The 57,671-nt window shown below is 64.1% G+C and carries 47 protein-coding genes and 1 tRNA gene (1 of these 48 running past the window's edge); 21 read left to right on the forward strand and 27 right to left on the reverse strand.

All coding sequences use genetic code 11. The features are described 5' to 3' along the window. A partial coding sequence (locus LB518_RS08490; RefSeq protein WP_224575814.1) for a type VI secretion system-associated FHA domain protein occupies nt 1-859 on the reverse strand: 859 nt, incomplete at its 3' end. 206 nt (nt 860-1,065) lie between these two features. On the opposite strand from LB518_RS08490, the gene LB518_RS08495 reads away from it, so the two are divergent. The 3 genes from LB518_RS08495 to LB518_RS08505 are packed head-to-tail and all read left to right on the forward strand — an operon-like array spanning nt 1,066 to nt 4,991. Beyond that, complete coding sequence (locus tag LB518_RS08495) at nt 1,066-3,390, forward strand: type VI secretion system Vgr family protein (protein WP_224575825.1); 2,325 nt, start codon at nt 1,066-1,068, stop codon at nt 3,388-3,390. Between the two features lie 10 nt (nt 3,391-3,400). After that, nucleotides 3,401-3,823, forward strand: coding sequence for a DUF6484 domain-containing protein (locus LB518_RS08500; RefSeq protein WP_224575828.1), 423 nt, complete (start codon nt 3,401-3,403; stop codon nt 3,821-3,823). A 7-nt stretch (nt 3,824-3,830) separates the two neighbouring features. After that, nucleotides 3,831-4,991, forward strand: coding sequence for a hypothetical protein (locus tag LB518_RS08505; protein WP_224575830.1), 1,161 nt, complete (start codon nt 3,831-3,833; stop codon nt 4,989-4,991). Nucleotides 4,992-5,013: 22 nt separating this feature from the next. On the opposite strand, the gene LB518_RS08510 is transcribed toward LB518_RS08505, so the two are convergent. The 18 genes from LB518_RS08510 to tssA are packed head-to-tail and all read right to left on the reverse strand — an operon-like array spanning nt 5,014 to nt 25,015. Next, nucleotides 5,014-6,057 (reverse strand): hypothetical protein, encoded by a 1,044-nt coding sequence (locus LB518_RS08510; protein ID WP_224575832.1) that lies wholly within the window; start codon nt 6,055-6,057, stop codon nt 5,014-5,016. Further along, complete coding sequence (locus LB518_RS08515) at nt 6,054-7,139, reverse strand: DUF2169 family type VI secretion system accessory protein (protein WP_224575834.1); 1,086 nt, start codon at nt 7,137-7,139, stop codon at nt 6,054-6,056. The genes LB518_RS08510 and LB518_RS08515 overlap by 4 nt, the downstream gene beginning before the upstream one ends. Nucleotides 7,140-7,142: 3 nt before the next feature. Continuing rightward, the gene (locus LB518_RS08520) at nt 7,143-7,622 is read right to left on the reverse strand and encodes a hypothetical protein (protein ID WP_224575836.1); all 480 of its coding nucleotides are present in this window, start codon (nt 7,620-7,622) and stop codon (nt 7,143-7,145) included. Nucleotides 7,623-7,625: 3 nt separating this feature from the next. Continuing rightward, nucleotides 7,626-8,048, reverse strand: a complete 423-nt coding sequence (locus LB518_RS08525) for a hypothetical protein (RefSeq protein WP_224575838.1) — start codon at nt 8,046-8,048, stop codon at nt 7,626-7,628. Nucleotides 8,049-8,057: 9 nt separating this feature from the next. Next, nucleotides 8,058-8,930, reverse strand: coding sequence for a DUF4150 domain-containing protein (locus LB518_RS08530; RefSeq protein ID WP_224575841.1), 873 nt, complete (start codon nt 8,928-8,930; stop codon nt 8,058-8,060). Nucleotides 8,931-8,933: 3 nt separating this feature from the next. After that, nucleotides 8,934-9,473, reverse strand: coding sequence for a type VI secretion system-associated protein TagF (tagF, locus tag LB518_RS08535; RefSeq protein WP_224575852.1), 540 nt, complete (start codon nt 9,471-9,473; stop codon nt 8,934-8,936). Next, nucleotides 9,455-12,991, reverse strand: a complete 3,537-nt coding sequence (gene tssM / locus LB518_RS08540; protein ID WP_224575864.1) for a type VI secretion system membrane subunit TssM — start codon at nt 12,989-12,991, stop codon at nt 9,455-9,457. Before tssM ends, tagF begins: the two co-directional genes overlap by 19 nt. Before the next feature lie 3 nt (nt 12,992-12,994). Continuing rightward, on the reverse strand, nt 12,995-14,353 hold the full coding sequence (gene icmH, locus LB518_RS08545; protein WP_224575875.1) for a type IVB secretion system protein IcmH/DotU: 1,359 nt from the start codon (nt 14,351-14,353) through the stop codon (nt 12,995-12,997). A gap of 3 nt (nt 14,354-14,356) precedes the next feature. After that, nucleotides 14,357-15,688, reverse strand: coding sequence for a type VI secretion system baseplate subunit TssK (gene tssK / locus LB518_RS08550; protein ID WP_224575886.1), 1,332 nt, complete (start codon nt 15,686-15,688; stop codon nt 14,357-14,359). 37 nt (nt 15,689-15,725) lie between these two features. After that, nucleotides 15,726-16,175, reverse strand: a complete 450-nt coding sequence (gene tssJ, locus LB518_RS08555) for a type VI secretion system lipoprotein TssJ (protein WP_224575898.1) — start codon at nt 16,173-16,175, stop codon at nt 15,726-15,728. Nucleotides 16,176-16,179: 4 nt separating this feature from the next. Further along, nucleotides 16,180-17,646 carry a type VI secretion system-associated FHA domain protein TagH gene (gene tagH, locus LB518_RS08560; protein WP_224575911.1) on the reverse strand — a complete coding sequence of 489 codons (1,467 nt, stop codon included), beginning with the start codon at nt 17,644-17,646 and terminating at the stop codon, nt 16,180-16,182. Beyond that, nucleotides 17,643-18,740: a type VI secretion system baseplate subunit TssG gene (gene tssG, locus LB518_RS08565; RefSeq protein WP_224575923.1), complete on the reverse strand. Its 1,098-nt coding sequence runs from the start codon at nt 18,738-18,740 to the stop codon at nt 17,643-17,645. Before tssG ends, tagH begins: the two co-directional genes overlap by 4 nt. Further along, on the reverse strand, nt 18,704-20,593 hold the full coding sequence (gene tssF / locus LB518_RS08570) for a type VI secretion system baseplate subunit TssF (protein ID WP_224575934.1): 1,890 nt from the start codon (nt 20,591-20,593) through the stop codon (nt 18,704-18,706). Before tssF ends, tssG begins: the two co-directional genes overlap by 37 nt. A gap of 2 nt (nt 20,594-20,595) precedes the next feature. Then, entirely contained in the window at nt 20,596-21,351 is a 756-nt protein-coding gene (gene tssE, locus LB518_RS08575; protein WP_224575945.1) for a type VI secretion system baseplate subunit TssE, read from the reverse strand. Further along, nucleotides 21,338-21,787 carry an Hcp family type VI secretion system effector gene (locus LB518_RS08580; protein ID WP_224575947.1) on the reverse strand — a complete coding sequence of 150 codons (450 nt, stop codon included), beginning with the start codon at nt 21,785-21,787 and terminating at the stop codon, nt 21,338-21,340. Before LB518_RS08580 ends, tssE begins: the two co-directional genes overlap by 14 nt. Nucleotides 21,788-21,814: 27 nt before the next feature. Beyond that, nucleotides 21,815-23,317, reverse strand: a complete 1,503-nt coding sequence (tssC, locus tag LB518_RS08585; protein ID WP_224575964.1) for a type VI secretion system contractile sheath large subunit — start codon at nt 23,315-23,317, stop codon at nt 21,815-21,817. A 3-nt stretch (nt 23,318-23,320) separates the two neighbouring features. Then, nucleotides 23,321-23,854, reverse strand: a complete 534-nt coding sequence (tssB, locus tag LB518_RS08590; RefSeq protein WP_224575976.1) for a type VI secretion system contractile sheath small subunit — start codon at nt 23,852-23,854, stop codon at nt 23,321-23,323. A gap of 6 nt (nt 23,855-23,860) precedes the next feature. Next, nucleotides 23,861-25,015: a type VI secretion system protein TssA gene (gene tssA, locus LB518_RS08595; RefSeq protein ID WP_224575988.1), complete on the reverse strand. Its 1,155-nt coding sequence runs from the start codon at nt 25,013-25,015 to the stop codon at nt 23,861-23,863. A 346-nt stretch (nt 25,016-25,361) separates the two neighbouring features. On the opposite strand from tssA, the gene tssH reads away from it, so the two are divergent. After that, entirely contained in the window at nt 25,362-28,223 is a 2,862-nt protein-coding gene (tssH, locus tag LB518_RS08600) for a type VI secretion system ATPase TssH (protein WP_224576001.1), read from the forward strand. 113 nt (nt 28,224-28,336) lie between these two features. Here the strand turns inward: tssH and LB518_RS08605 are convergent, their stop codons facing one another. Continuing rightward, nucleotides 28,337-28,693: a hypothetical protein gene (locus LB518_RS08605; protein ID WP_224576002.1), complete on the reverse strand. Its 357-nt coding sequence runs from the start codon at nt 28,691-28,693 to the stop codon at nt 28,337-28,339. Nucleotides 28,694-29,329: 636 nt separating this feature from the next. On the opposite strand from LB518_RS08605, the gene LB518_RS08615 reads away from it, so the two are divergent. The 4 genes from LB518_RS08615 (at nt 29,330) to LB518_RS08630 (ending at nt 31,765) form a co-directional block, all read left to right on the forward strand. Then, a tRNA-Ile gene (locus tag LB518_RS08615) sits at nt 29,330-29,405 on the forward strand. Nucleotides 29,406-29,586: 181 nt separating this feature from the next. Then, entirely contained in the window at nt 29,587-29,733 is a 147-nt protein-coding gene (locus LB518_RS08620; RefSeq protein ID WP_224576004.1) for a lmo0937 family membrane protein, read from the forward strand. A 21-nt stretch (nt 29,734-29,754) separates the two neighbouring features. Continuing rightward, nucleotides 29,755-30,894, forward strand: a complete 1,140-nt coding sequence (gene cax, locus LB518_RS08625) for a calcium/proton exchanger (RefSeq protein WP_224576006.1) — start codon at nt 29,755-29,757, stop codon at nt 30,892-30,894. A 133-nt stretch (nt 30,895-31,027) separates the two neighbouring features. Further along, complete coding sequence (locus LB518_RS08630; protein ID WP_224576009.1) at nt 31,028-31,765, forward strand: SIMPL domain-containing protein; 738 nt, start codon at nt 31,028-31,030, stop codon at nt 31,763-31,765. Here the strand turns inward: LB518_RS08630 and LB518_RS08635 are convergent. Together LB518_RS08635 and carA are read right to left on the reverse strand one after the other, a co-directional pair. Then, nucleotides 31,744-32,664, reverse strand: coding sequence for a diacylglycerol kinase family protein (locus LB518_RS08635; RefSeq protein ID WP_224576011.1), 921 nt, complete (start codon nt 32,662-32,664; stop codon nt 31,744-31,746). The genes LB518_RS08630 and LB518_RS08635 overlap by 22 nt on opposite strands. Before the next feature lie 117 nt (nt 32,665-32,781). Beyond that, a complete protein-coding gene (gene carA / locus LB518_RS08640; protein ID WP_224576022.1) occupies nt 32,782-34,005 on the reverse strand; it encodes a glutamine-hydrolyzing carbamoyl-phosphate synthase small subunit in 1,224 nt (407 codons plus the stop codon). A gap of 236 nt (nt 34,006-34,241) precedes the next feature. Here carA and LB518_RS08645 point away from each other — a divergent pair, with 236 nt between their 5' ends. From LB518_RS08645 to LB518_RS08665, 5 genes are all read left to right on the forward strand, one after another. After that, nucleotides 34,242-34,694: a GatB/YqeY domain-containing protein gene (locus LB518_RS08645; RefSeq protein WP_224576025.1), complete on the forward strand. Its 453-nt coding sequence runs from the start codon at nt 34,242-34,244 to the stop codon at nt 34,692-34,694. Between the two features lie 4 nt (nt 34,695-34,698). Further along, nucleotides 34,699-35,682: a small ribosomal subunit Rsm22 family protein gene (locus LB518_RS08650; protein WP_224576028.1), complete on the forward strand. Its 984-nt coding sequence runs from the start codon at nt 34,699-34,701 to the stop codon at nt 35,680-35,682. Between the two features lie 75 nt (nt 35,683-35,757). After that, complete coding sequence (gene dnaG / locus LB518_RS08655; protein WP_224576031.1) at nt 35,758-37,701, forward strand: DNA primase; 1,944 nt, start codon at nt 35,758-35,760, stop codon at nt 37,699-37,701. A 170-nt stretch (nt 37,702-37,871) separates the two neighbouring features. Further along, a complete protein-coding gene (gene rpoD / locus LB518_RS08660; protein ID WP_224576034.1) occupies nt 37,872-39,851 on the forward strand; it encodes an RNA polymerase sigma factor RpoD in 1,980 nt (659 codons plus the stop codon). A 269-nt stretch (nt 39,852-40,120) separates the two neighbouring features. Further along, nucleotides 40,121-40,420, forward strand: coding sequence for an HlyU family transcriptional regulator (locus tag LB518_RS08665; RefSeq protein WP_224576037.1), 300 nt, complete (start codon nt 40,121-40,123; stop codon nt 40,418-40,420). Nucleotides 40,421-40,543: 123 nt separating this feature from the next. Here LB518_RS08665 and LB518_RS08670 read toward each other — a convergent pair whose 3' ends face one another. Then, complete coding sequence (locus tag LB518_RS08670) at nt 40,544-42,739, reverse strand: DUF6600 domain-containing protein (protein WP_224576039.1); 2,196 nt, start codon at nt 42,737-42,739, stop codon at nt 40,544-40,546. A 248-nt stretch (nt 42,740-42,987) separates the two neighbouring features. Here LB518_RS08670 and LB518_RS08675 point away from each other — a divergent pair, with 248 nt between their 5' ends. Then, nucleotides 42,988-43,899, forward strand: a complete 912-nt coding sequence (locus LB518_RS08675; RefSeq protein ID WP_224576042.1) for an alpha/beta hydrolase family protein — start codon at nt 42,988-42,990, stop codon at nt 43,897-43,899. Here the strand turns inward: LB518_RS08675 and LB518_RS08680 are convergent. Next, nucleotides 43,893-44,537: a DUF1003 domain-containing protein gene (locus tag LB518_RS08680; protein ID WP_224576044.1), complete on the reverse strand. Its 645-nt coding sequence runs from the start codon at nt 44,535-44,537 to the stop codon at nt 43,893-43,895. The two genes, LB518_RS08675 and LB518_RS08680, sit on opposite strands and share 7 nt — an antisense overlap. Before the next feature lie 5 nt (nt 44,538-44,542). Further along, complete coding sequence (gene ypfJ, locus LB518_RS08685; RefSeq protein WP_224576046.1) at nt 44,543-45,472, reverse strand: KPN_02809 family neutral zinc metallopeptidase; 930 nt, start codon at nt 45,470-45,472, stop codon at nt 44,543-44,545. A 229-nt stretch (nt 45,473-45,701) separates the two neighbouring features. Between ypfJ and carB the strand changes: the two genes are divergently transcribed. The 3 genes from carB to aac(3) all read left to right on the forward strand — a co-directional run bounded on the left by carB (nt 45,702) and on the right by aac(3) (nt 50,663). Further along, nucleotides 45,702-49,013, forward strand: coding sequence for a carbamoyl-phosphate synthase large subunit (gene carB, locus LB518_RS08690; RefSeq protein ID WP_224576061.1), 3,312 nt, complete (start codon nt 45,702-45,704; stop codon nt 49,011-49,013). A gap of 312 nt (nt 49,014-49,325) precedes the next feature. After that, a complete protein-coding gene (gene greA / locus LB518_RS08695) occupies nt 49,326-49,799 on the forward strand; it encodes a transcription elongation factor GreA (protein WP_073052337.1) in 474 nt (157 codons plus the stop codon). Between the two features lie 51 nt (nt 49,800-49,850). Next, nucleotides 49,851-50,663 (forward strand): aminoglycoside 3-N-acetyltransferase, encoded by an 813-nt coding sequence (aac(3), locus tag LB518_RS08700; protein ID WP_224577093.1) that lies wholly within the window; start codon nt 49,851-49,853, stop codon nt 50,661-50,663. Here the strand turns inward: aac(3) and LB518_RS08705 are convergent. Then, complete coding sequence (locus LB518_RS08705; RefSeq protein WP_224576063.1) at nt 50,660-51,124, reverse strand: Lrp/AsnC family transcriptional regulator; 465 nt, start codon at nt 51,122-51,124, stop codon at nt 50,660-50,662. The two genes, aac(3) and LB518_RS08705, sit on opposite strands and share 4 nt — an antisense overlap. 230 nt (nt 51,125-51,354) lie before the next feature. Here LB518_RS08705 and trxB point away from each other — a divergent pair, with 230 nt between their 5' ends. Continuing rightward, entirely contained in the window at nt 51,355-52,323 is a 969-nt protein-coding gene (gene trxB / locus LB518_RS08710; protein ID WP_224576065.1) for a thioredoxin-disulfide reductase, read from the forward strand. A gap of 32 nt (nt 52,324-52,355) precedes the next feature. Continuing rightward, nucleotides 52,356-53,246 carry a LysR family transcriptional regulator gene (locus tag LB518_RS08715; protein WP_224576067.1) on the forward strand — a complete coding sequence of 297 codons (891 nt, stop codon included), beginning with the start codon at nt 52,356-52,358 and terminating at the stop codon, nt 53,244-53,246. 495 nt (nt 53,247-53,741) lie between these two features. On the opposite strand, the gene msrP is transcribed toward LB518_RS08715, so the two are convergent. Continuing rightward, nucleotides 53,742-54,698, reverse strand: coding sequence for a protein-methionine-sulfoxide reductase catalytic subunit MsrP (gene msrP, locus LB518_RS08720; RefSeq protein ID WP_224576068.1), 957 nt, complete (start codon nt 54,696-54,698; stop codon nt 53,742-53,744). Between the two features lie 294 nt (nt 54,699-54,992). Here msrP and LB518_RS08725 point away from each other — a divergent pair, with 294 nt between their 5' ends. Together LB518_RS08725 and LB518_RS08730 are read left to right on the forward strand one after the other, a co-directional pair. Then, nucleotides 54,993-56,687, forward strand: coding sequence for an ArnT family glycosyltransferase (locus LB518_RS08725; protein ID WP_224576071.1), 1,695 nt, complete (start codon nt 54,993-54,995; stop codon nt 56,685-56,687). Continuing rightward, on the forward strand, nt 56,678-57,671 hold the 5' portion of the coding sequence (locus LB518_RS08730) for a glycosyltransferase (RefSeq protein WP_224576073.1). The gene runs 137 nt beyond the window's last position; the window shows 994 of its 1,131 coding nt (coding positions 1-994); its start codon is at nt 56,678-56,680; its stop codon lies off the right edge, out of view. The genes LB518_RS08725 and LB518_RS08730 overlap by 10 nt, the downstream gene beginning before the upstream one ends.

Here is a 57,671-nt window from a genome sequence, read left to right on the forward strand (position 1 = left end):
GCCGGCGCGCGAACATGATGTCCAGCACGTCCTCGGACCCTGGTACAAATTTGATGGGGTTGTTGTCGGCCGGGCCAATCATCGTGCGGTCATGACTCTTTACCAGCGCCTTGGCGGCGGCGCGCGCCTTGAGCAGTTGCGCCAGTTCGTCGACCGCGATCCGCAACACCGCACCGATCTCGGTCGCGACCTCATGAGGGTCGCGCTGCTCAAAGACCTCGGGAGAAACGCCAGCGCCCAAGGCGATGGCGCGCAGGATTGAGGTGCCGCTCGGCTCCTCGCCCGGCACCTGCTTATCGGCAGACCGGCCGGTAGAGCTCATCCCGGGAGAGCTGGCCGCGGGCATGAAGGGTTCGCTGCTGAAAGCCACGCCCTCCCGCGGCAAGGGACGCACAGCAATGCCCTCGCGCTCCCGGCGCAGCGCTTCATTCTCACGGTCCGTGAAAAAGCCATCCGCGCGCGGCCCGACGGCCGGCGGATAGATCTTCCCGGCCGAGCGCGCCATCGTTGCGGGACCGGCGCGAATATCCGCTACCCCGCCGCGCCTGCCATCGATCTCGACCTGCAGCTCATAGCGGCCGATCCGGAGGCGGTCGCCGTTGGCCAGCCGATAAGGGCTGGCGATGCGCTGGCTGGTGCCATTGACAAAGGTTCCATTGCGCGAATGGTCGAAGAGCCAGAAATCACCCTGCTCGAAACGCACCTCGCAATGGCGGCCCGAAATGAACAGATCGGGATCTGGAAGGATCCAGTCGCCCCCTTCGCGGCCGATCTCGAAGCTGCGCCCATCCGACCGGAAGCTGAGCGGGCCGGCATTGGGCAGCCTATCGACATTGTCGATCGTCAGCCTGATTTGCATCCGCAGCGACCCATCGTCCGACCTGCCGGCCTATCGGCACAGCAACACGACTATCTTTGGTCATCCTAGCAGTTTCTTGCTGCGGCGGGACAGTGGCATCGACATTTCTCTCGCTGGTAGAGCGCGACGACAGTAGCTTTTCCGAGTGGTGAAACTTTGCTAGTCTTGAGGACTGCAATGGCCGCGGCGCCGGAGAGGCACGACTTATGCCCAGCGATCGTGCAACGACGGTCCGTACGCCGCTCGGTGGGGACACCTTGACCTTCACGCACCTTGCCGGCCGTGATGAGGTAAGCCGGTGTCTTTCCTTCACCGTAGGCTTTGTCAGCACCGATCTTGATATCGACCCGCTGAAGATGTTGGGGCAGCCAGTATCGGTGCAGGGCGAGGCAAAGCCGGAGCGCTGGTTCAGCGGCCTGGTGTCAGATTTCAGAATGACCAAGGTAGAGTCGCGGCTCGCTTACTATGAAGCTACGCTGCGGCCTTGGTTATGGTTCCTCGGCAATAGCACCGACTGCCGCATCTTCCAGCATAAGAGCGTTATCGAGATCGTCGAGGACGTATTTTCGGAGTATGGCATCGCCAAATTCGAGAAACGACTGCAAGGATCATACCCCCAGCGCGAATATTGCGTGCAGTATGATGAAAGTGATCTGGAATTCGTACAGCGCCTGCTCGAACATGAGGGAATTTTCTATTTCTTCGAATACGGCGACGACGAGCACACGCTCGTGCTGGTCGACGCCATGAACAAGCTGCAGCCGGTGCCGGACTACGAAGAGATCGCGTTCAATCCCGATTTCGCCGTCCGACCCGACGCCGAATACATCACCAGCTGGATGCCCGGGCGTTCGGTGCGGTCGGCGGCCTATGTCCACACTGACTATGATTTCACCAAGCCCGGCGTCGACCTGGCGGCGAAGTCCTCATACGCCTTCAGCCACGGGCAGGCGGACGGCGAGCAATATCATCAGCCCGGCGCTCATCTCGACACCGGCCGCGGCGACAAGATCGCCGCAATCCGTCGAGAGGAACTGCAGGCCACGCACGAGCGCGTCACCGCAAGGGCCAATGCACGTGGCCTCCATGCCGGCTGCACCTTCAAGCTGGTCGAGTTCCCGCGCGACGACCAGAACCAGGAATACCTTGTCGTCGGCGCCGACTACCGCCTGCATGATCCGGGCTATACGACGGGGGTAGATGCCGGAGGCGATACATTCCAGGTCCTGCTGGAGCTTGCCCCGACGTCGCTGCCCTACCGGCCGCCGCGCCTCACGCGCCGCCCGATCATGCGCGGGCCGCAAACCGCGACGGTTGTCGGACCATCCGGCCAGGAGATCTACACCGACAAATATGCCCGGGTGAAAGTCCAGTTTCACTGGGACCGGCTAGGCAAGAAGGACCAGGATAGCTCGTGTTTCGTGCGCGTCTCACAGGTCTGGGCCGGCAGCGGCTGGGGCTTCATCCAGATTCCACGCATTGGGCAGGAGGTGGTCGTCGACTTCATAGAAGGAGACCCGGACCAGCCGATCATCACCGGACGCGTCTACAACGCCGCGCAAATGCCGCCCTATGCCCTGCCCGGCAACGCCACCCAATCGGGCGTGAAGAGCAATTCCTCGCTGGGCGGCGGCGGCTGGAACGAGTTCAGATTTGAAGATTTGGCTGGCAAGGAGGAAGTTTATTTCCAGGCGCAGAAGGACCACAACCTCCTCATCAAGCATGATCGCGGCAAATTGGTCCAGCACGACCAGTCCGACCGCATCGACAATGACGCCAAGCATTCGGTCGGGCACGACCTCGCCGAGGATGTCGGCCACGACAAGACACTGAGCGTCGGCCATGACCGCACCGGCAACATCGGCAACAATGACACCGAAACGGTTGGGGCGAACAGGTCGCTGACCGTCGGCGCTAACGAGACGATCCATGTCGTGGCCAACGCGACCGAGAACATCGACGCCAACCACTCGCAAACGGTCGGCCTCAGCCAGACGATAACCGTTGCCCTCGCTCGGACCGATACGGTTGGCGCTGCCGAGATCCGCACCGTCGGCGCCGCGCAGACAAACACGATCGGCGCGATGCGCGCCGTCAGCGTCGGCATCAACCAGAGCCACGACATCGGCGCCGCCGACAGCTGGAATGTGGGGGCGAGCCAGAGCGTGACGATCGGGGCGTCTCAATCGGTCACCGTCGGCGCTGACCAGACGCTGAACGTCGGCTCCAAACGCACAACCAGCATTGGCGCCGATGATACGACCAGCGTCAGCGGCGCGCGGGCGCTGTCGGTTGCCAAGGACAGCAGCACCGGCATCGATGGCGACAGCAATATCAAGATCGGCAAGAAGCTGACCATCGATGTCGCGGAATCCATCACACTCACCTGTGGTTCCGCCTCCATCACGATGAAAAAAGACGGCACCATCTCCATCGAAGGCAAGGACATCTCGATCAACGGCTCCGGCAAGATCAGCGTCAAAGCCTCGAGCGATGTCATCATCAAGGGCAGCACCATCAACGCCAACTGAGGAGGTCGCAATGGACGTGCTTGAGCGCATCGATGGCGTCGTAATCGGTCTGCTGGTCGGCTTCGATGGAAGATCGCCGCTTGTCGTGTTCGTCGGCAACCCGAGCGAAACTGCCGTTCCGGCGCGGTGCCTTTGCCAGTTGGAGGCAAACGCTGTCGGCTGCGAGGTCGCCCTGCTCTTCGAAGGCGGCGACCCGGCGCGGCCGCTCATCATCGGCCGGATCGTCGAACCAAGGCCGAGCGAAAAGCCAGCCGAAGTCGTGCGCGATGGCGAAAGCCTTGTCATCAATGCCCGGCAGCGCATCGAGCTTCGTTGCGGCCAAGCCTCGATCATCCTTGAGAAGGACGGCAAGATCACCATCCGCGGTACCCAGCTGACGAGCCAGGCGAGCGGGGTGAACATCATTCGCGGCGGCGCGGTGCACCTGAACTGAGGTCGCCATGCGAGAGATCGCGGCCATTCCGGCCATCGTCGACCATCATGCGGGCGATGCGGCTTTCCTGTGGCTGAGGCGCCGGCACGAGATCGACGGACCGCTCCTCGGCGAGACCGATATTGGCCGCATAGACCAACGCCTTGACGCCAATATCGAGGGACTGGTTGCGTCCGGCAAAGCCGGTTGGGAAGCCGCGCTCGCACTGTTTGCCGATTATCCTGAGCCGGGGGAAGCGTTTCTGCTCGGCATCTTGGCGCTCTTGTCAGGCGAGAAGGATGCGGTCGGCGAGGCGGTCGATGCATGCGCGGGACTTGGCGCGTTCGGGATCAATGCCCTGTCGGGCGCCATCGCGCGGGTGCACCGCGAAACGCTTCGTCCCTTCGTGACCGATTGGCTGGATTCGGCCGAGAGCGCGATACGATGCCTCGGCCTCTGCGCGCTCAGGCACAATCGCGTCGATCCCGGCGCACGGCTGGACGTGTTGATTCAAGCGGCGGATCCGCAGATACGCTGCCAGGCGCTGCGGCTGGCGGGCGTTTTGAAGCGACACGACCTGGCACGGCCGATCGCCGAGAGCCTGGCGGGCGAGACCGATCGGGAGTGTCTTGAGGCAGCGCTCGCCCTTTGCCTGCTCGACGAAGCGCCACACGCTCATCCGGCGCTGGACAGGCTTGTGCTGGGCAGGTCCGGCCAGCGGGCGGCTGCGATCGAATTGCGGCTGTTGACGACGCCGGTCAAGGCCGGAAAAACCTGGCTGCAGAAATGGCTCGAACAACCGGCCATGCGAGAAGCGGCGACCGCCGCGGTCGGCCTTTTCGGCGACCGCAGCATCATGCCCTGGCTGATCGGCAGGATGCGCGAGCCGGACGTGGCGCACGCGGCCGGGCTGGCGCTGCGAGATCTGTTCGAGGTCGATTTCAATGATCTCGCACTGTTCAGCAGCGATCCTGCCGAGCTAGGCGAAGCGTTCGCCGAGGTCAGCGCTGTGCTGCCCGTGGCCGACAAGGTCGAGGCCTGGTGGGACGAGGGCCGTGGCGGCAAGGGTTATGGCACGTTTAGGTCGATGCGCCGCATCCGCCTCGACGCGTTGCGAGCGGCATTCGATCACCCCGAAACGAGGCTTCAGGACTGGCGACAGACACGCCATTTTCCCGCCTGGCTCTGACCGCCGTGCTGACGCCGAACGACTATCGCACCGTCGCCCTTGCCATGACCGCGGCCGCTCGCAGCCCGCCTTCGGAAGCGACCTCGCACATGACGACCGGGCCCGGGGCATAGCCATTGACGAAACTGTCCGCGGCAAGCATCAGCGCGAGCGCCCCGCCGGCCGTACCGACATCGCCAACCGTCATGGCCGGATAAGCGGTCGCCATCATCTCGCGCCGGGTCCGATAAAAGCGCGGGCGGGTGATCAGCATCTCCCAACCTCCGTAGCGTTCGCCATTGCCGTTTGAAATGACGAAATCGATATCGGGCTCCGAAGGGCCGGTGCCGCTCACCGCATCTCGCAGCGCGCCGAGCATGGCCCGCCCCTGGCTGTAGCGATCCGAAAGAACCGTATCCGTCTCCTGCGCGATGCCGACGCCATGGATGGCGGCAACCAAGGCTGCGTCGCGAGCAGGCTCGCGCGTCAAACGCACGAACACGGCCCCCTCGCCGGGGACGAGACCTTGCGCATTGTCGTCGGCCTTCAATCTTCCGGCCTGGCCGAGTCGGGCAAGGTCGATTTCGTTGATGAGGCTGTCGACGCCACCCAGCAGGACCTGCGCCGCGCCTTCCTCCATGAGAGCCAGCGCCCGCTCGACCAGGCCGACGCAGACGCCGGCGCCCCCATCGACGGCGCGCGAGGACGGATGGAATCGAAGACCGGTCGCCTCAATGAGCGCAGCCAGGAAATCGCGCGGCGGGATGTCGGTGAAGGCCGGGTGGCTGCGGAAGGCTTCCGGCGGCGTGACAAGCAGCGCGGTCGCTGCGGCGACGCCTGGATCGTCGCTGCCCAGCGCCTCCTTGATGGCCCGCGCGGCCATATTGACCAGCCATTCGCCTTGCGTGCGGCGGAGACGCCAATGCGCCGGAATTCGCGCGACGACTTGGCTCGTTCCGAACGGCTCGGCCATCGTCATGTCCTCGAAAGCCGACAGGGCGGCGCGGATGGCGGAGATGGTCTGCCTCGAATTCAGCCCCGCTGCGGTGACGGCACCAGCGCCAACGACATAGAGCGGTTGCTTCATGGCTGCCACACGGGCCGGTCGACGACCCCGCCAGTTCCGCGCGGGTCGATATAGGCCTTGCGCTTTCGCGCGGCGAGCAGGAAGCCCGATGTGACATGGCCGAAGGCGATCTGGCGCAATTGCGGCGTGCCGCGTCGCGTAACCAGCGCGAGTCGCGCCTTGAGGGTCACACGCCACAAATCCGGCTCGATGATCACCGTATCGGCCTTGAAGCGCTGCTGCTCGACGCGGTCGTCATAGATGAGCTGGATCGGCGCGACCACGCGCGGCAGGCGAAAATCCCAGCGGCCGGTCGGCGTCATGCCGATGACCGTGACCGGCTCGCCGCCCTCGATCTGCTGCAGATGCTGATCCGCCGGCGCGCTGAGATTGTAGCGCGGATCGAAATCCTTCGGCGGCAGCGGCCACTGCGTGTCGATCCAGGCCTGATCATAGGTGCCCGCGAGCGGCAGTCGCGGCAGCCAGCCGCGGCCGAGCGGGCCGAAACCGGCCGGTTTCGGTCGGTCGGAGGGTCTCAGATAAGGTTCGTCGGGATAGGCGATGTTGGGGGCCTGGGTGCGTACGCACGGGTCGGCTGATCGGGCGTGGTGATAGCCGATGCCGACCGGATTGCGCTGGTCGAGCCGGCCGTCCGGCTGCGTGCCACCATAGGCGCGCTCATAGACGACAGGCATGGTGAGGAAAGGCTGCGGCGCGCTGTAGCTGCCGGCGTCATAGATGCGGTCGCCGACCACGTTGAGCACCTTCTGCAAGCTGCCGACGCGAACCCCAACCTGCATCTCGGCCACCGGCCGGCCTTTCTGGGCGTAAGCCGTACCGTTCATCAGGAACTCGGCACCGGGCTTCACGGGCGCGATATCGGCCTCGTAGCGGTTGGACGAATTGGCCGGATCGCCGAACGGGATGTCCCTTAGCGCGACCGGCATCTGATCCTCAGAGACTCGCAGTTCCGGCGCACCGTCGAGCGCGTCGAAGCTCGCCGAGAACATGACGACCAGCACCTCCTGGCCATCGGCATTGAGCTGCACATGGGTGGCGGCGGCGAAGGGCGTTCTGTTTTCAATCCAGACCGCGAACGTCATTGCTCAGCACCAGTTGCCGTTTTCGTCGATGCCGATCGGCCAATAGGGCATGGCGGTCAGGAGTATTACATAATCCTGGCAGCCACTCTGAATGAGCCACTCGAGAAGAAACACTTCGTGAGGCACCACGCTGGTTGGGGAACGCCGATTCTCCTCTTCGCACGCCAGCCAGTACTTTCGCACGAGCCAGACGACTTTCGGGTGGCCCGCAGGGCCGGCGACTCCTTTGGCCTCGATCGTCTGGAGGATTGCCTTGTCTACCGGAACGCCGATCTCCATGCGCTCTTCAACACTAGCGTTCCACGTCTCCGACGCTTGGGCGAATACGTCGATGAGGTCGCGCAAATAGGCAGCAAACAGCGCACGATGACCGACCGAGCCGGTTCCTGGTACCGTCTCCTCCGCGCGGCCACGAACGTCGAGGGGCGCTCGCAGTAGCCGGTAAGTTCCATTCTGGATGTTGTGATTGACGAGCAGTGTCATCCCTCAGCACTCCTCGAAGTCCGGATCTTCCCCGATGGGTATGAAGTCGAACGTCCTCATGAAGTCTGCCAGCTCAGGCTCGGTGTCATGCAGCCAAGAAAGGAGCAGCGTCACCGGAGGGACCGGCCCGCCCCCGTCGCTCTCCTCAGGCTGTTGCTCGGCCCCTGAGCCCCACATCTCGGTTTCGTTCTGCGGTACGTAGCCAGGAATAGAGGCGTTCAGCCTCGTCGTTTCGAAATAGTACTTCCTAAACAGGGCAATGACCCGAGGATGACTCGCAGGCCCTGCTGGCCAGCGGGCGTCGACAAGCTCTTTATTGACTTCGTGCACGCGAATATCATGCCACCATTCTAGCAATGTTGGAGCAACAATCTTCAGATCTTCTATCCAACGACTACGTATTTCTGCATACGGCCCAGAGATCATTTCGCGCTCCTATATGCCGAGGCCACCGATGTGCTTATTCATCGCATCGTAAAGCTCGCGGCGATCCAGTGAGCGCATATCGCGGGACTGCTGCATGCTGTGGGCATGACAATGCGGCTGGCAATCAAGGTCGCGCATCCGCTGAGCGAAACTTGCGGGGTCATGGCACGCTCCCATCTCCCACGCTGTCTTCTGCGGCGGCTGGTGATCGGCGATCATCGTGACCTTACCGTCGGTCTGCCTCTTGATTTTCTTGTCGATGTCCTTCAGCGCCTTGTCCTTGTCTGCACTTGGAGCCCGACGCAGGATGTTGGCGCGATCCTTCTTGCATTGCCAACAGGTCTGGCCTTGCACCGAAGCCCGCTGGGTCTCGGACGTGGGGGTATAGTCCTCCGAATACTTGTAGTCGCGCGGGCAATCCTCCTTCATCGCTTTGTCTCCGATCACCATGGAGAAGTTTACCAAGGCGGCCACGTCGACCGTGTTCGGCAACGGGCTCGCCGTGTTCTGTTCCATCGGGTCGCCATGGCGAGCTACGCCCTTGCCTTCCACCTTGACCGTGAACGACCAGAGCTTGAACGAGCCCTTGCCCTTGATGCGATGTGTGACAACGCCGGCGCCCAGCCCAGGCGTGGCGGCCTCGTTACCGGTGCTCAGCGCGACTTGAGACGAGTTTTCCAACGCAGTCGGCGTTCCTTGCACCTTGACGCTCGCACTGCCCTGGGTGAGATCACTGGACTGCAGCATGTTGACATAGGGCACGGGAACAGGTCCCGCCGGGGGCGGGGGCGGACTGAGGCAAACATCGCCGGGCGCGATGCCTTTGCCGCCGCTGCCTTGGTGAAAGAACCCCATCCCTTCGGCAAAGACGGTGGAGGTCATGGTCTAGAGCTCCGTCGTCTGCGTCCGGGCCGCCCGCATCGCGGGAAGTCCATATGCGGCGAGGTCGTAAATATCAGCAAAGCCGAGTTCCTGGACCTCCCAATCATCCACCCAGAAGACTAAAGGCGGCGTACCCAAGTTCTGTTCCGACTGCGGCAGCTCTGCGATCCCCTCGGCAATCCAGGGTTGTTTGCGTTTCTCTGCGACCGCGCCGTAGACGATCGCCGCGGCGGCATCGAACCATGCGTCCGCGGGCTCCGGCACCACGCCGACCATCACGACCGCGAAAGGATACCGCCGCCCCACCCGGTCCTCGCTCATGCGCCAGGCGCCGGCGCAGGGCTGGTCGCAGAAGATCCCCGCCGGAACCATGAAGCGCCAGATCCTCGAATCCAGTTCGCCCTCGTCCGGGCGCGCCTGCAGCTCCCTCGACATCCAGCGGTCCCAGCGGTCGATGAAATTGCGCGGCAGGCCCGAGGCGACGAAATCGCCCGTCGCGGGGATCTTGCCGAAGAAGCCTGTCGTCACAGCTGCGGTGGACATGTGAACTTCTTGAACATTTCGAGATTGTACGGGTTCTCGACGCTCTCGGCCTTCAGCCGGTAGTCGGCATAGAAGCCCTGGAAGCCGAGGCGGAGATCATAGACATCGGTCAGCGAGGTGGCCGTGAAACGGCCGGTGCGCAGCAGCCTCAGCCAGGCCCAGCTGCCGGTCTCGTTCACCATCACCTCCGGCGAGCCGTCAATCGGCTGAAAGGACAGGCTGATGACGCCGGTGCCGTCCTTGCCCGGCCAGGTCATCGGCTGTGGCCGCGTCGCATTGTTGTAGTAGACGAGGCTCTGGCCATCGAGGTTGAGCGCGACGCGCGTCGCGTTGGAAGACAGGTCCTTCGGCTCCAGCGTGAAGCTCATCATCGGCCCTTGCCCGCCCGCGAATAGGTCGTCGCGGATGTGGCGGGCCTGTTCCAGCGCCGGCAGCGCGGCGGAATCGAGCCCGAAATCCTGGCGCCATTTCCACGGCGACTGGGTCGTGTCGACATAGGCGATGAGCTGATTATTGGTGAAGGCATCGATCAGCCCGCCGGGCCCGAACAGGCGGGCGAAATCGCGCACATTGACATCGACGGCGCTGTTGGGGCTGAACGGATAGCGATCGGCGAGCGCTGCTTGGCAGAACGGCAAGACATCCGCGCGCCAGATAGCGTTGAGCTCGGAGGTCACCGCCTTCTCGGTCAGGCCGCTGGTGTCGCCGGCGATGCCGCCCAGCCATTCGTTGAGAGGGTTTGGCAGGATCTGCGCCTGGCGCGCCACGGCGCCGGTCAGCTCCGCCAGCCCGCCCTGCTTCTTGATGGCCTCCTGCGGGTCAGGGCTGGCGGTGACGGTCTGGAGGACATTGGACAGCGCCGTCAGGGCCACCACCGCGGCATCGAGCGCCGGCGGCAGCCCGTCGGTCTCGACAATGGCGCCCTTCAGAGGCTTGTAATGCTCGGCGACGAGGGAGCCCGTTTCATCGACCTGATCCGCAGAGCCTGCGCGCGGCAGCAGCTTCATCCCGGTCGTCGCCAGCTTGCCGATCTTGCCGAGCTTGTTCAGGAGCTTCGAAGCGCCCTGCCCGGCCGCCTTCGGGTCGACGGGCGCGTCGTCGGAGCGCGTCAACTCCGTTTCGGCGACGACGGCCGTCACAAGCCGCTTGACCGCCGAGTCGGCGCTGGAAAGGTCCTTGAGGTTCTCGCTGGCGACATTGAGGTCGGTCAGCGGCGCAAGGCGCACATCGTGCAGGAAGGAATCCCACTGCGCGATATAGTCGTCGTAATAGAGCTTGAGGATGTCCTGTGACAGGGCCTCGACGGATGTCTCCGCGCTGTCGGAGCAGCCGCCGGCAAAGACGGCGCGGTCGAGCGCGGCTTGCGCGGCGACATCTTGCAGCCGGTCGAGAATGCCGTTGTGAAAGCCGTCATAGGTATAGGCGCCGGCGATTCCGATACGCAGTGTCTTGTCGGAGCGGCGCGACAGGACCTTGGCCCCGTTCGGACCGGCGAAGTTGGCCGGAATCCACTCCTTGGCTGACTTCACCTCCTCGTCCGAGAGAAGCTGCTTGTAGGCTCGGACCGACAGCGGCACGGTGCAGACCGTCTTCAGCGCCTCGGCGACCAACGCATTGTCGGGCTTGGAATAGCTGTCGTCTACAGCCATGCGCCGGATGGCCGCGACCTCATGCTCCTCTGCATCGGGTGTCGTGAACGGCGGCGCCGCGGCTATGCCGGGCAAGGTGTTCATCCACCAGTCCTGCACGAAGTCCGGGTCCATCTGCGACAGGCCGGTCATCATGCGGTAGGCCTTGAGCGCGGAGAACATGAAATCCGGATCGCGGATCTGGCGCCACATCGTGGCTTCCATAAGTGCCACCATGCGCGGCTCCAGCACATTGCGCAGCGCATGGTCGTAGGTGTCGGTCTGCGCGCGCAACAATTCAGGCGCGGCCGACGGACCGGCCAGATCGCGCAGAGCCGACGGCGGCGGCGTACGCGCGGCCGCGACGGCATCCATGACATCGAGGGCAGCGCCGATGTCTGAAGGGTCCAGGCTCGCGCGTGTGGCAGCGATGGCGCTGAGGGGCGTCTGCAGCGCGACGAGCTGCGAGGCCTGCGCGGCGATGGCCTGCCGGTTGTCGTAGTAGGAAAGGCCGAAGAGCCCGACGGCGATGAGGAAGGCGGCAGCACAGGCTGCGCCAGCGCCCCGCCAGATCCAGACCCGCCGCCACACCGCCCGCGGGTCGAATGTGCCGAGCCCCGCCTCCTTAAAGATCACCTCGGTCAAAAGGTTCTTCAGGAAGAAGGAGCGCTTCTCGATGCGCGATGCTGGCATGGACCGGCGCGCCGGCAGCCCGAAGGCACTGGTCAGCGCTGCGGTGAGGCGATCGATCGGAGCGCCTTCCTGCGTCGCCGACGTCAGATAGAGACCGCGAAGCCAGGCGCTGTCTTCATAGCGCGTCTCGCCGAAGATCGTCTCGACCAGAAGCTGGACCGGCCCGGAGAGGCCTTCAACCTGCCCCGGAAAGCGGAAGATCTCGGCGCGGGTGCCGAGCTTCTCCTCATTCTCCAGCAGCGGCACCAGCCGCCGTTCCAGCTCGCGCGCCAACATCGACAACTCGCGTCCGACGAGCGTTGGATCCAGCTTGGCCTCGAGCGGGAACGTCGTCCCCCACACTTGTTCGCGCGCCGACGCCGACAGGCCGCCGAAGAAGGGCTCGAAGCCCCTCAGCAAATCGGCCTTGGTCAGCATCAGATAGACCGGAAGACGGATTTCCAGCCTTTCGTTCAGTTCAGCAAGGCGTCGCCTGATCTTGCGGCCGTGCGCCTTGACGGCAGCGTCGCCTTCCAGCAGCACGTCGATCGACAGGGCGACGATGACGCCGTTCAATGCGCGGCGTCCGCGATGCTTCTTCAGAAGATCAAGGAAACCCAGCCATTCGGTGGCATCGACGTCAGGCTGGCTTTCCTGCTGGACATAACGGCCGGCGGTGTCGACCAGAACAGCGCTTTCGGTGAAGAACCAATCGCAATTGCGCGTTCCGCCCACGCCATGCAGATCGTCGGTGAGGTCTATGGGGAAGTTGAGGCCGGACTGGCGCAAAGCCGTCGTCTTGCCCGTGCCCGGTGGCCCGACGATGACGTACCACGGCATCTCGCGCAGGAACTTCCGTCCGCCTAACTTGCGGCGCTTGAGCTCGGCCATGATGCCCTGGAACTTGGCACCGACGGCCGCGACATTTTCCTCGCCCGGCGAAAGCTTCGCTTCGGCAACAGGCGCAGCAATCTCGGCGACGAACAGGCGATTGGCGCGGATGGCCCGGCGCTGCGCGACGATCATCCAGATCAACCAAAGGATGACGAGCGCAGCGATCACGCCGAGCCGCACAGTCTCTGGCGCCAGCGGAACGAAGGGCCCGACCCGCACGATCGGACCGACGATCCAGATAATGCCGGAAAGCAGTGCCAGCCCGATGAGGGTCCACAGGATGCGGGATGTCAGCACCGCCATGAGGAAGCGCAGGATGAACATGCCCTACAGCCTCTTCTCGACCAAAACTTCGACGCGGCGGTTGAGCGACCTGCCCTCGCGCGTCTTGTCGTCGGCGATCGGCTCGGTCGCGGCGCGGCCCTCGGCGCGGACGCGCTCTGCCGGAACGCCGTACTGCACCAGAAGGTCGGCTATTGTCTTGGCCCGCGCTTCGGAGAGCTTCTGGTTGGTGGACAGCAGATTGGTCTTCTGCAGTGGCACGCCATCGGTATGGCCGACCACGGTGATGTCGCCGATCAGGTCCTGGTTGTCGAGGATCACCTTTGCGATGGAACCAATGAGCGGTTGGTATTCATCGGTCAGCTGGGCACGGGAAGACTGGAATACTTCCGGATTGGTCGACTGGATCAGTAGCGTCGCCAGCGACACGCTTTCATGCCCCTTGAGCGCGCCGCGAAGCTCTTCCGGTGCCTTTGCCTGGAATTCGGGGACCAACTGGAAGTCGACCGTCTCGACGGGCAAGGGAGGCGCTGCATCGGCCTTAGGCGGTGGCCGCGCGATTTCGGCGCGCTGCGGCGGAGGCAGCGCGCGCACCAGCGCGGCGAGTTCCACGGCCTGGCTGCTCAGGCTGAATGAGAGGCCGACATAGACGATCGCCGCAAGCGCAACAGCAAGGGCCGCCATTACCCAGATCGGGACGGCAAAGCGCTGCGGCTCGTCGGATGCGACAACGCCACGCCAGTTCGGCGAAAGCGGCGCGGCTTCGGTGTCGGCGTCGCGCAGAAATCGCGCCGCCGCAACGCGAACGGCATTGAGCGAGCGGTCGCCCGCCCTGCCCGGCACCCGGTACTTGCCGCGGAATCCCAGCGACATGCACAAATATTGCAGTTCGAGCAGTTCGCGGTCGCGGTTAGGGTTCTTTTCCAGCTCCTCAAGGCGCGTGAAGAACTGGGTACCGGCATCGACGTCGCCGCGCAGCATGACGACCAGCGGCTGGCGCGGCCAGGCACTGGCGCCACCCCAAGGTGTGTTGAGCGCGAGATCGTCGAGAAGCGCCGCGACCAGCCACGCCGCTTGATCAGCTCGCGTCAACGGAAGGCCCGCCGCCACGGCGGCGTCGCGCGAGCGGATGAGCTGATCCAGCAGACGAGTACGGAGCGTCTCGGGATTATCCGGCGGCAACGCGCTTTCCAATTCCGGCGCGAATTCGAGCAGCGGCGCAAAGGCGTTGACCAGAGCGTTGGGATGCGCACGCGTTGGCCGCTCTATCGGCGGTCCGGTCGGCGCCTCAAGCTCCCCGGGCATGGGCGCCATCGGCCGCGGCCGAGGCACTGGCGCCCCGCTAAGCCGGATACGGGTCCGTTCGCGATCCTCCGAAAGGCCAAAAGGATCGTCCTTGCTCATGGCCTACCTGTTCACCGAATAGCAGTCGACCTGGGGTTCACTGGGCAAGACGCCGGAGACGCCAATGACGAAGCCCGGCGCATCGAGCAGCGAAGCCCAATGTTCGCTCTTCTGATCGAGCTCAAGGCAGAGCCGGTCGCCGTCATAGGGGATTTCGCGCGGCTGCGAATGCAGCGGCTTCAGCGGAATGCCTGGCAGGCGCGACTTCCACAGCCCCTCGAACTCGCCGGCGGCGCCAACCGTCGCCTGGTTGACGAATATCTTGCGCAGCGCCTCTTCCGACAACTCGGACCCGACCCGTACGACGATGCGGCACTGCTGCAGCAGCTTCGGGTTGTCGATGCGCACTTTCCAGACATTGGTGGAATGGCGCATCACCGGCAGCGCACGCGACTTCGGCTCGACATAGCGCAGGCTGAGAATCAGCGAGCGCAGCGCATCCGCAAGCGCCGAATAGGCCGGGCCCGGCGCCATGTGATCATAGGCTGGCAGTTCGCCAAGCCTCCGGGCGCTCGAGCCATAGGTGGCCATCGATCCCGCAAGGCCGACGAGTTCAAGAAAGAGATCAGACGGATGGTAGACTTCCTGGCCTAGCATATGGACAAGGCGCGGCCGCGCCTGATTAGCCAGCTGCAGAATCAGCAGGTCCTCGACGCTGCGGCCCGATCCACCCATCACTATCTTGCCATGCGCCTCGGAAATCTGCTCGAGCGCCGTGACAAGCTCACGCAACATTTGTGCGTACCAGGGCACGGCCCCGATGATCAGCGTAGGCGGCAGGAAGGTGTCGTCCAGCGTGACGCTGCCATCAGCCCGCACGCCTTTGACTCCTGTGACCGGCAGCGCGGTGAAGCCGCCGACTGGCTTGCCGGGCTCCAGCAAGACGGCCTGGGGTCGTGCGATCTCGATTTCTTCGGGATCGGCGCCGCCCCGAACGGCATCCTGGACGGAGACGATGCGGCCGCGATAGCGAGCACCGCTCGGGCCTGCATGCGCGGGATCGAACCCGACGCCGCCGGCAGTTTCCAGTGGAAGGGCCACCAGCACCGGGCCGTGCATGTCGGAATGAATCGCCAATGGCACCGGCGCATCCATCGTCTCGGGAATTGCGAAGGGCGTGCCGTCCGGCAAGATGCCGCGCGCCGACAACACAGCAACCTGGCCGGCCTCCAGCAGCGAGGGATCGAGAGTCAATCTGGAGAAGCCGAAAGCGTGAAGGTGGGCCGCCTGCAGCGCGCCGCGCACGGTGGCCTCGAAGAAGCGATCCTGTTGTTGGAAGTGCTGGGTCCTGAGGAAAAGCCCCTCGGACCAGAGCACGCGATTGCCTTCGCTCATGCGGCCCCTCTCTGCAGCTTTGTTCGCTGGCGGTGGGTCACGCCGACAGCCCGCCCGCGCCGACCGCGACATTGACCGTGACGGTCGAGCCCGGCGAGATGGGCCGGGTCATGCGCCAATTGCGTCCGGTCGGCTCTTTGAGCAGCGCGACAAAACCGATCGCCGTCACTTCCGGCTCGGCGGTGATGGTTTTCGAGGCCGTCTTGCCGGGGCCGACTGCGATCTGATCGGCGCCGATGAGATCGCCGGCAAGCGCCGAGCCGGGGTCGCCGGCAAGCGCGAAATAATCCGCTGAATTGAACTTTCCCGTGCTGCGCAACCGCAGGATCAGCACCGTGACCGGCTTGTCACCGCCTGCCCCCGGATTCATGCCGGCCTGGCCGGCGAGGTTGACGGTAACGGCGGACGGCTTCGGTGGTCCGCTCTGGCAGGCCGCCAGAAAGCCGGCAGCCCCAAAGGAAACGATGAACCCGCGCCGATCGATCATTTTGTCAGTCCTCCTCGTATGCGTCCCTGAAATCCGAGCCGATCTCGCCGAGGAAGCGCTGCTCGGCGCTCTCGGCGATCTCGCGATAGCGTCGCTGATAGATGTCCCAGAGCCGTGTGCCGCGGCCGCCCGGCAGCAACGAGCCAAGGGACGAATTCACCTTGAGCTCGGCCTCGATTGCCACCGGATCGAACCGGTCAATCATACGCCGTAGCGCCGCCTGCACGCCGCGCCAGGCTCGGATATGATGCTGGGCGAGATCCTTCACGGCATCGCCGATCGCCGCCTCTCCGGAGAGGAAACCGGGGCTGCGCGCGGCAAAGATCGTGGCCATCGCATCATCCACGGTCGGCAGGAATTTCAGGGGGTTCACCTCCGAGGCGCCGACCACGGTTTGGCCGAGGCGGGCATTGGCCTTCTCCTCGGCGCGCTTGCGCAGAAGCTGCATCAGCCCCTCCATCATCAAGCGGTACTCGCGTCCGAGCTTTTCCATGTCGGCCGTTGTCGTGCGACCGGCAGGGATGTCCTCTTTCATCCCGGCGCCGCGCATGAACGCGGCCAGAAGGTCGCCTTCATCTGCCAAAGGCTGGACGGCAGGGCGCGACTTCTGCGCTAGACCCCCCCGCTCCGGCATACGGGCGCCGCGTTCCACCAGTGGCGGGACGGCTGGCTCGGGCGGCTGCGGCTCGTCGGGCAGCGGCAGTTCCCATGGCGCGCGCCCGACATTCGGCAGGCCCGAAACCGCGCCGCCCGACTGTGCCGAGCGGGCGGGACTGAAACCCACCTCGCCGCCGGAGCCCGCGCGTTGCTGCTCTTCCGGCGCCGATCGCGACGGCGGCTGGGCGAAAGAGTCAGAGGCGAAATTGAAGTCCGGAGATCGCGGCTGGTCGCGATTGACCGCTGGGGTCGCAACCGGATCCAGGCTGAAGGGGTCGTCGAAGGCGGCCGACCGCGGTACGGCCGACTCCTCGGCGAAACGAGGCCCAGGCTTTTCGGGGTCGAAAGGGTCCGGCAGGTTACCTGGACGCGGCTGCGCCGGCTCCGGCCCCGCCTTGATGGCAAAGAAATCGTCGCCGCCGAAGCTGGCGGGCCCGAGAGACGGCATCGGCGACGCGGGCGGAAGACTGCGCGGCTGAGAGACGGGGGCAACCTGCTCCGGCTGCACTTCAACAAGAAGCACATAGTCTCCGAGGCGTAGGCGCATGCCGTTTACGAGCCTGGCGGAATTGCCACGACCGAGGGGACTGTCCGCATTGTCGATAAACAGGCCGCCGCTCGAACGGTCGGTGACGATGTAGCCTTCCGGCCGCGCCTCGACCAGGCAGTGCACGCGCGAAACAAACATATCGGGATCGTCGATGCGCCAGTTGGCTTGGGCGTCGCGGCCGATGGTCAACTCGCCGCGGTCGAGCCGTGCCTGCCGGACCGATTGGCTACGCGGTCCCTGCTCAAGCGTGAGAAACAGGCTCATGCCCCCGCCCCCGCCGTTTCGGCACGCCACCCGACCACTGTTCGAAGGCGCATATCCCTAGCATCTTCCCTTTCCCCGGCCGGGGCAAGCCACGCTGTTCGCCCCAGTTGCGCGTGGCCGATGCGAGCGGCGGGCACCTCGTCCCTTGAAAGGACGATGCGCAGGTCGACGTCCAGGGCCTCGCCGGTCAGGCTGCGAATGGCGCGCCGCAGGGTGTCGAACCGCTTGCTTCCGGGCAGGAATGATTTGTAGGTCAACAAGTCGACCGGTCCGAACTCGACCTCGATGCGACTCTGGCGGCCGAAGGTGCGCGGGCCGATCGTGGCGCCCTTTCCTAACGTCGCATGGGCTTTGCCCAGTTGGGTCTGCAAGTTTGCCGGAACCGTCAGCCATGCGGCCACGAATTCCCTGAGCCGGACCGGCGCCTTGAAGGCATCGGCGAGGAAAAGGGTCAACCGCTCTGGCCCGTCGACCTGCGAGGCGAGGGCTGCCGCCTGGCGCAGCCGAACCGCGTCGAGTTCCGGGCTGTCGATGTCGCCCGCTCCCGGCATCCCAATGCCGGCCATCGCTCCCAACATCGCATGGACGCGGCCACCGACCGGCCGCTCGACCTGCACGGCGGGCGTCGCGTCCGCCCAAGCGCGGTAGAACAGGGCCATCATGCGGTGCTGCAGGATGTTGAGAAAGTCGATGAATGTCGTGTCGCTGGTCTGGCGCTGTTCGGCGCCGGCGAACCAGCGCTGTGACATGCGGTCAAGCACCCAACGGGTAATGTGGAGCGGCAACGGTCCTTCCGGGCCGAGCAGACCGAGATTGGCGATCGTGACGCGCGCCGGCGCTGTTTCGGAGGACGGCGAGAATGCGGCGACGTCCTTGGTGGCGAAGGCAAGTCTCAAATGCTGCCCAAGACGCGCTGGCTCGCGCTCCGGCAAACCCGGATGGCCGAAAAGCGCGCCCTCCGACTCCAGCCGCCGCAGCAATTCAAAGAAATCGAAGGACTCCGCGAGGTCGACATGCGCCGGGAGCGGCTTGTGCACGCCAAGTGCCTCGTCGGCGGCTAGATCAAGTAGCGGTTGCCGAGCGTCATCGGCCATTGCACATCCTCCTGCCGCTGCTGCAGCCGCGTTCGTGTCCGCACAAAGCCGTTGATTCCGACACCTCTGGCAAAGAGCCGGGTGAGAAGGCCAGACAGAAGGAGTGAACTCTGGCCCGACAGTACCGACTGGTCGACATGCAAGGTGATTTGCGTGCCGCGGCCGAAGCACATCGGGCCATCGATCGGCAGTCGCTCGATGACCGACGCGGATTCGACGCGCGCGATGGAGCGGATATGCCGGGCAAGCCCTGGATCCCCGCGATCGGCATAGAGATGGAGCAGGGCGTGCAAGGGATCAACGCCCCGCCCTTCCCGCGCGAGACTGAGGAAGTTGAGCGAAAGCTGCGCCACAAAACGCCAGGCGATTTCATCGGCGCGGGACTCGTCTTCGGCGCCGGCCGGCAGGCCGGCTGCGATCGCCGGCTGCGGCGGACGAAGCGCGCCGAGCAGAACGACAGCCTCGATCGGGTCGCCGCCTTCTGGCGTCAGCTTCGGATTGTCATCAAGGATAGAAAGGTCGCGGTTCGTGCATAGCGCCCGGATGTCGAGCCGCTTCGGCGTGCGCGCAGCGGCCAAGCCCGCCGGCCGCGAGATCGAGAGGAAGACGTCGTCGCCCATATAGGAGGTGCGCGTCAGACCCTGCCGGCGTTCGTCTTCGGCAACGCGGCGCGGCCGACGTTCGACCGAATAGACCCATCCGCTCCCCCGGTTCTGCCCCAGGCTGAAAAGAGCCGGGATCTCAGCCTCCGGCCCCTCGACGTCGGCATCCTCGACGCGCGTCACGCGATAGATTTCAAAATCGCGGGGCCGCGTACGATCCGCATGCAGGACCTGCCTTGTCTTGCGCGGATCGATCTCGACGATATTGCACTCATGCTCGAAGAGGTTGATGACAGGTGTCACGAAAAGCTCGAAATCGCCGGTCTTGACGTCCGCAAGTTCGGGCACCTGGCGGCGGAACAGGAATATGATCTCGAGCCCGCTTTCCGAGCGCTTGAGCGTGGGCTTCAGGCCGTCGACTCGGACGTAGTGGAAGCGCTCGGGCATCATGAAATATTCGCGCAACAGCCGGTAACCTTCGAAGGTCGGCCTGGTGCGCGGCATCAACGCCTCGCTGTCGAGAATGCCGACCATTTCCGGAGGGGGCAGTGGGTGGGGTACAGCGGGTTTTCCAGAACTGCCCCTCATATCGGGCCGGGCACCAAGCGCCGAGCAAGCGCCGAAGATGGCGTCGAACAGCAGCGGCGCCTTGGTCCGGCCAGCGAAACACAAATCAAGTCGGTCGAGCTCGAGGTCGCCAAGCGCTCCCTTGCCGGTCGGCGCAATGGTCAGGCGCAGGGCAGCTTCGCCAGCCGTTCCGCCGATGCTGCTGAGACCCGCGGCGGCGAGCGCTGACCGGTCCTGGAAATAGGCGACGGATGCGATCTCGATAGGCCACAGCGTGACGTCTTGTGCGGTGCTCAACGTCAGGCGGGTGGAGAGGCCCGGCTGCAGGCGGGACACCAGCCGCGTTCCGCGGGCGATGACATGGCCACCGGCCATCGTCTGCACCTGTTTGCCAGGCTTCAGCGACGCCATGCCGACCGCCGGCGCCGGCGAGACCAGATCCGGATAGAGCAGGTCGAGCACGCTGCGCGAAAAGCGCGACCGCTCGGCGTCAACCTTGAGGCGCGTGCGCGCGGCAAGAAAGGCTACGCCGTCAAGCAGCCGCTCCACATAGGGGTCCGGGCACGGAACGGTGTCGAGCGAGAGATTGCGCGCGACCGCAGGGTGCATGTCGGCGAACTCCGCGGCCAGCGCACGAATGTGGCTGAGTTCCTCCTCATAGTAGCCGAGGAAAATCCGGTCCAAGCTCAGCCCTCCCGAAAGTCGGTTCGGGCCATGCCATTGTCGAGGTTGATCGTGGTGCGCAGTCGCAGCCGCTCCGGCGCCGGCGTCATGATGAGGACAGCGTCGATCTCGATCTTGAGGCCGGCGCTCTTGTCGCCGAGCGTCACCGTCACCTTGGTCGCACTGTCCTTCAGGCGGGGCTCGAAGGTGGCGAGCACGAGCCTGATTTCACGAGCCAGAGCGTCACGGTCGAAATCGCGCGACGAGCGTCCGGAAAAGGATGGGACGCCATAATTGACGACGCTGCGGCGCACCTCGGGAAAATCGTCGAGCTGGAGATCCTGGCGGGCCTCCTGCTCTAGGTTGGACAACGTCGAAGACACTTCGAAACGTTCGGTATTGAACAGTGCCTCGATGTCGCGCCGCACAGCCTCACGCAGCACCGCTGGCGAAACCACGATGCTGCGGCTCTCCAACTCGGCGCGATGCCTGATCTGGAAGATGAGCCTTTGCAGGCGCCTCCTCTGCTCGTCCGAAAGTGCTTTGTCCGCATCGATGGACTCAGCGCCCCCCGCCAGCAGCGCGTCAAGCGGCGCGGCGCCGATTTCGTCCTCCAGGCCCTGGCGAAGAGCGTCGATCTCCGAGGCTAGCCCCGGGATATCGTTGACCAGGCGGTCCCACAGCGACGGCTGAACTGCTTCGCGAGTTGCCCGCGAGCCGGCCAATCCCTGCAATCTGTCACCGTCCGGCCGCCTTGGCCGCTTGTCACTTGCCGACATAGACGTCCATTTCGGCCTCGTCGTCCTTGTCGTAGACGATCTTGATCTTCTTGTAGGCGAAGCTCACCATTTCCTGGATCAGGTCATTCTCGGTCGGATCCTGCTGCATCTCGAAGTCCATGACGGAAGCTTCGCTGAGCGTGATCGTGAGGTAATCCGTCGTCTCGCTGTTGATGGTGCGGCGAGCTGCGAAGACAACCTCGTCCAACGACTTGTTCTCGAAAAGAGCTTGAGCCAGGTAAGGAGTCGACTTGTCTGTATGCTTGGTGAAGACAATCGGATGCATTGCCACGCGGCCGCGACGCGACAGCGTGTTGGAATCGAACGGTGCCACCATCTTGAAGTTTATGCCGTGGACTTCAATTTCGTCGGTATGTCCATCGCGCACGCTGGGGCCCTTGATGTCGGGCACCTTCAGAAATCCATCAACTTTCATGGTAACTCTCCATCGCTTTTAATCTTGTCAGGACTTCACGGATGGCAACTCCGACACGAGACGGAGCGAAGCATTGATGCCTTCCAGCTGGTAGTGCGGACGCAAGAAGAAAACGGCGTTGTAGTAACCGGGACGCCCTTCGACGCTGTCGACTTTCACTTCGGCCGCCGCAAGCGGCCGCTTGGCGCGGGCCTTGTCGTCGGCGAAGGCCGGGTTGGCGAGGACGTAGCGGTTAATCCACTCCGTCAGCCAGATCTGCATATCGGCACGTTCCTTGAACGACCCGACCTTGTCCCGCGCAATAGCCTTCAAGTAATGCGCGAAGCGCGAAACCGGGAAGAGATAAGGGAGGTTTGCCGAAAGGCGCTCGTTCGACTGGGCGTCGGGATCGACCAGCCGCCCGGCGCGCGTCTCGTCATCCTGCAGTGAATGTGCGCCGATAAAGGCCGCGAGGTCGGTGTTCTTGCGGTGCAGGATCGGCATCAGGCCGAGTTTGGCCAGTTCGGCCTCGCGACGGTCGTCGATCGCAACTTCCGTCGGGCATTTCATGGCGATATCGCCATCGTCGGTCGGGAAGGAATGGACCGGCAGGTTCAGCACCGTGCCACCGTTCTCGACTCCGCGGATTTGCGTGCCCCAGCCGTACAGCTTGTGGCTGCGATTGATGTTGACCCCCATCGGAAAGGCGGCGCTCATCCAGACATATTTGTTGTGGTCGCGGTGGACCTCCTCTTCGAAGGCGAAGCCCTTCACCGGGACAGTCTCGGCGCCGTAAGGCAGGCGGGCCAGCACGCGCGGCATGGTCAAGCCGATATAGCGGGCGTCTTCGCTCTCGCGCAGCGACTGCCAGGACGCGTAGGCCGGGTTCGAGACGATCTGCTGCAGATCCTGCGGGTTCGGCAGTTCCTGCCAGGAATCCATGCGGAACAGCCGTGGCGAGGCGGCGGCTATGAACGGCGTGTGCGCGGAGGCGCAAATGCCCGAGATATTGCGCAAAAGCCCGACGTCGCGCGGATGGTTCGAAAACTCATAGGCGCCGATCAGGCAACCGAACGGAGCACCGCCAAACATCGAATACTCGTCGGTATAGATCTTCTTGAAAATGGGACTTTGGTCCCACATCTGGCCCTCATAGTCCTCCAGCGTATCGGCAAGCTCCGTCTTGGAGACGTTCATCACGCGGATCTTGAGCTTCTGGTCGGTCTCGGTGTTGTTCACCAGGTACCAGAGCCCGCGCCAAGTCCCCTCCATCTCGCGCACTTCTGGACAGTGCAGGATTTCGTTGACCTGCGCCGACAACAATTGATCTATTCCGGCGATCAGCGATTTGATCGATTTGATGGCGTTCGACGAGATCGTCGTCGTGTCCGAACGCGACTTCGCCGCCAAAGCGAGATTGTGCACCAACTGCTGCAGCTTCTCGCTATCGTCCTTCTTGACCTTGAAGTCCTTCTCAAGAAGCTTGTCGAACTCGTCGAGATTGATCGTTTCCGTTTCGGCGGCTTTCGCGACTGACTGCTGCTCGGCCATGACTCACTCCCCGCCTTTGTCCGTCAGAGCCTGACTGGCGATCTGGCCAAGAAGCGGCTCGTTGTTGAGAAGCTGTGCAATCCGCTTTTCGGCATCGACGCGGCCGTCCATGAAGCCGAGCAGTTCCTCGAGTTGCTTGCGCATCTTGAGCATTTCGGCCAGTTGCGGCACCTGGGCCGCTATCTTGTCCGGCGCAAAATCGCCCATGGAAGAGAAGGTCAGGTCGATGGCCATCTCTTCATCACGCTCCTTGCCCTCGACTTGAGGCAGAGCATTCTTGACGCGCGCCTTCACGCGCGGCCCCATTGCTTCCATGAATTTCGGAAACCGGTTGGCGTCGGTCTCGACGAAGGAACGGTCGAGCACCGATTTCTGCCCCTCGCGCGTCTCGGAGGCACCGGCGAGATCGGCCATCACGCCCATCACGAATGGCAATTCGATGGTGGTGGGGCTACCATAGGTTTCAACGTCATAGGCGATCTGGACACGCGGCGCGCGATTGCGCTCGATGACCTTGGCTTTGCTTTCGGCTGGCATGGCTAGCTATCTCTCGTCCTTTTGCGCCGTCTTCTTGTCGGGAACACCTGCCAGAAGCCGGAATTCCTTCAGTCCCGAAGGCGCCATTTCTTCCATCAGTTCAACAAAATCCATGTGGACCATCCGCCTCGTCCTCTTGGCCAAGTGCGGGATCGGGCTGGATGGCTCGGTTCGGTCGTAAAAGGAGATCACCAGGTCGAGGCACCTGACGACATCGTCACGCGAATGGATGCGGTCCGGAAGGGTCATGGCCAGTGCCCCCATCGATATCGCCGCTTCTGGCGCGTGCCCGTTGGCTTGGGGAGGCGCCCCAACGACCGACTGCGTTGCGGCATTCGGCACGGATTTCTGAGCCGGCTTGGCGCGCTCCAGGGTCGCCGCCACTCGTTCCAGGAAGCGCTTCAGGTCAGGCACGTTGGAACCCTGGCCTTCGATGCGACTGTTAAGCGCCCTGTCCATTGTCTCCAGCGCAACGATCGCAGAGCGGACATTGCTGACGAGTGGATCGAGATCGGCGGCGGCCTGCTCGGCCATTGCCGACAGCGCAATGCGGATACGCTTCAAAAGCTGGTCGTGCCGATCCGCCAGAGCCGCCTTTTCAGTATTGCTGAAGCCCGGCGCGGCCTCCTGCAACATCAAGCGTTCATCGAGCGCCGCCTGTTCAAGGTCTCGCCCTGTAATCGGCCCGGTTATACGCGGCGAAAACACCACCATCTGCCGCAAGCTGGCCAACAGCCCGTCCTGGCCATTCTGCAAATCGCGCACGGCATTGATGCGCCTTACCGCTGCATCGCGGATGGAAGTCGCCGGCCGCAAGGCCGGATGCACAGTATCCCAGAACTCGTCGAGGGTCCGCGCAATCAGCGTCAGCCCTTGCACCAAGCCGGCAAAACCATCCTCGCTGGCCAGCGCGCGCGTCACCAGCACGAGCAGGCGCAGATCGCGGCCCTTTGCTTGAAGTTCTTCCGCTTTGGCCAGCACCGCCGACCAGTCGCCAGGAATCGTTACCTCTGAGGTTGGCCTGTTGTTGTCATCGCGCGCAACTTCGACTTGCGGCTCGGACAGCCGTTCGATCTGGTGAAAGATCGGATCATTGCGCAAGTCTTCGCCAGATGGTGAAGCACCATCTAACGGTTTCAGCCAGGAATCGACATTGATCATGCAATCCCCCAGCAATCGGCCGGACGCAGCAGAACGTCTGTATCAAGACCAGATTCCGACTGGTCGTCAGCATCTACCGCCAAGGCAGGATACCGCTTTCTCTTGGCGAGTCCATATTCCCACGAGGCCTTGATCATCTTATTTGGATCGGTAGCCGCGACATCTGTTTATTTTGACATGGAAGGTGGACACTGGGCTGGTTTCACGGCTGTGTCCAAGCCGAACGATTGCATACCGGCAGCGCAATTCGCGCGAACGCAGCAAGCAAACTGCGCAGCCGTTGCTTTGTAAGTTCCAACGTTCTGTGGCAGCCTGCCCCAGACCTTCCGCCCATGGGGGAAATCCGATGGAGTCAGTTGGCACGTCACGGCGCAATCCGTCGCAGAGCTTCAAGCGCAAGGAGCTCGTAGGCAAACTCAATCCCACCTGCCTGCGGGCCTTCCGGGCCGCTGCGGACACTGCCAAGCTGCGTGGCAACCCCTACGTGGAATTCGTGCACTGGATCGAGCAACTGGTGCTGTCGGACCGCTCGGACGTGCAGATGATCCTGCGCGATGCTGGTGGAGACGCCAGCCGCATCGCCGCGGACATGACGCGCGCGATCGACAAGCTGCCTTATGGCGCAACCTCCATCGAGGAGTTCTCCGACCATATTTTCCATGCCATCCAGGAAGGCTGGAGCCTCGGTTCCCTCGAATTCGCCACCGACGAGGTGCGCAGTGCTTTTTTGCTGCTGGGCTGCCTGAAAACACCGGTGCTGGAGGGCCTATTATCCAAGATCAGTGCCGAGTTCGACAAGATCGATGCCGACAGCGTGCTTGGGCGTCTGCCCGAGATCCTTGAAGGTTCGGTTGAGGGCGATGGTGCGGCAAGCGCTGCGCAAGCGGCGGATGACGCGCCGCGGCGTGCGCTCCGCGGCGAGTCGGCGCTTGCCAGATACGCGTCCGATCTCACCCAACGTGCCCGCGACGGCAAGCTAGACCCGGTCGTTGGTCGCGACCCCGAGATTCGCCAGATTATCGACATCCTGATGCGGCGGCGTCAGAACAACCCAATACTCACCGGCGAGGCCGGCGTCGGCAAGACCGCCATTGTGGAAGGCTTCTCGCTGCGCGTCGCGCGGGGGGACGTTCCGCCAAACCTGCAGAACGTGTCGGTGCACATGCTCGACCTCGGCCTCATGCAGGCCGGCGCCAGCGTCAAGGGCGAGTTCGAGAAGCGGCTGAAGGCTGTCATCGACGAGGTTCAGTCCTCTGAAGTGCCGGTGATCCTGTTCATCGACGAGGCCCATACGCTCATAGGCGCCGGCGGAGCCACGGGCACCGGCGATGCGGCCAACCTCTTGAAGCCTGCGCTGGCACGCGGCGAATTGCGCACCATCGCGGCGACGACCTGGGCAGAATACAAGCAGCATATCGAGAATGATCCGGCGCTGACGCGTCGTTTCCAGGTTGTCAAGATCGAGGAGCCCGGCGAGGCTGCTGCTGTGCTCATGCTGCGCGGTGTCGCCGGAGTTCTGGAAAAGCACCATCAGGTTCAGATTCTCGACGAGGCCATCGAGGCGGCGGTCTCGCTATCCCACCGATACATCCCGGCACGCCAACTACCCGATAAGGCGGTCAGTCTTCTCGACACGGCTTGCGCGCGCGTCGCCGTCTCGCAGCATGCAACGCCGGCCGAAGTTGAGGATTTGCTGCGCAGCCGCCAGGCTTTGGAGGTGGAGGACGGCATCATCGGCCGCGAGGCGGTGATCGGCATTGATGTTGCCGCGCGAAAGGCGAGGGTTGCAGCGGGATTAATCGAAGTCGAAGCGGCGCTCGTGGCGGCCCAGCAGCGTTGGGACCGGGAGAAAGCGCTCGTCGCGAAGATTCTGGAGTTGAGAAAGAAGCTCCGCGGCGAAAGTGTCGGTCTCGATCATGTTGGGGGGCCGGCAAACAAAGACGCCCCCTCCCCGCAGTCAGGCGAGGAGCCAACTGCCCCATCGGTGGCGCCCGTAATCCCGGGGCATACAGAACCGGCGCATTCTCCTTCGCCCTTGCAGCGGGGGGTCGGTGGCAGCGGCGGAACCGCGGCGACGGAAACAGCGCAGCAGGCGCCGGCCGCCGAGCCGGATTTCGACGCGGTCGCCGGGCTTGCCCAATTGCGTGAGTTCATGACCGAGCTTGCCGCGGCCCAGGGCGAGACGCCTCTGATCCTGCCGTCGGTCGATCGCAATGCTGTTGCCGCCGTCGTGCAGGATTGGACCGGCATTCCGACCGGCCGCATGCTCGTCAGCCAGACGGAAAAGGCTCTGAAGCTTGCCGAGACCCTGGCCGCGCGTGTCGTCGGCCAGGATCACGCCATGCAAATGATCGCCAGGCGCGTGCAGACCAGCCGTGCCGGCCTTGGGGCGCCGGAGAAGCCGGTGGGCGTCTTCCTGCTCTGCGGTCCTTCCGGCGTCGGCAAAACCGAAACCGCGCTGGCTCTGGCCGAAACGCTCTATGGAGGCGAGCAAAACCTGATTTCAATCAACATGTCCGAATTCCAGGAAGCACATACGGTCTCGACGCTGAAGGGCGCGCCTCCAGGGTATGTCGGTTATGGCAAGGGCGGCATCCTGACCGAAGCGGTCCGCAGGAGGCCATATTCCGTCATCCTTCTCGATGAGGTCGAGAAGGCGCATCCGGATGTCCACGAGATCTTCTTCCAAGTGTTCGACAAGGGCATGATGGACGACTCCGAAGGCCGTCGCATCGACTTCAAGAACAGCTTGATCCTCCTGACCTCCAATGTCGGCTCGGAGGTCATTATGCGGGCGACCGAGAACGGCACCAGGCGGACCGGCATCGACGACCTCGACAAGGCCATGCGGCCACCGCTGCTGACAGTCTTCCCCGCCGCCTTCCTGGGCCGGGTCGTGACCATTCCTTATTATCCGCTGTCGAGTGAGATGATCGAATCCATCGCTCAGCACCAGTTCAGCAAAATCGCCCGGCGCCTGCGCGCCAGCCAGGATGCTGAGCTGGTCATCGGCGACGGCGTGATGGATTTGGTCAAGGCGCGCTGCACGGAGATCGAATCCGGCGGCCGCATGATCGACGCGATCCTAACCAATACGTTGCTGCCCGAACTTTCGGCCGGCGTGCTCAGCCGCACATTGGAAGGCCTCACGCTGTCGAAGGTGACGGTCGGCGCCGACGTCCACGGCTTCACCTACACGTTCGAATAGAAGCCCTATTCGTCGTCGGATGGTCGTGGTCCTGCCCGCTGGTCACGCGGAAGATGGCCTCTGACGACGACGTCAAACCACGGGCCGTCCTGCTCGAGCGGGCGGGGGCTCGATCAGCACCGATAGCGCCCTGGGTCGCGTGCCGCAGCGATGCGCGACGCGGCTAGAAGATCGAGAACCTGGCCGCGCGACAGATTTGAGAACTGCCTTTTGGTCTGCCGTGCCAGATTCAAGAAGTCCCCTTCCGACATGCGCGTATTCGCGCCGAACAATTGTCGCTTCAGCGGCTGCTCGATTGTCCTGCACATCAGCAATCCCGCAACCGTCCCGCCAACTGCGCCAACAAGCGTCAGCCCGCCCAAGAACGACCCGAATGTTGCCCCGACAGCCATTGTACCGAGCACGCACATTCCATAAGAAACGTGACGCTTGTCATCTTCTGTCAGAACTTCGAAATCGTCGATGGACACGTTTCATCCCCCTTATGACCCGCGAAAACCCCATACATACTATCGCTGTCAGGCACACTCCATGGGTCGTCAGGCTCGATCTTCGCCAGCGCCCCAGTCAAACCGTCAATCTTCGTCGGTACCGGCCAAACTTTCTTGCCATGGTCGAGCTCCCCTCAATGCGGCCGGAGCTTATGAGTCTACGGCCTGGTTGTCGGCGAGGCCGCGCGGCTGCGTGTCGAGGACGCAGGGCGTTCCGATCGGCAATCCCTCCCCGCTCTTCAGCAGGCCGCCGGCATACAACCTCAGCCGCGGATCGTGACCACCAGCGGATTGTCGATGAAGCGGGATCGGCCAGCGTCTCGCAAACGAGCATAAAGTTGTCCTCGATAATGGCATGGGCGTAGACCGAAGCAGGCAGTGGCTTCATAGGCGGCGCCGGTCCTACCGGTTTCTACGCACGCTCGGTCGGCGCAATCGCGAGCCCGGGCTCCGAGCCCGGCATCTACAAGGGCGTGCTGCCCCTCGCCCGTCGCGACGACATATCGACTTCGCATGAGCCCGCTCCCGACTGACGCGGCCAGATCCGGCAACGCGCCTGTCGAGAACCCCGTCCCCCTCTTGTCGCGCGAACCCGATCCGCTATACCGGGTCCGGGGGCCTATAGCTCAATGGTTAGAGCCGACCGCTCATAACGGTCTGGTTCCAGGTTCGAGTCCTGGTGGGCCCACCAGTCTTTTCTTCTGAACCGGCGCATCCGCGGAGCCCCGAGGCAAGCGCTGCCGTGCCCGGGCACGTCACGTCCTGCCGTATCATTCGGATCAGCGATGAAATCAGCCGGCGCCGGAGCGGAACGACACAGCGCGTGAACGCGTTGGAAAACCGCTGCGGATTTTCCAAAGGAGGAAGCGCTTATGCTTTGGGCTCTTGTTGTCATCCTGTTCATACTCTGGATTCTTGGCTTTGCCGTTTTCCATATTGCTGGCGGTTTGATCCATATCCTGCTCGTCATTGCGGTTATCGTGCTGATCTATCAGTTCGTGACAGGCCGGCGCGTCTAGCGGTCGGCCCGCGAGGGAGCGGTGGCCAGCCTCAGAGCAGCCGGATTTCCGCCGATGCTGCTGATCGCGACGCTGGTCGTGCCGGTTGCGGTGGCGTTGCGGTATCTGTTCGATACGCCGCCGCTCCTCCTGTTCGGCGTGGGCGGCGTTGCGATCACCGTGCTGGCCGAATGGATGCGGCGCGCGACCGAACAGCTCGCCGTCCATGCTGGCCCTGCCATTGGCGGATTGCTGACCGTCAGCTTCGGTAGCGCGGCCGAATTGATCCTCGCGCTCTTCGTCATTCTCGAAGGGCATGCCGACGTAGTGCGGGCGCAGATCACCGGATCGATCCTCGGGACTACCCTGCTCGGGGTCGGGCTTGCCTGTTTTGTCGGGGGTGTGGGCAGGCTCGACCAGCATTTCGCGCGCCCTCGGGCCCAGTTGCAGTCGAGCATGCTGCTGATCGTGACGTTGGCCCTGCTGTTGCCGGCGGTCTTCGATCGCGTCGAGATGGCGCGGGCGACGAGCGAGTCGGAACGCCTGCTTGGGGAGGCGCATCTCAGCATCGGCGTCTCGATCGTCCTGTTGCTGATCTATGTGGGGTATCTCGTCTTCACGCTGGTGACGCATCGCGATGTGTTCTCGCGAAGTGAAGCGGACGAAGCCGGCTCGGCAAATGCCAGCGGCGAAGCGCCCGAACAAGCGCCCTGGAGCCTCGCGACGGCGATTGCCGTATTGGTTACGGCGACGGTGGCCGTGGCCGGCTGTGCCGAGTTCGTCTCGACTGCCCTGCAATCCTCGGCATCGACGCTCGGCCTGCCGATACTGTTTCTCGGTGTCGTCCCGCTGGCGCTGATCGGCACGGCGGCCGACCTGTTCGCGGCGGTCGGCTTCGCGCGCCAGGACAAGATGGGTCTGGTCATGTCGATTTGCGTCGGATCGGCGATCCAGGTCGGGCTGGTGATCGCGCCGCTGCTGGTGCTGATCTCCTGGGCGCTTGGCAAGCCGATGTCGCTGGTCTTCCCGAGCATCCTCGATCTGTTCGCGATCGCCGGCGCGGTCTTCGTGATCCGCTCGATCGCTGCCGATGGCGAGACCAACTGGTTCGAGGGGCTCATGCTGATCGCCGTCTATGTGCTGTTCGCGCTCGCTTTCCTGTTCGTGGCGAGCCCCGGCTGAGTGGAGCTTGATCGGCTGATTTCGCCCGCTCGCGCCCTTCGTCGCCCTTGCCGTTAGCCGTATTGGTGTCGCAATGCCGACCTATCGAGGCTTTGGAGGCGGCGGTTGCGCCGCACGATGTGGGGAACGAAACATGCAAATCATGACGCCATCGAGCCGCCTGATCCGGGCGACCCTTCTCGCGACGGTGCTGTCAGGCGCGCTGGCGCTGCCCGCCCTTGCCGATCCGGCCGGCCCGCCAGTTCTGACTGTCAGCGGCGAAGGCAGCGCCAGCGCGGCGCCCGATATCGCGGTCGTGTCGCTCGGCGTCGTCTCGGAGGCCGACACGGCGCAGGCAGCGCTCGCGGCCAACGCCAAGGACATGAACGCCGTGGTCGATACCATCACCGGCACCGGCATCGAAAAGAAGGACGTTGCAACGAGCGGCCTTTTCGTCGAACCGGTTTATTCCGACCCCGCCAAGGATCCGTCCGGCCAATCGACGATCACCGGTTATCGCGTGAGCAATCAGCTTTCCGTGCGCATCCGCGACATCGCCAAGTCCGGCCCGCTGCTCGACAAGGTGATCTCGGCGGGCGCCAACCGCGTCAACGGCATCTCGTTCGAGATCGGCAAGTCGGAGGGGTTGCGCGACGCCGCCGTCAAGGCCGCGATCGCCGAGGCACGGCGCCGGGCCGAGATCATGGCGGAGGCGGCCGGCGTCAAGCTTGGCCCGATCCAGTCGATCAGCGCCAATGAAGGCGGCGGCCCGCCGGTGTTCCGCGCCATGGCGATGAAGGATGCGATGCCGCCTTCGCCCTCGCCTGTGATGGGCGGCACGCAGGAGATTTCCGCCAACGCGACGATCGTTTACGCCATCTCCCCGCGCTGATCGGAAGCCGGTGGCATCAGCACATTGAGTGCGCCGGCCCGGCATTCGAAGCGCAGCGGCGTTTCGAGCCGCGTCAGTTCGCCGTCGACCGAGACCCACAGCCTCGGCCGGCGGCTTTTCACCGTCACCGTTTTCGCCGTGAACGACTGGATCGCGGGATTTTCGCGCCAGCGCCCAGCCATGAGATCGATCGCCGCCTGCATGCGGTTGCCGAAATCCGCGCCCTCGGCATAGTGCACCTCGAGCAGGCCCTCATCGAGCCGCGGCCGATCGAAGCCACCATCGGACAGGCGGTTGTTGCCGATGAACAGGGCGTAGGTTTCGATATCGCGCCGGCCGTCATCGGCCTCGACGGTCAATTCCAGGATGCCGGGGCGAATGAAGGCGCGCAGCGAGGCGCGCGCCGCCGCGATGTAGCGCCCGAATGGCAGGTTGGTGTCCTCACGCACGTCAGCCCTCGCCCGCGCGACCTCCGCGAAATAGCCGAGCCCGGCCAGCGTGTGGAAGATCCGGCCATTGACCGCGCCGAGATCGATCCGCACCGGCTTGGCCCGCGCCAGGATATCGAGCGCAAGGTTGAGATCGGTGGGAATCTCGATGCTGCGAGCAAACAGGTTCATGGTGCCGAGCGGCAGCACGCCGAGCGTTCGGTCGCTGTCGATGAGCTTTCGCGCCGCATAGCTCGCCGAACCGTCCCCGCCGCCGACAATGATGGTGGTCGCCTCGGAATCGGCAGCCTTGTCGATGGCTGCGATGAAGCGATCGCCCTCGACGAGCTCCACGGCAACGCTTTCCGTATGGCCTGAAAAGGCCTCGCGCACCTGCGCCTCGACCTCCTTCGGCTGGAGATCGCGGATCGTGCCGGCGCGCGCATTCAAGATGATGACGGTGTCAGCCAAAGATGCCCCCAAGCGCATGCCGCGCGAATGCAGCATCTAGGCGTCAAACGCCGAAGCGCAAGGAGCGATCCCGGCGGAGAAGCACCTTCTCCGCCGCTTGGGCGACTAAGGCCCGATTCAGCCCTGTTCGGGCAGCGCCTCTTCGCCCTTGCGGGCGCGGATCATGTTGACGAACCGCGTGAAGAGATAGTGGCTGTCCTGCGGGCCTGGCGAGGCTTCGGGATGGTACTGCACCGAGAAGATCGGCTTGTCCTTGACCTTCAGCCCACAATTGGAGCCGTCGAACAGCGAGACATGCGTCTCCTCGATCGAACCGGGCAGCGAGGCCGAATCGACCGCGAAGCCATGATTCATCGAGGTGATCTCGACCTTGCCCGTCGTCAGGTCCTTGACCGGATGATTGGCGCCATGATGGCCCTGATGCATCTTCCTGGTCTCGCCGCCGAGCGCGATGCCGAGAAGCTGGTGGCCGAGGCAGATGCCGAACAGCGGCACGTCGGCCTCGATGACGGCACGGATCGCCGGCACGGCATATTCGCCTGTGGCCGCCGGATCGCCGGGCCCGTTCGACAGGAACACGCCATCCGGCTCATGCGCGAGGATGTCCGCGCCTGTCGCAGTAGCAGGCAGCACCGTGACGGCGCAGCCGGCTTCGGCGAGCAGACGCAGGATGTTGCGCTTGATACCATAATCGACGGCGACGACCTTGTAGCGCGGCGCTTCCTGCCGGCCGAAGCCCTCGTTCCAGGCCCAGGTCGTCTCGTCCCAGCGGAACGACTGGCCGGTGGTAACTTCCGGCGCGAGGTCCATGCCGACCAGACCGGGCCATCCAGCCGCCTCGGCCGTCAGCGCGGCGCGGTCGAACACGGCATCGCTCGCATGGGCGATCACGGCGTTGGGCATGCCCTTGTCGCGGATCAGCGCCGTCAGCGCGCGGGTATCGACCCCGGCGATGCCGATGATGCCGCGCGCCCGAAGCCAGGCGTCGAAATGCTTGAGAGCGCGGTAATTCGACGGATTGGTGATGTCGGTCTTGATCACGCAGCCGCGGACACCCGAGGCGCCGGCCATGTTGACCGTCTCGATGTCTTCGTCATTCGTGCCGACATTGCCGATATGCGGGAAGGTGAAGGTGATGATCTGCCCGGCATAGGACGGGTCGGTCAGGATCTCCTGATATCCGGTCATCGCCGTGTTGAAGCAGACCTCTCCGACTGCATGGCCGGTGGCGCCGATGCCTCGGCCTTCGATCACGGTGCCATCGGCGAGAATCAGAAGCGCCGTCGGCTCGGGCTCCGCCCACACCGCATCTTCGGCCAAAACTGTCGTTCCGTCGGTCATGATTGCGCACCGTCAAAGCTGTCGGACGTCAGGTGCATGCCCGCATGCCAAGGCGCGCCGGATCGCGCGATCCGCCGCCCTGTCGACGTCGGCGCGGAACCTAGGCGATCGATCCCGTTCCGTCAACCTTGGCCTCGAAATTAATCTTAAGCACTTTCAATAGCTTAGCCAAATGTGGCTTGAACGGCTCCGATGTTGCTCTTATGGTGGCGCGCAAAATGGAAGGAAGCTTCACCATGCGCGACCGCATCAATCAGGACCTCAAGACCGCGATGCTCGCGAAGGACAAGCAGCGCACCGGCACGCTGCGGCTGATTTCCGCGGCGATCAAGGATCGCGACATCATGGCGCGCGGCGCCGGCACGACCGCGGCGACGGAGACTGAGCTCATCGACCTCCTCGCCAAAATGGTGAAGCAGCGCCAGGAATCGGCGCGGATCTATGAGGACAATGCTCGTCCCGAACTCGCCGCGCAGGAAAAGGCCGAGATCGCGGTGATCGAGGAATATCTGCCGCGCCAGCTCGACGAAGCCGGCGTGAAGGCTGCGATCGAAGCCGCCATTGCCGCGACCGGCGCTGCCGGCATCAAGGACATGGGCAAGGTCATGGGCGAACTGAAGGCCCATCATGCCGGTGCGATGGATTTCGCCAAGGCTGGCGCTGCCGTGAAAGCAGCCCTGACGGCCTGACGCCATGGAACTGCCGCCCGCCCTCAAATCGGCCGTCGAGGCCGCGCTGGCGGGCGTCTCCACCGATGAACTCGCGGCGAGCGCCGCCGCTCTCTCGGCCCGGTATCGCGCCGAACTGCGCGACGGCCGCTTTCATGTCGATGCCGATGCGGCCGCGCTGGCCTATCTCGCCGCGCGCCTGCCGGCGACCTATGCGGCCACCCGCTCGGCGATGGCAGCTGCGGCGGTGCGTCTGCCGCGATTCGAACCGGCCAGCCAGCTCGATATCGGCGCCGGGCCCGGCACGGCTGTCTTCGCCGCCGCGGATTGCTGGCCTTCGCTGGCGCGGGCGAGCCTGATCGAAGGCAGCGCCGCGATGCGCCGCCAGGGCGCGAACCTCGCGGGCGGCGATGCGATCTCTCGCGACTGGCACGCCGCCGACTTCAAGACGGCGCCGCCGACCCTCGCGCCGCATGATCTCGTGACGATCGCCTATGTCCTTGACGAACTGGAGCCTGGGGCGCGGACGACGCTCATCGCCGCGGCATGGGCCGCGACGACGGGGCTGCTGCTCATCGTCGAACCGGGCACGCCCGCCGGCTGGCAGCGCATCCTCGAAGCGCGGGCCGCGCTGATTTCGGCCGGCGCCATCATTGCCGCCCCATGCCCGCACGAGGCGCCCTGCCCGCTCCTGCCGCCGGACTGGTGCCATTTCGCCGCCCGCGTCGCCCGCAGCCGGGTGCATCTTCGGACCAAGAACGCCTCCGTGCCGTTCGAGGACGAGAAGTTCATCTATCTCGCCGCCAGCCGCATCCCGCCTGAAACCCGGCCGGAGCGGGTTCTCGCTCCGCCGCGCGCCGCGAGCGGCCGCGTGTCCCTGAAGCTCTGCCGCCCCGATGGCACGCGCGCCGACCGCCTCGTCACCCGCCGGGAGGGCGACGCGTTCCGCATCGCCCGGCGGCTGGATTGGGGCGATGCGTTTGACACAGCCGAACCGACCGGGGGATAGCAGGGATAAGTCTGCATGGTCTTTGCATTGAGGCCCGCCAATCCCTACATAATCGGCGGTTCAGCAAGGCCGGCCATGCGCTTTTCCCCATCCTTTCTTGATGATATCCGCGCCCGCTTGCCGCTTTCGAGCGTCATCGGCCCGCGCGTGTCATGGGACAGGCGAAAGTCGCAGCCCGCCAAGGGAGATTTTTGGGCCTGCTGCCCGTTTCATGGCGAAAAATCACCCTCCTTTCACGCTGACGACCGCAAGGGGCGCTATCACTGCTTCGGTTGCGGCGTCTCGGGCGATCATTTCACCTTTCTAACCGAGCATGAGGGCCTTTCGTTTCCGGAGGCCGTCGAGCGCCTTGCCGCCGATGCCGGCCTCGCACTGCCGGCCCGCGACGAGCGGGCCGAGGCGCAGGAGAAGGTCCGCGCGTCGCTGCATGAGGTCATGGAGCTCGCCTGCCGCTTCTTCGAGGACGGGCTGCAGGCGCGTGACGGCGCTAACGCACGCGGCTATCTTGCGGGCCGCGACCTCGGGCCGGACATCCAGCGCCGCTTTCGCCTCGGCTATGCCCGCGCGGGGCGCAATGCCCTCAAGGAGCACCTCGCCGCCAAGGGTGTCAGCCACGACGACATGGTGGCGACGGGCCTGCTGATTGCCGGAGAGGATATTCCCGTCTCCTTCGATCGCTTTCGCGACCGAGTGATGTTTCCGATCACGGATTTTCGCGGCCGCATCGTCGCGTTTGGCGGACGGGCGCTTTCTCCCGACGCGCAGGCGAAATATCTCAATTCGCCCGAGACCGTGCTCTTCAAGAAGGGCGACCTGCTCTACAACGGCTTCGAAGCGCGAAAATCCGTCCAGGCGGCCGGAACGCTCATTGTCGTCGAAGGCTATGTCGACGTTATCTCCATGGTGGTGGCGGGCTTTGGTCACACCGTCGCGCCGCTCGGAACGGCGCTCACCGAACATCAGCTCGAACTGCTGTGGCGCCAGACGCCAGAACCGATTCTCTGCTTCGATGGCGATAAGGCGGGTCTTCGCGCCGCCTATCGGGCCGTCGATCTGGCCTTGCCGGCGCTGAAGCCCGGCCGCTCGATCCGCTTTGCCCTCTTGCCCGAAGGTCAGGATCCGGACGATCTGATTCGCCACTCCGGCCGCGCCGCTATGGCCGACATCATCGCTGGCGCGCGGCCTTTGGTCGAAATGATCTGGACGCGCGAGACCGACCAGGGCGGTTTCGAAACCCCGGAACGCCGCGCCGCCTTCGAGGCGCGGCTCCGCGATATCGCCCGCTCGGTCGGCGACGAGACCGTGCGCCGTCACTATGAGCAGGCGCTTTCCGAGCGTGCCCGCGCCTTTTTCGGCGGCGATGCGCGCGAGGGGAACCGGCGCGGCGGGGGCCAGAGACAGCAATCGTTCCGGCGCGGCAGGGGTGACGGACCGGCGGATGCACGCTATGTGCCGACCTTCCGCATGCAGGCGCCGCCGATTTCCGCTGCGCTGCAGCAGATGCGCAGCCGGCCGGTCGCGGGCCTGCGCGAAACGGTCCTCGTGATGACCATGGCGCATCATCCCGCGCTCATCGCCGATCACTTCGATGCGTTCGCGCATATCGAGTTGACGAATCGCGACCTTGACTCTCTTCGCTCGCAAATCCTAGAGATTGCGGCCGAAGATCCGCATGTCGGCTCCGGGGACTTGATGCAGGGGCTGATGGACGCTGGATTTGGCGAACTGGTGGAACGATTGGATCGTCATCTGAGGCTGGGCGGCATCTGGCAGTCGGAGGCCGGCGCGCCCGAACAGGATGCGCTCGATGGCTGGCTGCAGGCACTCACCTTGCATCGGAAGGCGCGGACGTTACATAAGGAATTAAAGGATGCCGAGGCTGCCCTCGCCTCCGAACCGAGCGACGCCAATCTGGCCCACCTCGTGGACATCCAGAAGCAGATGGCGAACAGCGAAGGCACCGAGGCCCTGATCGAGGGGTTCGGCGCGACGTCCGGCCGCCGGCTCGGCACCGTCTAGGTGTCCGGGATGAACCGGATGGTTAGGCGTCACTTAAGACACGAAGCCTATTTCTGACGAAGGCGATTCGCGGTCCGGGGATTTCATCCCGAGGCCGCTGCACTAAATCGGCGGTTTGCGGGCGCGACGGTGATCGACTGGCGCCCCGCCCCGCCCAGACGGAGAAGAGCATGGCGACGAAGGTTCAGGAGAACGAAGAGGCCCAGGAGGCGACGTCCGAGCCCCAGGACGGACCGCTTCTGGACCTCTCCGATGCCGCCGTCAAGCGGATGATCAAGGTCGCCAAGAAGCGCGGATTCGTCACCTATGACGAACTGAATTCCGTGCTGCCGTCCGAACAGGTCGGTTCCGAGCAGATCGAGGATATTCTCTCGATGCTCTCGGAAATGGGCATCAACGTCATCGAGGCGGACGAGGTCGAGGAAGCCGAGGAAACGGCTGCCGACGCCGAGGAAGAGGCTGGCGAGCTTGCCGAATCGACCGGCACCGCCGTCGCCAAGACGACCACCACGCGCGAGCCGACCGACCGCACCGACGACCCCGTCCGCATGTATCTGCGCGAGATGGGTTCGGTCGAGCTGCTGTCGCGCGAAGGCGAAATCGCGATCGCGAAACGCATCGAGGCCGGCCGCGAGACGATGATCGCCGGGCTCTGCGAGAGCCCGCTGACCTTCCAGGCGATCATCATCTGGAAGGAGGAACTTGCCGAGGGCAAGATCCTGCTGCGCGACATTATCGATCTCGAAGCGACCTATGCCGGGCCTGACGCGAAGAACGCGCCGATCGCCGGTCCGGGCGGCGAGTTCACCGAAGAAAGCGAAGAGGCCGAGCCGCCGATCCCCACGGAAGGCGAAGGCGACGACGAAGACGACATGGAAAACAACATGTCGCTCGCCGCCATGGAGGCCGAGCTGAAGCCGAAGGTCGTCGAGACTTTCGAGAACGTCGCTGAAAACTACAAGAAGCTGCGCCGCCTGCAGGACCAGCTCGTCGAGGGCCGCCTCAAGAACGAGACTCTCTCGCCCTCGCAGGAGCGGCGCTACAAGAAGCTGAAGGACGACATCATCGTCGAGGTGAAGTCGCTGTCCCTCAACCAGCACCGCATCGATTCGCTGGTCGAGCAGCTCTACGACATCAACAAGCGCCTCATCACCTCCGAGGGCAAGCTGCTGCGCCTCGCCGAGAGCTATCGCGTTTCGCGCGAGGAGTTCCTGCGCGAATATCAGGGTTCGGAGCTCGATCCGAACTGGCTCCGCCGCATTGCCAATCTCGGCGGCCGCGGCTGGAAGGATTTCGTCACCAACGGCAAGGACCGGATCCGCGAATTGCGCGGCGAGATCCAGACCATGGCGACCGAGACCGGCCTCGAGCCGTTCGAATATCGCCGCATCGTTCATATGGTGCAGAAGGGCGAGAAGGAGGCCCGTCAGGCCAAGAAGGAGATGGTCGAGGCCAACCTCCGCCTGGTGATCTCGATCGCCAAGAAGTACACGAACCGCGGCCTGCAATTCCTTGATTTGATTCAGGAAGGCAATATCGGCCTGATGAAGGCCGTCGATAAGTTCGAGTACCGCCGCGGCTACAAGTTCTCGACCTATGCCACCTGGTGGATTCGCCAGGCGATCACCCGTTCGATCGCCGACCAGGCGCGCACGATCCGCATCCCGGTGCACATGATCGAGACGATCAACAAGATCGTCCGGACCTCGCGCCAGATGCTGCACGAGATCGGCCGCGAGCCGACGCCGGAAGAGCTGGCCGAAAAGCTGGCCATGCCACTCGAAAAGGTCCGCAAGGTCCTCAAGATCGCCAAGGAGCCGATCAGCCTTGAGACGCCGATCGGCGACGAGGAGGATTCGCATCTCGGCGATTTCATCGAAGACAAGATGGCGATCCTGCCGATCGATGCAGCGATCCAGTCCAATCTTCGTGAAACGACGACCCGCGTGCTCGCTTCGCTGACGCCGCGCGAGGAGCGCGTGCTGCGCATGCGCTTCGGCATCGGCATGAACACCGATCACACGCTGGAAGAAGTCGGCCAGCAGTTCAGCGTGACGCGCGAGCGCATCCGCCAGATCGAGGCGAAGGCGCTCAGGAAGCTGAAGCACCCGAGCCGCTCGCGGAAGCTGCGGAGCTTCCTCGACAACTAGGCGGGCCGCTCCCGGATATCGTTTGGAAAGGCCGCTCTCGTGAGCGGCCTTTTCGATTCAGGCTTGCCGCATGAACAGGCGCGCGGACGGCGATCATTTCAGGGGCGCCGCTGACCTCGTCGAGCCCCGTTTCGGGCCTAGCGAATTTATGCTCCGCGGCCCTGATCTCGTTCTCACCGGACAGAAATCCTGCCGCGGCCATGGCGCCGCGGCGCTGGAGTGACTAACTTCTGCGGTAGTCGCCAACATGCCCGGAGAAAGCAGCCGCCATGGTCTCGTTCCTGAAGAAGCTCTTTGGCGGCGGCGACGCCGGCGGTTCGGACAAGGGTGGCGCCGACGAGGGCGTCGAATACAAGGGCCACGTCATCCGCCCGACGCCGATGAAGGCCGGCGCCCAGTTCCAGACTGCCGGCCTGATCGAGAAGGAAATCGGCGGCGCGCTGAAAAGCTACCGCTTCGTCCGCGTCGACAAGCATGCGAGTCGCGAAGACGCGGTCGCCCTGATCATCATAAAAGGGCAGCAGATCATCGACGAGCAAGGCGACCGGATCTACGCCGATCTCGGCTGACTGAAGCTCGACTACGGCAGTCGGAGCGCTCTGCGGGTTGCCGACCTTGCAGTCGCGAGCCCTGGCTACCGAAACGTTGCATGAACGGGCCGGCGGTTTTCGCCGGCCCGTTTTCTTGTCTGATCAGGGCGCCGCGCAGCCGCCCTGGGGCTGAGCGGCCATACCCTCCGGGCAACCCTTTTCACGCCTGTTCCTCGGCCCGCCGCCCCGTTCGCCTTTAGGGCCTCGTTCGCCTCTTGGCGCCGCTTCGGCCGGCGGAGCAGCCTCGGGTCCCGCTTGGGGCTCCGCTGCGGCGGGCGGTGGCTCTGGCTGAGGCTGCGCTTCAGCCGGTGGAGCGGGGCGCTCAGGCTGCGGCTCGGCCGCAGGCGCCGGCGGCGCGGCTTCGGGCTGCGGCTCGGCGGCTGGTGCCGGCGCGGCTTCAGGCTGCGGCTGCGGTTCGGCAGCCGGCGGCTCCGGTTGTGGCGCTGGCTCTTCGGCCGGCTTTTGATGCCTCGGCCTCGCCGGAGGTGCTTCCTCAGTCGGCGGTGCGGCCTCAGGCTGCGGCTCGGCCGCCGGTGCCGGCGGCACTGCCTCAGGCTGTGGCTGCGGCTCGGCTGCCGGTGCCGGCGGTTCAGGCTGGGGCGCTGGCTGCTCGGCCGGCTTCTGGCGTCGCGGTCTCGCTGGCGGGGCCTTCTCGGCGGGTGGTGCGGCCTCAGGTTGTGGCTGGGGCTCTGGAGCCGGCGCAGGCTCCGCCGGCTGTGCGGTCGCAGGCGGTTGCGCAGCGTCGGCCGGAGGCGCGCTCGGAGGCGCTATCGGCTGTGGTGCAGGCTGCGCGGCGTCTGGCGCCGGCCGCTCATGGCGCGGCGGCCTCTGCTTGCCCGGTTGGTCGGAAGGCGGCGCATCGGGCGCTGGCGGCGACTGAGGCTGCGCGCCAAGCGGCTGCGCAGGCTGCCCGGCCGGCGGTTGGGGATTGGGCTGGGGCTGGGGCTCTGCCGAGACCTTGTCGAGCACGGACTGGGCCTTCGCCTCGCGCTCCTTGCGCAATTGGTCCTGCTGCGCCTGACGATCGGCTTCCGCCTTCTTGACGGCGGCATCGATCTCGCCTTGTCGGCTGGCGGCTGTCTGCCGCTGCTGCTCGATGAGTGCCGCCTTTTCAGTATTGAGTCGGTTGACCTCTGCCTGCCAGGCGCCCGCGTCCTGCTGCCGGCTCTCGTCGAGCGAACGCCGCTCGGCCGGGGCGAGCACGGACAGCAGCGCCGCCGAGAGCGCATCCGTGCCAGCGCCGCCATTCGGGACGAACTGGCGAATCAGGCTGCGATCCTCGCGCGGGACGTCGTTGACGTAGCGGTCCGGCCGACGGTTGAAATTGCCGTCATCGATCTGCGGCCGGAATACGCCGATGCTGCCGCCGCGCGTATCCTCGAAGATATCGTCCTGCCGGTCGACATAGACGATCTCGCGCGAGGGCTGCGAGGGGCGGCCGACGGGATCGTTATAGAACCGCCCGTCCTGCCAGCGTGGCCGACGAACGTCCTGGGCACGGCCGAGATAATCGCCGATCTGGTCGATCGGCGCGGCGCGGCGGCCGATATCGGCACCGCCAAAGGCGCGCTGGTCGACAAAGACCCAGCTTTCGGCGACCGGCGGCTGATAACGGCGCGGCATGCCATAGGCATAGCCCGGACGATCAGGCGCGACGGGCGCCCAGCCGACCGAGCCGCCCCCCGTGCGGAACGTCACCCAGGCCGGAGACCAGACATCGCCCGGCACCCAGAACCAGCCATAGTCGGGGCTGTAGTCCCAGCGACCATAGTGATAGGTCGCCCAGCCGAACGGCTCGTCGGACTGCCAGTACCAGCCATAATCATCGGTCCAGACCCATTGGCCCTCCTGATAGGGCCGCCAGCCGGCTCCGCGCCGGTCCGGCACGAAGACGTAGCCGTAGGTACGGTCGGCGACCCACTGGCCATAGGGCGAGAGCGCGTTGAAGAAATAGTCGATGTCGCCGGTCGGCTGGCTCGCTTGATAGGGCCTGCTCGCCACCGGGATCGGCGCTGGCGCAGGCTGCGCGATGACCGGACGCGGACGCGGGCGCGGCGGTATCGCGGCAGCGGTCTGCGATACGGGCGCGGGCTTTGCCGGCTGCGCAACGGGGATCGCGACCGGCGTTTCGGCTTCCGCCTGTGGGGCTTCCGCAACGGGCTCTGGCGCTGGCGCCGGCCGATCCTTTGGCGCGATCTGGATTGAATAGGGAACCTCGATCACGCCCGTCAGGACGCCTGCACTGGCAACAGCAACACCGCCAATGACGGCAGCTCCTGCGAGACCCCAGATATTCATGCGACACCATCCCTTGCTGCCCGCCGTTCAAGTCTCGCCGGACCGATTCGCTCCCGATGAGGCCCCAACAAAGCGGCATGGGCGCGTCGGTCCTGGGGCGACTTGCGGCAAAACTGGCGGCATGCTTGCGGCGATGCGGCTGAACGGCGCCTGAACGGCCCGATCAGGCAGCGCTGCTTCGCCCCGGCTTGGCGCGAGGCGCTGCGGATGCGATCCTTGCTGGAAGCGACCCACCATCGGAACCCGCAATGCCGCTCTGCCACCGCCTCCGCGCGATCGCCACTCTCGTCCTCGCTGCATCCTTCGCCGCGTCGGCCGCGGTCGCCGCTCCGCTTCGCCTTCCGCCGCAGAAGGACCAGTTGTTCGCTTTTCCGGGCATTCTGCAGACGCAGAGTGACGGCGACTTCGTCGTCGTCGCCTATGACAAGCAGCGCGACATCCATGTCCGCGACGAGGTGCCGGAAAAGAAGGTGCAATGGAAATATGTCGATACGGGCGTGAACTGGCAGCAGCACCATGTCGACTACAAGGGCGGCGGCGGCCGTGCCTTGCGAACGGTGGTGGTCGGCCCGGCCGACAAGCCGGCGTCGATGATCGTCATTTTCCTGCACGGCCAGAACGGCACGCGCTTTCTCGGTGCCGACGACTGGAGCTTCGGCGGCAATTTCAACCGCATCAAGAACATGGTGGTCAAAGCCGGCGGCGTTTATCTCTCGCCTGATTTCACCGATTTCGGGGCCAAGGGCGCGGCCGACGTCAAGGCGCTGATGCTGCGCTACGCAGGCCTTTCGCCGGGCGCGCCCATATTCCTCGCCTGCGGCTCCTATGGCGGCAAGCTGTGCTGGGCGCTTGCCGACGACCCGCAGGCGGCCTCTCTGCTTTCGGGCATGCTGCTGATGGGCACGATGCCCGATGAAGGCTTCCTGTCGAGTGCCGCGCTGAAGGCAGGGCGCCCGATCCCGCTCTATTTCGGCCATGGCAGCGATGACAATGTCTTCGCCTGGCAGGATCAGGCCGGCTTTTTCGAGCAGATCCGCAACGCCTCGCCCGGCTATCCGTCTAAATTCGTGCTGTTCCAGACGGGCAGCCATGGCACGCCGATTCGGATGACCGACTGGCGCGCTACCATCAACTGGATGCTGTCGGTCGACGGCTACTGAGACTGTCCGTCGCCGGGACGCCCCTGGCGGGCCGGTTCAGGCGTCTCGGAGATGGCGCTGGAGGCAGCGCCTTCTGAAAGCAGCGCCTCGCGCTCACGATCCTCGGCCAGATGCACGCCGAGCGCCGCTTCGATGCGGGTGAGGATCGTCTTCAGCTCGTTGGAGCGCAGATGCTCGAGCTTCTCATGCAGCCCGGCGATCTCGATCTCCGAACGGAGATTGACTTCATAGTCGAGCTGCGCGGCCAGGCGGTCCTTATCGGCCTGCCGGTTCTGCGACATCATGATGATCGGCGCCTGGATCGCCGCCACCATCGACAGCACCAGGTTGAGAAAGATGTAGGGGTAGGAATCGAACGGTTTGCCCCATTCGACGAGCAGGAACGAGTTCAGCACGACCCAGCCGACGATGATCAGGCCAAACGCGATGATGAAGCCCCAGGAGCCGCCGACCGCCGCGACCTGATCCGACAGCCGTTCGCCGAAAGTCAGCTGCTGCTCGAATTCGCGATTGACGTTGCGCGTCACCGTCTGGCGGCGCGCCACCTGCTCCAGCAATTTGCGATCATGCGCGGAAAGGCTGGCCGTGCCGTTTGCGAGCAGGCGTTCGGCCAGCTCGCGGATCGCGAGATCGCTCATCGTTCCTAGATGTTACCCGAGAACGTGTCGCAGGACTTCATGTCGCCGGACTGGTAGCCGCGCTTGAACCAGGCGCTGCGCTGCGCCGAGGTGCCATGCGTGAAGCTGTCCGGCACGACATAGCCCTGGCTGCGCTTCTGGATCGTATCGTCGCCGATCTGGGTTGCCGCGTTCAGCGCCTCGTCGATATCGCCTTCTTCCAGCATGCCCTTCTGGTCTGTCTTGTTGGCCCAGATACCGGCATAGCAGTCGGCCTGCAGTTCAACGCGCACCGACATCTCGTTGGCTTCGGACCGGCTCGCCGACTGGCGCTGTCGGTTGAATTCGGGCAGCACGCCGATGAGATCCTGCACATGGTGGCCGACCTCATGCGCGATCACATAGGCCTGCGCGAAATCGCCCGGCGCGCCAAAGCGGCTCTTCAGCTCGTCATAGAAAGCGAGGTCGATATAGACCTTGCCGTCATTCGGGCAATAAAACGGCCCGGATGCAGCGTTCGCCTGGCCGCAGGCCGAGCCGATCCGGCCGCTGAACAGGACCAACGGCGTCGGCTTGTAGCTGCGATTGCTCGCGGCGAAGATATCGGTCCAGACGTCTTCCGTGCTGCCGAGCACCTTGGCGACGAAGGTCTTGCCGGCATCCGACGCGCCGCCATTTGTCGAAGTCTGCGAAGGGCTGGTCGGCGATGACGGCTGGGTGCTGTCGCTCTGGGTATAGCTGTCGCCCCCCGTCAGCATCGCCAGCATCTGCAGCGGATTGATGCCGAAGACGAAATAGCCGATGCCGATCAAGACGGCGATGGTGACGAGCGAGCCTCCGCGCAGCGGGATGCCCCGGCCCATGCCGGCCTGGCGATAACCGCCACCGCCAAGGCCGCCGCTGTCGCCGCGGCGATCCTCGACATTGCTGGATTCGCGCTGTCCGCCGAGCCGCATTTCGTTATCCCCCGATGCGCGGCACACGCCACGACCACTGTTCCGGCGGCGCCCTGCACGATGCAGGGTACTGCCGCTGCCCACAGCGCATCAAGCCCGTCACCGCAGCAAGGTTCCGGGGGTTCCCCCTCCCCGCCTTTTCCCCTATAAGCCCGCTCTAGCCTGAAAGACCTCAGCCAGGAACCCGAGCGGAACGCCGCGCCGGGTTTTTTGCCACGCGCGAGACGACATGCCGAAACGCACAGACATCAAGTCGATCCTCATCATCGGCGCCGGCCCGATCATCATCGGCCAGGCCTGCGAGTTCGACTATTCCGGAACGCAGGCCTGCAAGGCGCTCAAGGAGGAAGGCTACCGCATCATCCTGGTCAATTCGAATCCGGCCACGATCATGACGGATCCGGACCTGGCGCATGCGACCTATATCGAGCCGATCACGCCCGAGATCGTGGCGAAGATCATCGAGAAGGAGCGGCCCGACGCGCTGCTGCCGACCATGGGCGGCCAGACGGCGCTGAACACCGCTCTGTCGCTGAAGAAGATGGGCGTGCTCGAGAAGTTCGGCGTCGAGATGATCGGCGCCACGGCCGAGGCGATCGACAAGGCCGAGGACCGCGAACTCTTCCGCGACGCGATGACGAAGATCGGGCTGGAGACGCCGCGCTCGCGCCTCGCCCATTCGCTGACCGAAGCCCTGCCCGCCCTCGACGATATCGGCCTGCCCGCTATCATCCGCCCGTCCTTCACGCTGGGCGGCACCGGCGGCGGCATTGCCTATACGCGCGAGGAATTCATCGAGATCGTCGAGCGCGGCGTCGATGCCTCGCCGACCAATGAAGTCTTGATCGAGGAGAGCGTCCTCGGCTGGAAGGAGTATGAGATGGAGGTCGTCCGCGACAAGGCGGACAACTGCATCATCATCTGCTCGATCGAGAACATCGATCCGATGGGCGTCCATACCGGCGATTCGATCACCGTCGCGCCGGCGCTGACGCTCACCGACAAGGAATACCAGATCATGCGCGACGCGAGCCTCGCGGTCCTGCGCGAGATCGGCGTCGAGACCGGCGGCTCCAATGTGCAGTTCGCCGTCAATCCCGACGATGGCCGCCTGATCGTCATCGAAATGAACCCGCGTGTATCGCGCTCCTCGGCGCTCGCCTCCAAGGCGACCGGTTTCCCGATCGCCAAGGTCGCCGCGAAGCTCGCTGTCGGTTATCTGCTCGACGAGCTCGAAAACGACATCACCGGCGGCGCGACCCCGGCCTCCTTCGAGCCGACGATCGACTATGTCGTGACCAAGATCCCGCGCTTCGCCTTCGAGAAGTTCCCGGGCGCCTCGCCGGTCCTCACCACCGCCATGAAATCGGTCGGCGAGGTCATGGCCATCGGCCGCACCTTCCAGGAATCGCTGCAGAAGGCGCTGCGCGGCCTCGAAACGGGCCTTTCCGGGCTCGATGAGGCCGAGATCCCCGGCCTCGGCCAGGGCGACGACAAGAACGCCATCCGCGCCGCTCTCGGCACGCCGACGCCCGATCGCCTGCTGAAGGCCGCGCAGGCCATGCGGCTCGGCCTCTCCGTCGAGGAGATTCACGAGAGCTGCAAGATCGATCGCTGGTTCCTGCGCGAGATTCACGACATCGTCGAGACCGAGCGCAAGATCACGACGCACGGTCTGCCGAAGACGGCGCCGGCCTTAAGGCGGCTGAAGGCGATGGGCTTCTCGGACCAGCGCCTCGCCTCGCTGACCGGCAAGAACGAGGCCGACATCGCCGCCCTGCGGACGCGGCTCGACGTGCATCCGGTCTACAAGCGCATCGACACCTGCGCCGCCGAGTTCGCCTCGCCGACGCCCTACATGTACTCGACTTACGAGACGTCCTTTGCCGGTCATTTCGCCAGCGAGGCCGAACCTTCTGACGCGAAGAAGGTCATCATCCTCGGCGGCGGTCCGAACCGGATCGGCCAGGGTATCGAGTTCGACTATTGCTGCTGCCACGCTGCCTTCGCGCTCCGCGACGCGGGCTATGAAGCGATCATGGTCAACTGCAACCCGGAAACCGTCTCGACCGACTACGACACGTCGGACCGGCTCTATTTCGAGCCGCTGACCGCCGAGGACGTGCTGGAGATCATCCGCACAGAGACCTCGAACGGCACGTTGCACGGCGTCATCGTCCAGTTCGGCGGCCAGACGCCGCTGAAACTCGCCGCCGCCCTGGAAGCGGCTGGCGTGCCGATCCTCGGCACCTCGCCCGATGCGATCGACCTCGCCGAGGACCGTGACCGTTTCCAGAAGCTGCTGGTCAAGCTCGCCATCCGCCAGCCGAAGAACGGCATCGCCTATTCTGTCGAGCAGGCGCGCCTCGTCGTGTCCGATCTCGGCTATCCGCTCGTCGTCCGCCCGTCCTATGTGCTCGGCGGCCGCGCGATGCAGGTGATCCGCGAGGACGAGGCGCTCAGCGACTACCTCCTCGGCACGCTGCCGGAGCTGGTGCCCGCCGACGTCAAGGCGCGCTACCCGAACGACAAGACCGGCCAGATCAACACGCTGCTCGGCAAGAACCCGCTGCTGTTCGACCGCTACCTTTCCGACGCGATCGAGATCGATGTCGATGCGCTCTCGGACGGCAAGGACGTCTTCGTCGCCGGCATCATGGAGCATATCGAGGAGGCCGGTATCCACTCGGGCGATTCGGCCTGCTCGCTGCCGCCGCATTCGCTCGACGAGGCGACCCTGGCCGAACTCGAGGCGCAGACGAAGAAGCTGGCGCTCGCGCTCAAGGTCGGCGGCCTGATGAACGTCCAATATGCGATCAAGGACGGCGAGATCTATGTGCTCGAGGTTAATCCCCGCGCCTCGCGCACGGTGCCCTTCGTCGCCAAGACGATCGGCATTCCCGTCGCCAAGATCGCTTCACGGATCATGGCCGGCGAGAGCTTGGCGAGCTTTGGCCTGAAGGCCGAGAAGCACGACCATATCGCCGTCAAGGAAGCGGTGTTCCCGTTTGCCCGCTTCCCGGGCGTCGACACGCTGCTCGGCCCGGAGATGCGCTCGACCGGCGAGGTCATGGGCCTCGACCGGCACTACGAGGTCGCCTTCGCCAAGAGCCAGCTCGGCGCGGGCAATGCCCTGCCGATTTCGGGCACGGTGTTCGTCTCGATGCGCGACAGCGACAAGGAGGGCATCGTCGAATCGATGCGCCGCCTCGAAGCGCTCGGCTTCCGCATCATCGCGACCGGCGGCACGCAGCGCTTCCTCGCCGAGGCCGGCATTGCCTGTGCCAAGATCAACAAGGTGCTCGAAGGCCGTCCTCACATCGTCGACGCGATCAAGAATGGCGATGTACAGCTGGTGTTCAACACCACCGAGGGCGCGCGCGCCCTTGGCGACAGCCGCGCCATGCGCCGGGCCGCCCTGCAGCACAAGGTGCCCTACTACACAACGCTCGCTGGAGCGGTTGCCGCGTCGCAAGGCGTCGAGGCCTATGCGACGGGCGTGCTTGAAGTGCGCCCGCTGCAGTCCTACTTCGCGGCCTGATACTGTCGCGATCCGCAGTCGCGCTGGCTCACGCGAGCCGGCCGGCCCGCGGCCACGATTGGCACAACGCCGCCATTTGCTGGCGTTGTGCCTCTTGCACTCAGGGCGATGGTAGAGGACACTTGGGCGCTCGGGACTGCCACAGCAGCGCCCGGCCGGAGGTGTTCGCCCGCTTGAAGCGTCGGCGTTCGCTTCCTAAGTCGCAGTCGATGATCACGCCTGGGGATCGGCCCTTATCGGCCGGTGCTGGGAAATATTGTGCTCTCGCGGTGAGACCGCGGGCGCCAAGACGAAGAAAAGGCTTGGAACACCATGGAAAAGGTTCCGATGACGGCGCCGGGTCATGCCGCACTTGAGCGCGAGCTGAAGCGTCTGTCCTCCGAGGAACGCCCGCGCATCATCGCGGCGATCTCCGAGGCGCGCGCCCATGGCGATCTGTCCGAAAATGCGGAATATCACGCCGCGAAGGAAGCCCAGAGCCTCAATGAGGGCCGCATCGCGGAACTCGAGGACAAGCTGTCGCGCGCCGAAATCATCGATGTCGGCAAACTCTCCGGAAAGACGGTGAAGTTCGGCGCAACGGTGAAGCTGGTCGACGAGGACACCGAAGAAGAGAAGACCTACCAGATTGTCGGCGACCTCGAAGCCGACGTGAAGGCCGGCCGTATTTCGATTTCCTCGCCGATCTCGCGCGCCCTCATCGGCAAGTCCGTCGGCGACACAGTCGCCGTACAGGCGCCGGGTGGCGAGCGCTCCTACGAGATCCTCGAAGTCGGCTTCCGCTGAGATCTTCATCCGCTCCGGCCCACGGTCGGAGCGGATAACGACATGCCCGCCATGTCTGAAACGGCACCCCCTTTCCTGACCCGCGCTGATCTCGCCGCCGATTGCGGTCGCCTCGGCATTCGTAATGGCGACACGGTGATGGTTCATGCGGCAATGGGCCGTGTCGGACGCCTGCTGAATGGCCCCGACGCGCTTATTGGCGCTCTGCTCGACACGGTCGGCCCCGAAGGCACCATCCTCGCCTATGCGGATTGGGACGGCGCCTATGACGACTTGCTGGATGCGGACGGCTGCTTGCCCGAAGGCTGGCGGTCACATGTACCCCCCTTCGATCCGCTTCGCTCCCGCGCGATCCGGCAAAACGGCATCCTTCCGGAATTCCTGAGGACGACGCCCGGCGCTCTCCGCAGCGGCAATCCCGGCGCGTCGATTGTCGCGCTCGGCGCGCGCGCCGAGGAGCTCATCGCCGACCACCCGCTCGATTACGGCTATGGCGAGGGCTCGCCCTTCGCAAGGCTGGTCGAGGGCGGCGGCAAGGTGCTGAATGTCGGCGCGCCGCTCGATACCATGACGCTGCTGCACCATGCGGAGCATCTCGCCCGCCTCCCCAGCAAGCGCATCCGCCGCGTCGAGGTGCCCTTTGCCTCGCCGCACGGAACCATCTGGCGGATGATCAAGGAGTTCGACACCGGCGATCCGATCGTCGAGGCATTCGCGCCTGACTATTTCGCCGACATCGTTAGCGACTATCTTGCGACAGGCGCCGGATCGCGGGGCCAGATCGGCAACGCCTCAGCCATCCTCGTCGAAGCCGCACCGATCGTCGCATTCGCCGTTTCGTGGATGGAGCGTCGCGCCGGCTAGCCGATCGGCACCAGCGGCGCGTCCTTGATCCGGCGGATCGTCAGCGAGGTCTTGACGCTGGCGACATTGGCGGCCCCGGTCAGTTCCTCGATGAAGCCCTGAAAGGCCCGCAGCGTCGGCGCCACGCATTTCAGGATGAAATCGGCCTCGCCGGATAGCATGTAGCATTCGCGCACGACGGCCCAATCCTTGACGCGCAGCGCGAATGCATTGAGATCGGCCTCGGCCTGGCTCGAAAGCCCGACCATTGCGAACATCGTCACATCGAAGCCGAGCGCCTTCTCGTCGACCAGCGCACGATAGCCGGTGACGATGCCCGCCTCCTCCAGCGCGCGCATGCGGCGCAGGCAGGGCGGCGCCGAGATGCCGACCCGCCTGGCGAGTTCGACATTGGTGATGCGGCCATCGTCCTGCAATTCCTTGAGGATGTTCCAGTCGATGGCGTCGAGATTGGCCTTCACACGAGTGCCTCCGGCCGGAGCGAACCGCTGCGCGGCGACGCCGGCCCGCCGCTTTCTCCGATTCTCGCCGATTGCGCCATGATTCGGAAACAATTGTTCGCGAGAACGCACAGGATTGCATGGCTCGGCGCCTTGCATGCGCTGCGTTCAACCCTCTAGTGTCTGGGCTTGAACAGGAAAGGCCCTTCGGCCTTCACGAAACGGCCGCCCGTCACCATCTCAGGCGCATCATGCAACACGCCAAACTCATCATCATCGGTTCCGGCCCCGCCGGCTACACCGCCGCCATCTACGCCGCGCGCGCGATGCTGGAACCCCTGCTCATCGCCGGCGTCCAGCCCGGCGGCCAGCTCACCATCACGACCGATGTCGAGAATTATCCCGGCTTCGCCGATGTGATCCAGGGCCCCTGGCTCATGGAACAGATGCGCCTGCAGGCCGAGCATGTCGGCACGCGCATGGTGACCGACCACATCATCGAGGCGGATCTCTCGCGCCGCCCCTTCCTGCTCAAGGGCGATTCCGGCGAAATTTATACGGCCGACAGCCTGATCATCGCGACGGGCGCACAGGCGCGCTGGCTTGGCCTTGAAAGCGAGCAGCGCTTCAAGGGCTTCGGCGTCTCGGCCTGCGCCACCTGCGATGGCTTCTTCTATCGCGGCAAGGACGTCTATGTCGTCGGCGGCGGCAATACCGCCGTCGAGGAAGCGCTCTATCTCTCGCACATCGCCCGCAAGGTCACGATCATCCATCGGCGCGACCATTTCCGCGCCGAGCGTATCCTGCAGAACCGCCTGCTCGCCAAGGACAATGTCGAGGTGCTGTGGAATACCGTGATCGAGGAAGTGACCGGCAAGGCCGGCTTCCCGCCCTCCGTCACCGGTCTTCGCCTGAAGAATGTGGAGACGGGCACCGTCACCGAGCATGAGACCCATGGCGTCTTCATCGCCATCGGCCATGCGCCGGCCGTCGAGATCGTGCGTGATCAGCTTCAGCTGAAGGCATCAGGTTATATCTGGACGGCGCCTGACTCGACGGCGACCAGCGTCCCCGGCGTCTTCGCGGCCGGCGATGTCACCGACGAGACCTTCCGCCAGGCGGTGACCGCCGCCGGCCAAGGCTGCATGGCCGCGCTCGAAGCCGAGCGCTGGGTCGCCGAGAACCCCGTCGCCGACATGACAGCCGTCGCGGCCGAATAGAGCAAGGAGGCCGCCGGGGGGCGGGCCGCATCATGGACTGGGACAAGCTCCGGATCTTCCACGCGGCCGCACAGGCAGGCTCATTCACTCATGCCGGCGAGACGCTCGGCATGAGCCAGTCGGCGGTCAGCCGCCAGGTCAGCGCGCTCGAGCAGGATCTCGGCGTGCCGCTCTTCCATCGCCATGCCCGCGGGCTCATCTTGTCCGAACAGGGCGAACTGCTCTATCGCACATCGCAGGATGTGATGATGAAGCTCGAAGGCGTCCGCATCCGCCTGACGGATTCGCGCGAGAAGCCGACCGGCACGCTGCGCATTACGACGACGGTCGCTCTCGGCTCGACATGGCTTACCGAGCGCCTCAACGAATTCGTCGATCTGCATCCGCAAGTGAACCTGCATCTGATCCTCGATGATCAGGAGCTGGATCTCACCATGCGGCAGGCGGATGTCGCGATCCGCCTGCGCCAGCCCGTGCAGCCGGACCTGATCCAGCGCCGGCTGTTCACGACGCACTACCATGTCTATGCCGCACCGGCCTATGTCGAGCGCTTCGGCAAGCCCGAGTCGCTCGACGACCTCGACCACCACCGCATCGTCACCTTCGGCGTGCCGGTCCCGCCCAATATTCGCGATGTGAACTGGCTCGAGATCGCTGGCCGCTCGACCGACAATCCGCGCGAGCCGATCGTCCGCATCAACAATATCTACGCTATCAAGGCGGCGGTGGAGCGCGGCACCGGCATCGCGATTCTGCCCGACTACATGATCGAGGCTGAATCGGCGCTGGTGAAGCTGATGCCGGAAGCGCAGGTGCCGAGCTTCCCGACCTATTTCTGCTATCCCGCGGAATTGAAGAATTCGGCCCGCGTCACGGCCTTTCGTGACTTCATGCTGGCCAAGGCGCAGAACTGGCAGTTCTGAAGGCAGGCCGAAATTCAGCTCATTCTTTGGGCAAGCCTGCATGCATATTGCTGCGTTGCAGAAATTCCTGGCTCACCCATTCCAATTTTCTGGCGCCAGCGCGCAATCCCGTTCCCAAAGATGCGCCAGACAGGAATTTCTGACCAGAATTCCGCTCTTCACAGAAACTTGATACTGTTCTGCCGGAAATGCATAGCTGCGATGCATTCCTGCTGGTTGTTTGGGCAGGCTGACCGTTCCATATACACGTCAGTTGATGCGTTGCCGGTGGCTTTCTCCTCCCTGCCACCTGTGGACCTCAACTGTTCCCTCTGGAAGGTGTTTGCTGCGCATTTCCCTGCCGCAGCAACAAAGACTTAGCCGGGCCTCGCAAGAGCGCCCGGCCTTTTCTTTTCGCGCCGCACCTAGCCTGTTGCGTCGCAGAATCACCGGGTCGAGCGGGGCCGATGTCGATCGTGAACCCCGCCCCCGAAACGACCCCCGCCTCTCGCCTGCTCACATATAGAGCGGCTCGTTTTCCATGCCCTTGTAGAGGCCGGCCACGAAGTCGCCATAGCCGTTGAACAGCTTGGTCGGAATGCGGTCATTGGTGCCGATGACCGTCTCGGTCGCCTGGCTCCAGCGCGGATGCGGCACCTCGGGGTTCACGTTGGCCCAGAAGCCATATTCCGAGGATTGAAGCTGCTGCCAGAAGTTGAGCGGCTGCTCCTCGACGAACGAGATCTTGACGATCGACTTGACGCTCTTGAAGCCATATTTCCAGGGCGTGTGCAGGCGGATCGGTGCGCCCATCTGCTTCGGCAGCGGCTTGCCATAAGCGCCGGTGACCACGAACGCGAGCTCGTTGGTCGCCTCGGCCATCGTCAGCCCCTCGACATAGGGCCATGGATAGAACGGCTGATTCTGCCCTGGCGCCATGTCGGCATTCATGAAGGTCTCCATGCGCACATATTTCGCGCCGGAGAGCGGCTTGGCATAGGCGACGAGCGCGGCGAGCGGGAAGCCGGTCCAGGGAACGGTCATCGACCAGGCCTCGACGCACCGATGGCGATAGAGCCGCTCCTCCAGCGTCATCGCCTTCAGAAGATCGTCAATGTCGACCGTCTTTGGCGTTTCGACGAGACCATCGAACTGCACCGTCCATGGCCGCGTCTTCAGCTGCTGCGCAGCATCGGCGAGGTCCTTGTCGGTGCTATACTCATAGAAATTGTTGTAGTGGAGGTTGATGTCCTCCGGCGTGACGGGGCGCTCGATCGTGAACTTGTCGTTGCGCTTCGCCGGATAGAGGCCGGCGCTCGGGTCGGCATCTTCGGCACGCGCGCCCCGCGGCAGCGCCGCCGCCATCAGCCCGAAGCCGCCAGCCGCAAGGATCGCACGCCGATTGAAGAACAACGCCTCCGGCGTCGCCTCCCGCTCGGATATCTCCCAGCCCCGAAGGCGTTTGATCAGCATAGTGCGTATTCCCCTGTGATTCGGCCGATAAGGCGAAATCTAGTTTCAACGTCGACCATTCCAAGCAACATGGACGTCACGTCACCGCAAGATGTCGTGATGAGACGGGCCCGTTCATTGGGCTCGAGCAAAGGAGCGACGAAAGGAATGTGTTGACGTCTCGGCGAAGCCCGGCGAAGGCATGGGCTGACGGACTTTACGAATTCCCGTCACACGTGCATGATTTTTATCGGACTCCGGGTTCGTCGCGCATATAAGAACAGAGTGATTTAAAGCTTGTTTACGAGAAGTTCGTTGAATAATAATAGAAATTCACTACTGCTGATTTGCGCCGCCCTCATCTCTTTGGCATTCATAGCAGTAAACGTCGAATGGATCCTACAATCCAGAATTGATCAAATAAATGACATTGACGAGGCTGGATATCTGTCCATAGCTTTGCTGGATTACTATGCGTGGCTCTCAGGCGGGCCGCTGGCATGGCTTCAGAAGATCGTGGAGCCATCCATCCAGTCTCCAATGACGACTGCCGCAGCTTCCATTCTGTTTCTTTTATTTCGACCGACGACGTTCTTTGGGTACATCGTTCCGATATTGTTTGGCGCGCTTTCTGTCTTCGTCTCTTATTTTTTGGCCAGACGGATTGCGGGTGAGAGATTTGCCCTCCTCACGACGGTCGTAGTCGCTACGTCACCGACTATCATCGCCTATAGTCGGACTTTTAACTTCGCCATGGCCGCGACGTTCTGTACGACGGCAGCCATGTTGTGCCTCGTCTCCTCTCAGCAGATGCGATCACTCCGCTGGTCAATCGCGCTCGGCTTCTTCGTCGGCCTGATGGTCATCGCCCGCACCGTCACCATCGCCTTCTATCCCGCCGTCATGCTGGCCGTGCTCTGGTGCGTTTTCTCCAGGAGAGAAAGACTGGGGGCAGCATTCCTCAATGCCGTCATCGCCGGAATCGTTGCCTTGATAACGGCGGCCAGCTGGCTCGCATTCACGTGGCGTCCGGTCTTCGAGTATCTGACGAGGTTTGGCTATGGCGATAAGGCCACCAGTTACGGTCCCGCTGCATTCTGGCAGAGCGTTCAAACCACTCTGCAATATATGGCCATCTATTTTCAGCTTTTTCAGACGCTTCTGATCCTCGCAGGTGTTCTCGCGCTCATGATCGCGACGCTGGTCGCCTTTTACTGGAATGGATGGCACAAAACATCGGCAGCAATCCTCTCGTCTCCGATCGCCCCTCTCAGTATTTTCGTCGCTGTTTCCACGGCTGCGTTGATGAGCTCATCGAACAAGGGCACGGGATTTTCGGCTCCATTGGCGCCCGCGCTCCTTATCATAGCTATCTATGGATTCCGTCAGCTCATCCCGGCCCCTACACTGCGTGGCGCCGGCGCGGCCGCACTGGCGCTGGCCTCGGCCTTTGCCGCCTTTCCATTGGTGAGCATGGCCGCGCCATTCTACCGCCATTCCCAGATCGAACTGCCAGTGTTCGGCTGGATTCCCGCGCTCTCATCGCGCGGGCCAATTCATTGGTACCTCAAGGAGGGCGGTCTCGGGGATCCTGAAGATCCGACGATCGTCCCCGAGGAGATGTCGCGGCAATGGTACGAGGCAGGAAGGACGATATACAATCGCATCAAGGACAAGACCCGTCCCGATCGGGTGGTCATGCTCGGTTTTCGCACCTATCCGCTGAATGGCAATACACTGACGATGTTCAACAGGCTCGACTCTGCTGATCCCCTCCCGATTGACAACGATCTTCCGTTTCCGGGAACGGTGGCGGATTATGATAAGTGGATCAAAGCCCGTGCAACCTGCGTTCTCCTTTCTGCGGACGGGACAAATGGCGACATTCCGCCACCGGTAAATACCCCCGCGCTGGAGGAAGCCGCGCGGGAAGCCGGCTTCACTGTCTTTGATTCCGTCTTCGTGCCCAATGGAAGAGAGATAAAGCTTTGGTCGAGACCATGCAGCTAGACCCGGCCGCGACCGCGCCGTCCGACGAATATGCGGCGCCGGAACTCGCCGTCATCGTTCCTTCGTTCAATGAGCGGGACAATATCGGCTCATTGTATGAAAAGGTCTCGTCGGCGCTCTCGGGCACCCCGTTCGAATTCATCGTTGTCGACGACAACAGCCCTGACGGCACCGCCGAAGTCACGAAGGAGCTGTCGCGTCAGCACGCCAATATCCGCTGCATTCGCCGGTTCGGCAGGCGCGGACTGTCGTCAGCCTGCATCGAAGGCATGGCGTCGACGGCCGCGCCCTATGTCGCGGTCATCGATGCCGATCATCAGCATGACGAGCGCATCCTGCCGGAAATGCTGGCGGCGGCGAAGGCCGGTGCCGACATCGCCATCGGCTCGCGCTTTGTCGACGATGGTTCGGTCGGCAAGGGGCTCTCCTCCACCCGGCTGAAGGGCAGCGAGTTCGCAACCAGGCTGGCGAGCTTCATCGTCGGCCGGGACATTTCGGATCCGATGAGCGGCTTCTTCCTGATGCCGCGCCGAAAGTTCGAGGAGGTCGCGCCTTTTCTCAATCGGGACGGATTCAAGATCCTGCTCGACATCCTCGCGACTTCGGCGCGTCACGGAGCACCGCTTTCCGTGCGGGAGATCGGCTATTCGTTCCGGGAAAGGAATGCCGGCGAGAGCAAGATGAGCTCGATCATCGTCGTGCAGTTCCTCGGCCTGTGGCTGTCGCAGCTAACCAATGGCCGGCTGCCGATGAGCTTCCTGCTCTTCGCAATGGTCGGCATCAGCGGACTGCTGGTCCACCTCGCTGTGCTGTGGCTCGCCAATATCGTCCTCGCCGTCGGCTTCGTCGCATCGCAGATCGTGGCAACGCTCTCGGCCATGGTGTGGAACTTCTTCCTAAACAATACGCTGACCTATGCCGACAGGAAGCTGAAGGGCCGCAAGATGCTCATCGGCCTCGTGGAGTTCATCGCCATCTGCTCGG

Origin of the sequence: Mesorhizobium sp. BR1-1-16, assembly GCF_020165495.1 — a bacterium.
In the GTDB taxonomy this organism is placed as follows: Bacteria; Pseudomonadota; Alphaproteobacteria; order Rhizobiales; family Kaistiaceae; genus Kaistia.

What these genes read in the sequence shown, in the direction of transcription:
- LB518_RS08495 (WP_224575825.1), top strand. Translation starts at nt 1,066, where the DNA reads ATGCCCAGCGATCGTGCAACGACGGTCCGTACGCCGCTCGGTGGGGAC.
- LB518_RS08500 (WP_224575828.1), top strand. Translation starts at nt 3,401, where the DNA reads ATGGACGTGCTTGAGCGCATCGATGGCGTCGTAATCGGTCTGCTGGTC.
- LB518_RS08505 (WP_224575830.1), top strand. Translation starts at nt 3,831, where the DNA reads ATGCGAGAGATCGCGGCCATTCCGGCCATCGTCGACCATCATGCGGGC.
- LB518_RS08510 (WP_224575832.1), bottom strand. Translation starts at nt 6,057, where the DNA reads ATGAAGCAACCGCTCTATGTCGTTGGCGCTGGTGCCGTCACCGCAGCG.
- LB518_RS08515 (WP_224575834.1), bottom strand. Translation starts at nt 7,139, where the DNA reads ATGACGTTCGCGGTCTGGATTGAAAACAGAACGCCCTTCGCCGCCGCC.
- LB518_RS08520 (WP_224575836.1), bottom strand. Translation starts at nt 7,622, where the DNA reads ATGACACTGCTCGTCAATCACAACATCCAGAATGGAACTTACCGGCTA.
- LB518_RS08525 (WP_224575838.1), bottom strand. Translation starts at nt 8,048, where the DNA reads ATGATCTCTGGGCCGTATGCAGAAATACGTAGTCGTTGGATAGAAGAT.
- LB518_RS08530 (WP_224575841.1), bottom strand. Translation starts at nt 8,930, where the DNA reads ATGACCTCCACCGTCTTTGCCGAAGGGATGGGGTTCTTTCACCAAGGC.
- tagF (WP_224575852.1), bottom strand. Translation starts at nt 9,473, where the DNA reads ATGTCCACCGCAGCTGTGACGACAGGCTTCTTCGGCAAGATCCCCGCG.
- tssM (WP_224575864.1), bottom strand. Translation starts at nt 12,991, where the DNA reads ATGTTCATCCTGCGCTTCCTCATGGCGGTGCTGACATCCCGCATCCTG.
- icmH (WP_224575875.1), bottom strand. Translation starts at nt 14,353, where the DNA reads ATGAGCAAGGACGATCCTTTTGGCCTTTCGGAGGATCGCGAACGGACC.
- tssK (WP_224575886.1), bottom strand. Translation starts at nt 15,688, where the DNA reads ATGAGCGAAGGCAATCGCGTGCTCTGGTCCGAGGGGCTTTTCCTCAGG.
- tssJ (WP_224575898.1), bottom strand. Translation starts at nt 16,175, where the DNA reads ATGATCGATCGGCGCGGGTTCATCGTTTCCTTTGGGGCTGCCGGCTTT.
- tagH (WP_224575911.1), bottom strand. Translation starts at nt 17,646, where the DNA reads ATGAGCCTGTTTCTCACGCTTGAGCAGGGACCGCGTAGCCAATCGGTC.
- tssG (WP_224575923.1), bottom strand. Translation starts at nt 18,740, where the DNA reads ATGGCCGATGACGCTCGGCAACCGCTACTTGATCTAGCCGCCGACGAG.
- tssE (WP_224575945.1), bottom strand. Translation starts at nt 21,351, where the DNA reads ATGTCGGCAAGTGACAAGCGGCCAAGGCGGCCGGACGGTGACAGATTG.
- LB518_RS08580 (WP_224575947.1), bottom strand. Translation starts at nt 21,787, where the DNA reads ATGAAAGTTGATGGATTTCTGAAGGTGCCCGACATCAAGGGCCCCAGC.
- tssC (WP_224575964.1), bottom strand. Translation starts at nt 23,317, where the DNA reads ATGGCCGAGCAGCAGTCAGTCGCGAAAGCCGCCGAAACGGAAACGATC.
- tssB (WP_224575976.1), bottom strand. Translation starts at nt 23,854, where the DNA reads ATGCCAGCCGAAAGCAAAGCCAAGGTCATCGAGCGCAATCGCGCGCCG.
- tssA (WP_224575988.1), bottom strand. Translation starts at nt 25,015, where the DNA reads ATGATCAATGTCGATTCCTGGCTGAAACCGTTAGATGGTGCTTCACCA.
- tssH (WP_224576001.1), top strand. Translation starts at nt 25,362, where the DNA reads ATGGAGTCAGTTGGCACGTCACGGCGCAATCCGTCGCAGAGCTTCAAG.
- LB518_RS08620 (WP_224576004.1), top strand. Translation starts at nt 29,587, where the DNA reads ATGCTTTGGGCTCTTGTTGTCATCCTGTTCATACTCTGGATTCTTGGC.
- LB518_RS08630 (WP_224576009.1), top strand. Translation starts at nt 31,028, where the DNA reads ATGCAAATCATGACGCCATCGAGCCGCCTGATCCGGGCGACCCTTCTC.
- carA (WP_224576022.1), bottom strand. Translation starts at nt 34,005, where the DNA reads ATGACCGACGGAACGACAGTTTTGGCCGAAGATGCGGTGTGGGCGGAG.
- LB518_RS08645 (WP_224576025.1), top strand. Translation starts at nt 34,242, where the DNA reads ATGCGCGACCGCATCAATCAGGACCTCAAGACCGCGATGCTCGCGAAG.
- LB518_RS08650 (WP_224576028.1), top strand. Translation starts at nt 34,699, where the DNA reads ATGGAACTGCCGCCCGCCCTCAAATCGGCCGTCGAGGCCGCGCTGGCG.
- dnaG (WP_224576031.1), top strand. Translation starts at nt 35,758, where the DNA reads ATGCGCTTTTCCCCATCCTTTCTTGATGATATCCGCGCCCGCTTGCCG.
- rpoD (WP_224576034.1), top strand. Translation starts at nt 37,872, where the DNA reads ATGGCGACGAAGGTTCAGGAGAACGAAGAGGCCCAGGAGGCGACGTCC.
- LB518_RS08665 (WP_224576037.1), top strand. Translation starts at nt 40,121, where the DNA reads ATGGTCTCGTTCCTGAAGAAGCTCTTTGGCGGCGGCGACGCCGGCGGT.
- LB518_RS08670 (WP_224576039.1), bottom strand. Translation starts at nt 42,739, where the DNA reads ATGAATATCTGGGGTCTCGCAGGAGCTGCCGTCATTGGCGGTGTTGCT.
- LB518_RS08675 (WP_224576042.1), top strand. Translation starts at nt 42,988, where the DNA reads ATGCCGCTCTGCCACCGCCTCCGCGCGATCGCCACTCTCGTCCTCGCT.
- LB518_RS08680 (WP_224576044.1), bottom strand. Translation starts at nt 44,537, where the DNA reads ATGAGCGATCTCGCGATCCGCGAGCTGGCCGAACGCCTGCTCGCAAAC.
- ypfJ (WP_224576046.1), bottom strand. Translation starts at nt 45,472, where the DNA reads ATGCGGCTCGGCGGACAGCGCGAATCCAGCAATGTCGAGGATCGCCGC.
- carB (WP_224576061.1), top strand. Translation starts at nt 45,702, where the DNA reads ATGCCGAAACGCACAGACATCAAGTCGATCCTCATCATCGGCGCCGGC.
- greA (WP_073052337.1), top strand. Translation starts at nt 49,326, where the DNA reads ATGGAAAAGGTTCCGATGACGGCGCCGGGTCATGCCGCACTTGAGCGC.
- trxB (WP_224576065.1), top strand. Translation starts at nt 51,355, where the DNA reads ATGCAACACGCCAAACTCATCATCATCGGTTCCGGCCCCGCCGGCTAC.
- LB518_RS08715 (WP_224576067.1), top strand. Translation starts at nt 52,356, where the DNA reads ATGGACTGGGACAAGCTCCGGATCTTCCACGCGGCCGCACAGGCAGGC.
- msrP (WP_224576068.1), bottom strand. Translation starts at nt 54,698, where the DNA reads ATGCTGATCAAACGCCTTCGGGGCTGGGAGATATCCGAGCGGGAGGCG.